53 protein-coding genes, 1 tRNA gene and 3 pseudogenes (2 of these 57 cut by a window edge) are annotated in these 56,615 nt (G+C 66.0%); 29 read left to right on the top strand and 28 right to left on the bottom strand.

The window, feature by feature from the left end; genetic code table 11:
• The 6 genes from gcvP to ACPXYO_RS13870 all read left to right on the top strand — a co-directional run.
• Positions 1-973, top strand: the final stretch of a protein-coding gene (gene gcvP, locus ACPXYO_RS13895) for an aminomethyl-transferring glycine dehydrogenase (RefSeq protein ID WP_423921592.1). Its footprint begins 1,937 nt before the window's first position; 973 of the gene's 2,910 nt are visible here — the last part of the coding sequence; its start codon lies off the left edge, out of view; its stop codon occupies positions 971-973.
• 9 nt (positions 974-982) lie between these two features.
• Positions 983-1,699 carry a hypothetical protein gene (locus tag ACPXYO_RS13890; RefSeq protein WP_423921590.1) on the top strand — a complete coding sequence of 239 codons (717 nt, stop codon included), beginning with the start codon at positions 983-985 and terminating at the stop codon, positions 1,697-1,699.
• 5 nt (positions 1,700-1,704) lie between these two features.
• Complete coding sequence (locus ACPXYO_RS13885; RefSeq protein ID WP_423921587.1) at positions 1,705-2,628, top strand: nucleoside hydrolase; 924 nt, start codon at positions 1,705-1,707, stop codon at positions 2,626-2,628.
• Positions 2,629-2,728: 100 nt separating this feature from the next.
• Positions 2,729-3,829, top strand: coding sequence for a selenide, water dikinase SelD (gene selD / locus ACPXYO_RS13880; RefSeq protein ID WP_423921585.1), 1,101 nt, complete (start codon positions 2,729-2,731; stop codon positions 3,827-3,829).
• Positions 3,830-3,838: 9 nt separating this feature from the next.
• On the top strand, positions 3,839-4,486 hold the full coding sequence (locus tag ACPXYO_RS13875) for a hypothetical protein (protein ID WP_423921582.1): 648 nt from the start codon (positions 3,839-3,841) through the stop codon (positions 4,484-4,486).
• A gap of 8 nt (positions 4,487-4,494) precedes the next feature.
• Complete coding sequence (locus tag ACPXYO_RS13870) at positions 4,495-5,472, top strand: isopenicillin N synthase family dioxygenase (RefSeq protein ID WP_423921579.1); 978 nt, start codon at positions 4,495-4,497, stop codon at positions 5,470-5,472.
• Between the two features lie 9 nt (positions 5,473-5,481).
• On the opposite strand, the pseudogene ACPXYO_RS13865 reads toward ACPXYO_RS13870, so the two are convergent.
• A pseudogene (locus tag ACPXYO_RS13865) lies at positions 5,482-6,896 on the bottom strand (mycothione reductase).
• On the bottom strand, positions 6,896-8,188 hold the full coding sequence (locus ACPXYO_RS13860; RefSeq protein ID WP_423921576.1) for a serine hydrolase domain-containing protein: 1,293 nt from the start codon (positions 8,186-8,188) through the stop codon (positions 6,896-6,898). The pseudogene ACPXYO_RS13865 and the gene ACPXYO_RS13860 overlap by 1 nt, the downstream one beginning before the upstream one ends.
• A gap of 295 nt (positions 8,189-8,483) precedes the next feature.
• On the opposite strand from ACPXYO_RS13860, the gene ACPXYO_RS13855 reads away from it, so the two are divergent.
• From ACPXYO_RS13855 to ACPXYO_RS13820, 8 genes are all read left to right on the top strand, one after another.
• Positions 8,484-8,870 carry a hypothetical protein gene (locus tag ACPXYO_RS13855; protein ID WP_423921573.1) on the top strand — a complete coding sequence of 129 codons (387 nt, stop codon included), beginning with the start codon at positions 8,484-8,486 and terminating at the stop codon, positions 8,868-8,870.
• 55 nt (positions 8,871-8,925) lie between these two features.
• Complete coding sequence (locus tag ACPXYO_RS13850) at positions 8,926-9,642, top strand: histidine phosphatase family protein (RefSeq protein ID WP_423923866.1); 717 nt, start codon at positions 8,926-8,928, stop codon at positions 9,640-9,642.
• Positions 9,643-9,720: 78 nt separating this feature from the next.
• Positions 9,721-10,767: a peptidase M29 gene (locus ACPXYO_RS13845; RefSeq protein WP_423921571.1), complete on the top strand. Its 1,047-nt coding sequence runs from the start codon at positions 9,721-9,723 to the stop codon at positions 10,765-10,767.
• A 46-nt stretch (positions 10,768-10,813) separates the two neighbouring features.
• Complete coding sequence (locus ACPXYO_RS13840) at positions 10,814-12,436, top strand: class I adenylate-forming enzyme family protein (RefSeq protein WP_423921569.1); 1,623 nt, start codon at positions 10,814-10,816, stop codon at positions 12,434-12,436.
• Positions 12,433-13,371: an NAD(P)-dependent oxidoreductase gene (locus ACPXYO_RS13835; protein WP_423921566.1), complete on the top strand. Its 939-nt coding sequence runs from the start codon at positions 12,433-12,435 to the stop codon at positions 13,369-13,371. The genes ACPXYO_RS13840 and ACPXYO_RS13835 overlap by 4 nt, the downstream gene beginning before the upstream one ends.
• A gap of 266 nt (positions 13,372-13,637) precedes the next feature.
• Positions 13,638-15,296 carry a cadherin domain-containing protein gene (locus ACPXYO_RS13830; protein WP_423921564.1) on the top strand — a complete coding sequence of 553 codons (1,659 nt, stop codon included), beginning with the start codon at positions 13,638-13,640 and terminating at the stop codon, positions 15,294-15,296.
• 185 nt (positions 15,297-15,481) lie between these two features.
• Entirely contained in the window at positions 15,482-17,659 is a 2,178-nt protein-coding gene (locus ACPXYO_RS13825) for a cell wall-binding repeat-containing protein (protein WP_423921561.1), read from the top strand.
• 62 nt (positions 17,660-17,721) lie between these two features.
• Entirely contained in the window at positions 17,722-18,804 is a 1,083-nt protein-coding gene (locus tag ACPXYO_RS13820; protein ID WP_420624174.1) for a pyridoxal-phosphate-dependent aminotransferase family protein, read from the top strand.
• A gap of 30 nt (positions 18,805-18,834) precedes the next feature.
• On the opposite strand, the gene ACPXYO_RS13815 is transcribed toward ACPXYO_RS13820, so the two are convergent.
• From ACPXYO_RS13815 to ACPXYO_RS13800, 4 genes and pseudogenes are all read right to left on the bottom strand, one after another.
• Positions 18,835-19,197 carry an SRPBCC family protein gene (locus ACPXYO_RS13815; RefSeq protein ID WP_423921557.1) on the bottom strand — a complete coding sequence of 121 codons (363 nt, stop codon included), beginning with the start codon at positions 19,195-19,197 and terminating at the stop codon, positions 18,835-18,837.
• Between the two features lie 121 nt (positions 19,198-19,318).
• Positions 19,319-19,636 (bottom strand): annotated as a pseudogene (locus ACPXYO_RS13810) (aromatic ring-hydroxylating oxygenase subunit alpha); the annotation flags it as partial.
• Between the two features lie 96 nt (positions 19,637-19,732).
• Positions 19,733-20,029 carry a DUF1330 domain-containing protein gene (locus ACPXYO_RS13805; protein ID WP_420624176.1) on the bottom strand — a complete coding sequence of 99 codons (297 nt, stop codon included), beginning with the start codon at positions 20,027-20,029 and terminating at the stop codon, positions 19,733-19,735.
• 89 nt (positions 20,030-20,118) lie between these two features.
• Positions 20,119-20,979 (bottom strand): enoyl-CoA hydratase/isomerase family protein, encoded by an 861-nt coding sequence (locus ACPXYO_RS13800; RefSeq protein WP_423921553.1) that lies wholly within the window; start codon positions 20,977-20,979, stop codon positions 20,119-20,121.
• Positions 20,980-21,055: 76 nt separating this feature from the next.
• On the opposite strand from ACPXYO_RS13800, the gene ACPXYO_RS13795 reads away from it, so the two are divergent.
• From ACPXYO_RS13795 to msrB, 6 genes are all read left to right on the top strand, one after another.
• Complete coding sequence (locus tag ACPXYO_RS13795) at positions 21,056-21,430, top strand: hypothetical protein (RefSeq protein WP_423921548.1); 375 nt, start codon at positions 21,056-21,058, stop codon at positions 21,428-21,430.
• A gap of 241 nt (positions 21,431-21,671) precedes the next feature.
• Positions 21,672-22,547: an HNH endonuclease signature motif containing protein gene (locus ACPXYO_RS13790; protein WP_423921545.1), complete on the top strand. Its 876-nt coding sequence runs from the start codon at positions 21,672-21,674 to the stop codon at positions 22,545-22,547.
• A gap of 125 nt (positions 22,548-22,672) precedes the next feature.
• Complete coding sequence (locus ACPXYO_RS13785; RefSeq protein ID WP_423921542.1) at positions 22,673-23,773, top strand: LLM class flavin-dependent oxidoreductase; 1,101 nt, start codon at positions 22,673-22,675, stop codon at positions 23,771-23,773.
• A 68-nt stretch (positions 23,774-23,841) separates the two neighbouring features.
• Entirely contained in the window at positions 23,842-24,090 is a 249-nt protein-coding gene (locus ACPXYO_RS13780; RefSeq protein WP_420624180.1) for an AbrB/MazE/SpoVT family DNA-binding domain-containing protein, read from the top strand.
• The gene (locus ACPXYO_RS13775) at positions 24,077-24,508 is read left to right on the top strand and encodes a type II toxin-antitoxin system VapC family toxin (protein ID WP_423921539.1); all 432 of its coding nucleotides are present in this window, start codon (positions 24,077-24,079) and stop codon (positions 24,506-24,508) included. Before ACPXYO_RS13780 ends, ACPXYO_RS13775 begins: the two co-directional genes overlap by 14 nt.
• A 48-nt stretch (positions 24,509-24,556) precedes the next feature.
• Entirely contained in the window at positions 24,557-24,967 is a 411-nt protein-coding gene (gene msrB / locus ACPXYO_RS13770) for a peptide-methionine (R)-S-oxide reductase MsrB (RefSeq protein ID WP_423921536.1), read from the top strand.
• Positions 24,968-25,008: 41 nt separating this feature from the next.
• Here the strand turns inward: msrB and ACPXYO_RS13765 are convergent, their stop codons facing one another.
• The 7 genes from ACPXYO_RS13765 to ACPXYO_RS13735 form a co-directional block, all read right to left on the bottom strand.
• The gene (locus ACPXYO_RS13765; protein ID WP_423921534.1) at positions 25,009-25,647 is read right to left on the bottom strand and encodes a MerR family transcriptional regulator; all 639 of its coding nucleotides are present in this window, start codon (positions 25,645-25,647) and stop codon (positions 25,009-25,011) included.
• A 96-nt stretch (positions 25,648-25,743) separates the two neighbouring features.
• Entirely contained in the window at positions 25,744-27,090 is a 1,347-nt protein-coding gene (locus ACPXYO_RS13760) for a CapA family protein (protein WP_423921531.1), read from the bottom strand.
• Between the two features lie 47 nt (positions 27,091-27,137).
• On the bottom strand, positions 27,138-27,662 hold the full coding sequence (locus tag ACPXYO_RS13755) for a bifunctional nuclease family protein (protein ID WP_420624185.1): 525 nt from the start codon (positions 27,660-27,662) through the stop codon (positions 27,138-27,140).
• Between the two features lie 42 nt (positions 27,663-27,704).
• Positions 27,705-28,640 carry a MerR family transcriptional regulator gene (locus tag ACPXYO_RS13750; RefSeq protein ID WP_423921528.1) on the bottom strand — a complete coding sequence of 312 codons (936 nt, stop codon included), beginning with the start codon at positions 28,638-28,640 and terminating at the stop codon, positions 27,705-27,707.
• Entirely contained in the window at positions 28,637-29,089 is a 453-nt protein-coding gene (locus tag ACPXYO_RS13745) for an FHA domain-containing protein (RefSeq protein WP_423921525.1), read from the bottom strand. Before ACPXYO_RS13745 ends, ACPXYO_RS13750 begins: the two co-directional genes overlap by 4 nt.
• A gap of 5 nt (positions 29,090-29,094) precedes the next feature.
• Positions 29,095-29,496: a glycine cleavage system protein GcvH gene (gene gcvH / locus ACPXYO_RS13740; RefSeq protein WP_420624188.1), complete on the bottom strand. Its 402-nt coding sequence runs from the start codon at positions 29,494-29,496 to the stop codon at positions 29,095-29,097.
• Between the two features lie 75 nt (positions 29,497-29,571).
• On the bottom strand, positions 29,572-30,186 hold the full coding sequence (locus tag ACPXYO_RS13735; RefSeq protein ID WP_423921521.1) for a CDP-alcohol phosphatidyltransferase family protein: 615 nt from the start codon (positions 30,184-30,186) through the stop codon (positions 29,572-29,574).
• A gap of 97 nt (positions 30,187-30,283) precedes the next feature.
• Between ACPXYO_RS13735 and ACPXYO_RS13730 the strand changes: the two genes are divergently transcribed.
• Positions 30,284-30,682 (top strand): HIT family protein, encoded by a 399-nt coding sequence (locus tag ACPXYO_RS13730; RefSeq protein WP_423921518.1) that lies wholly within the window; start codon positions 30,284-30,286, stop codon positions 30,680-30,682.
• Positions 30,683-30,728: 46 nt separating this feature from the next.
• Here ACPXYO_RS13730 and ACPXYO_RS13725 read toward each other — a convergent pair whose 3' ends face one another.
• The 5 genes from ACPXYO_RS13725 to leuS all read right to left on the bottom strand — a co-directional run bounded on the left by ACPXYO_RS13725 (position 30,729) and on the right by leuS (position 38,073).
• Positions 30,729-31,481 (bottom strand): SOS response-associated peptidase, encoded by a 753-nt coding sequence (locus tag ACPXYO_RS13725; RefSeq protein ID WP_423921515.1) that lies wholly within the window; start codon positions 31,479-31,481, stop codon positions 30,729-30,731.
• 100 nt (positions 31,482-31,581) lie between these two features.
• On the bottom strand, positions 31,582-32,856 hold the full coding sequence (locus ACPXYO_RS13720; protein WP_423921513.1) for a HipA domain-containing protein: 1,275 nt from the start codon (positions 32,854-32,856) through the stop codon (positions 31,582-31,584).
• Positions 32,853-33,344 (bottom strand): helix-turn-helix transcriptional regulator, encoded by a 492-nt coding sequence (locus ACPXYO_RS13715; RefSeq protein WP_423921510.1) that lies wholly within the window; start codon positions 33,342-33,344, stop codon positions 32,853-32,855. The genes ACPXYO_RS13720 and ACPXYO_RS13715 overlap by 4 nt, the downstream gene beginning before the upstream one ends.
• A 186-nt stretch (positions 33,345-33,530) precedes the next feature.
• Positions 33,531-35,213 carry a thiamine pyrophosphate-binding protein gene (locus tag ACPXYO_RS13710; protein ID WP_423921507.1) on the bottom strand — a complete coding sequence of 561 codons (1,683 nt, stop codon included), beginning with the start codon at positions 35,211-35,213 and terminating at the stop codon, positions 33,531-33,533.
• Positions 35,214-35,247: 34 nt separating this feature from the next.
• Complete coding sequence (gene leuS / locus ACPXYO_RS13705) at positions 35,248-38,073, bottom strand: leucine--tRNA ligase (RefSeq protein WP_423923864.1); 2,826 nt, start codon at positions 38,071-38,073, stop codon at positions 35,248-35,250.
• A 193-nt stretch (positions 38,074-38,266) separates the two neighbouring features.
• On the opposite strand from leuS, the gene ACPXYO_RS13700 reads away from it, so the two are divergent.
• Together ACPXYO_RS13700 and scpA are read left to right on the top strand one after the other, a co-directional pair.
• Positions 38,267-39,784, top strand: coding sequence for a methylmalonyl-CoA mutase family protein (locus ACPXYO_RS13700; protein ID WP_423921504.1), 1,518 nt, complete (start codon positions 38,267-38,269; stop codon positions 39,782-39,784).
• The gene (scpA, locus tag ACPXYO_RS13695) at positions 39,781-42,030 is read left to right on the top strand and encodes a methylmalonyl-CoA mutase (protein WP_423921501.1); all 2,250 of its coding nucleotides are present in this window, start codon (positions 39,781-39,783) and stop codon (positions 42,028-42,030) included. The genes ACPXYO_RS13700 and scpA overlap by 4 nt, the downstream gene beginning before the upstream one ends.
• Before the next feature lie 49 nt (positions 42,031-42,079).
• Here scpA and ACPXYO_RS13690 read toward each other — a convergent pair whose 3' ends face one another.
• Positions 42,080-42,634: a hypothetical protein gene (locus ACPXYO_RS13690; protein ID WP_423921499.1), complete on the bottom strand. Its 555-nt coding sequence runs from the start codon at positions 42,632-42,634 to the stop codon at positions 42,080-42,082.
• A 56-nt stretch (positions 42,635-42,690) separates the two neighbouring features.
• On the opposite strand from ACPXYO_RS13690, the gene meaB reads away from it, so the two are divergent.
• From meaB to ACPXYO_RS13665, 5 genes are all read left to right on the top strand, one after another.
• A complete protein-coding gene (gene meaB, locus ACPXYO_RS13685; protein ID WP_423921496.1) occupies positions 42,691-43,677 on the top strand; it encodes a methylmalonyl Co-A mutase-associated GTPase MeaB in 987 nt (328 codons plus the stop codon).
• Positions 43,678-44,294: 617 nt separating this feature from the next.
• A complete protein-coding gene (locus tag ACPXYO_RS13680; protein ID WP_423921494.1) occupies positions 44,295-45,359 on the top strand; it encodes a S1C family serine protease in 1,065 nt (354 codons plus the stop codon).
• Positions 45,360-45,586: 227 nt separating this feature from the next.
• Entirely contained in the window at positions 45,587-45,964 is a 378-nt protein-coding gene (locus ACPXYO_RS13675) for a hypothetical protein (protein WP_423921491.1), read from the top strand.
• Positions 45,965-46,023: 59 nt separating this feature from the next.
• Positions 46,024-46,263 carry a hypothetical protein gene (locus tag ACPXYO_RS13670; protein WP_423921488.1) on the top strand — a complete coding sequence of 80 codons (240 nt, stop codon included), beginning with the start codon at positions 46,024-46,026 and terminating at the stop codon, positions 46,261-46,263.
• Positions 46,250-46,567 carry a type II toxin-antitoxin system PemK/MazF family toxin gene (locus ACPXYO_RS13665; RefSeq protein ID WP_423921485.1) on the top strand — a complete coding sequence of 106 codons (318 nt, stop codon included), beginning with the start codon at positions 46,250-46,252 and terminating at the stop codon, positions 46,565-46,567. The genes ACPXYO_RS13670 and ACPXYO_RS13665 overlap by 14 nt, the downstream gene beginning before the upstream one ends.
• A gap of 18 nt (positions 46,568-46,585) precedes the next feature.
• On the opposite strand, the gene ACPXYO_RS13660 is transcribed toward ACPXYO_RS13665, so the two are convergent.
• Both ACPXYO_RS13660 and ACPXYO_RS13655 read right to left on the bottom strand, forming a co-directional pair.
• On the bottom strand, positions 46,586-47,683 hold the full coding sequence (locus ACPXYO_RS13660) for a ribonucleotide-diphosphate reductase subunit beta (protein WP_423921482.1): 1,098 nt from the start codon (positions 47,681-47,683) through the stop codon (positions 46,586-46,588).
• Between the two features lie 48 nt (positions 47,684-47,731).
• On the bottom strand, positions 47,732-50,140 hold the full coding sequence (locus ACPXYO_RS13655) for a ribonucleoside-diphosphate reductase subunit alpha (protein ID WP_423921480.1): 2,409 nt from the start codon (positions 50,138-50,140) through the stop codon (positions 47,732-47,734).
• A gap of 406 nt (positions 50,141-50,546) precedes the next feature.
• Between ACPXYO_RS13655 and ACPXYO_RS13650 the strand changes: the two genes are divergently transcribed.
• Positions 50,547-51,815: an NAD(P)/FAD-dependent oxidoreductase gene (locus tag ACPXYO_RS13650; RefSeq protein ID WP_423921477.1), complete on the top strand. Its 1,269-nt coding sequence runs from the start codon at positions 50,547-50,549 to the stop codon at positions 51,813-51,815.
• A 12-nt stretch (positions 51,816-51,827) separates the two neighbouring features.
• Here ACPXYO_RS13650 and ACPXYO_RS13645 read toward each other — a convergent pair.
• The 7 genes and pseudogenes from ACPXYO_RS13645 to ACPXYO_RS13615 all read right to left on the bottom strand — a co-directional run.
• A pseudogene (locus tag ACPXYO_RS13645) lies at positions 51,828-52,199 on the bottom strand (DUF427 domain-containing protein).
• 137 nt (positions 52,200-52,336) lie between these two features.
• Positions 52,337-52,912, bottom strand: coding sequence for a hypothetical protein (locus tag ACPXYO_RS13640; protein WP_423921474.1), 576 nt, complete (start codon positions 52,910-52,912; stop codon positions 52,337-52,339).
• Positions 52,913-52,974: 62 nt separating this feature from the next.
• Entirely contained in the window at positions 52,975-53,589 is a 615-nt protein-coding gene (locus tag ACPXYO_RS13635; protein ID WP_423921471.1) for a DUF6642 family protein, read from the bottom strand.
• Positions 53,590-53,613: 24 nt separating this feature from the next.
• Positions 53,614-53,691: transfer RNA gene (locus ACPXYO_RS13630), tRNA-Pro, on the bottom strand.
• 75 nt (positions 53,692-53,766) lie between these two features.
• Positions 53,767-54,000: a hypothetical protein gene (locus ACPXYO_RS13625; RefSeq protein WP_423921468.1), complete on the bottom strand. Its 234-nt coding sequence runs from the start codon at positions 53,998-54,000 to the stop codon at positions 53,767-53,769.
• The gene (gene der, locus ACPXYO_RS13620) at positions 53,997-55,433 is read right to left on the bottom strand and encodes a ribosome biogenesis GTPase Der (protein ID WP_423921466.1); all 1,437 of its coding nucleotides are present in this window, start codon (positions 55,431-55,433) and stop codon (positions 53,997-53,999) included. The genes ACPXYO_RS13625 and der overlap by 4 nt, the downstream gene beginning before the upstream one ends.
• Positions 55,430-56,615: the 3' portion of a DUF512 domain-containing protein gene (locus ACPXYO_RS13615; RefSeq protein ID WP_423921463.1), read on the bottom strand. Its footprint extends 413 nt past the window's final position; 1,186 of the gene's 1,599 nt are visible here — the last part of the coding sequence; its start codon lies beyond the right edge, outside the window; its stop codon occupies positions 55,430-55,432. Before ACPXYO_RS13615 ends, der begins: the two co-directional genes overlap by 4 nt.

Genomic DNA, 56,615 nt, shown 5'->3' with positions numbered 1-56,615 from the left:
GCACGGCGAGCAGTTGGCGGCTTTCATGGCCACCTACCCATCCACGCACGGCGTGTACGAGGACGGCATCCGGCAGGTTTGCCTCAAGGTGCACGAAGCGGGTGGGCAGGTGTATGTCGACGGTGCCAACCTCAACGCGCTCGTCGGCTTGGCGGCACCCGGCACGTTCGGTGCCGACGTCAGCCACCTCAACCTGCACAAGACGTTCTGCATTCCTCACGGCGGTGGGGGTCCAGGCATCGGTCCGGTCGCTGCGCGGCTGCACTTGGCGAAGTACCTGCCCAATCACCCGCTGGAGCCAGATGCCGGCCCCGATACCGGTCCTGGTGCGATCTCGTCTGCCCCGTGGGGATCGGCGGGCATCCTGCCGATCCCTTGGATGTACATCGCAATGATGGGAGCCGAGGGACTGACCCGAGCCACCCAGGCCGCGATCCTGTCTGCCAACTACTTGGCGTCCCGCCTTGGCGAGCACTTCCCGATCCTGTACCAAGGCCGGCACGACCTGGTCGCCCATGAGTGCATCGTGGACCTGCGGCCGTTCTCCGAGTGGGCGAGCGTCGATGACGTGGCCAAGCGGCTCATCGATTTCGGCTTCCACGCCCCGACCATGTCGTTCCCGGTCGCCGGGACGCTCATGATCGAGCCGACCGAGAGCGAGTCGCTGGCGGAGATCGACCGGTTCTGCGACGCCATGGCGACGATCCGAGCCGAGATTGACAAGATCGCCTCGGGCGAATGGCCAGCCGACGACAACCCGCTCGCGAATGCGCCGCACACAGCGATCGATGTGCTGGCCGACGAATGGGACCATCCGTACTCGCGTACAGAGGCTGTCTATCCGGCGGGCACCAACGTGGCGTCGCTGGTCGCGGACAAGTACTGGCCGCCGGTCAGCCGTGTCGACGGCGCCTACGGGGACCGCAACCTCATGTGCGCCTGTCCCGATCCACGCGCCTTCGAGACCGCCTAGCGTTCGCCTATGGCGCGAGTCGATCCTGCAGTGCTGGAGATGCCGGCCGATGCCGGCCTCGGCACGATGCCGTACTTCTCCCACATCGACACCTGGCTGCGAGCCGAGATCGACGGTCTCAGCGACGAACAGCTCGACTTCGACGACCAGTCTCCGGATCGGGAATGGATGTGGTGGTCGATCCGGCGCCAGATCTCGCACATCGCCTGGGTGTCGCTGATCTTCTCGAAACGCCGCTGCGGATCTCTGCTGTGGCCTCACGGCGACATCCCAGAACCCATCGTGTGGTCCGAGCATCACCAGGGACGTAACAACAAGCACGGTCTGCGCCTCGATCCTGCGCTGTTCTGGGATGTGCCCGACCTGGCAGACAAGCTGGACCTCGGCCTGAGCTGGATGCGCCATGTCGTCGCCTCCCATCCCGTCCAGACCTTCCGCGAGATGGTCGAATCACGTCACAGCACGCTCTTCTGGGACGACGCCATCACTGTGCTGCCGCGGGGCGCCTGGCACGACCCTGACGACGAGCGTCTCATCGTGAACACGCTCGAGTGCGCAATCTGGATGCTCTTCTACGAGATGGCTTCGCATATCCGCACCATCGGGCGCCTCAAGGAGATCCAGGGACTGCCGACTGCGATCGAGCTGACGCGCTTCGGCTATCTGCGCCTCCCCCACTATTGGGGTGAGACCGAAGCACCGGCCCCAAACATCACCAAGCTGTAGCCGCCATGGCGCCGAAGATCATTCTCGACTGCGACCCCGGTCATGACGACGCCGTCGCCATCCTGCTGGCGGCTCGCCACTGCGAACTGCTGGCCATCACGACCGTGTCGGGGAATGCGCCGCTGCACATGACCACGGCGAATGCACTGCTCATGTGCCAGCTCGCGGGCCTCGACGTACCGGTGCACTCCGGCGCGGACCGCCCCCTGCTGGTGCCGGCCGCCCATGCACCGCGCGCCCATGGACACACCGGATTGGACGGCCCGCCCCGGCCGGAGGTGCACCACACCGCAGCGGGCAACGATGCGGTGAGCTGCATCATCGAGACAGTCCGGGCTCACGACGACGTCTGGCTCGTCCCGGTCGGACCGCTGACCAACGTGGCGCTCGCCGTTCGGCAAGCTCCCGACATCGTCGAGCGTGTGGCAGGCATATCGCTCATGGGCGGTGCGGTGGGACCAGGCAATGTCACGCCGACAGCCGAGTTCAACATCTGGGCCGACCCCCACGCCGCGCAGATCGTGTTTGCCTGCGGCGCACCGCTCGTTCGCATGGCGGGGCTCAACCTCACCCACCAGCTGTGCGTGGGGCCCGATGTCATCGCTCAACTCCGCGACCACGGCAGCACGGCGGCGACGTTTGTGGCCGGACTGTTCGATTTCTACCTCGCTGGCTATCGCGAGCGGGCCGGCCTGGAAGCTGCGCCCCTGCATGATCCCTGCGCAGTCCTGGCGGTCACCCATCCCGATCTGTTCGAATTCGGCGCCCGTCGCGTCGGCGTGGAGACCGAGGGCGGGCTCACGCGCGGCGTGACGGTGGTCGACGAGCGACCAGGAACCGAGGCCACGCCCAACTGCGAGGTTGCCTACCGCATCGATGCCGAAGCAGCCCTCGGACTCATCGTCGACGCTGTGTGCAGCTACGACTGACGACCAGTCCAGCGCCGCCTCCCGCTCGGGCCGCATCTACCGCTCTTGTTCGCTTCGCTCACCGGCCGCTCGGGCCGGGGGCCTCGGTACCGTTGCCGCTGTGTCGGACAACAGCTCAGCATTCCGGCTGAGCCAGTACAGCCACGGTGCGGGCTGAGCATGCAAGCTCGGTCCCTCCGAGCTGGCGCAGGTGCTGCGCCATCTGACTCCCCCGACTCACCCCGACCTCGTGGTCGGCACCGAAACCAGCGACGACGCCGCCGTGTGGCGGCTCGCCGATGGCCAGCTGCTGGTGACCTCGGCGGACTTCTTCGCACCGATCATCGATGACGCCCGCACCTGGGGCCGCATCGCTGCAGCCAACGCCGCCAGCGACATCTACGCCATGGGCGCCAAGCCGTTGTTCGCGCTCAACCTGGCCGCTTGGCCCCGCGACGTACTGCCGCTGGATCTGCTCGGCGAGGTGCTAGCGGGCGGCGCCGACGCCGCATCCGACGGCGGCTGGGTCGTGGCCGGGGGCCACACCATCGACGGACCCGAACCGCTCTACGGCATGTCAGTGACCGGCGTCTGCACAGCGGGCGCTCACGGGGAAGGCCTGCTCACGAATGCCGGCGGGCAGCCCGGCCAAGCGCTGGTGCTCACCAAGCCGCTCGGCACCGGTCTGCTGGCGACCGCGCTCCAGCGCTCGGAACCAGAATCGGTCTCCCAAGGGGGCGAGCTGCACGCCGCCTACGAGGCCGGCATCGTCGAGATGGGCCGGCTCAATGCTGCAGCGACGGACATCGCACTGTCGGTGGGTGCGACGGCAGCAACCGATATCACCGGGTTCGGCTTGCTCGGCCATCTGGCGGAGCTGGCCATGGGCAGCGGCCTCAGTGCTGTGGTGGACGCGCCGGCAGTGCCACTGCTGCCTGATGTGCTTGGGCTCGCGAAGGGCGGCTTCGCGCCAGGTGGCACTCAGCGCAATCTCGATCATCTGGACGGCCGGCTTGACGGCGGCGACACGCTGTCCCGAACCGTGCTGGGCGATCCGCAGACCTCGGGCGGCCTGCTGTTCGGCTGCGAGCCGGGGCGAGCCGACATCGCCATGCGCCAGTTGCGCGACTGCGGGCATGGCGCAGCGGTGATCGGCGAACTCACTGAGGGAAACACCGGCACCATCACCATCACCGGCAATGTCGGCCCAGGCGCCGATTGAAGCTGACACATGGTCGCTTCACAGGAGCAGACCGGCGGCACCGCAGAGTCGTCGGGACCAGCCGCAGCACCGGCACGCGCCGCCGGCCGAACATTGCGCCGTGGTGTGTTTCCCGGCTCTTTCAACCCGCCGACGAACGCGCACCTCGCGATCAGCGAGGCGGTGCGCACCCAGCATGCTCTCGACGTGCTCGTGTGGTCGGTGAGCCGGGTAGCCCTTGCCAAGGAAGAGGTGTTGCGTCCCCGACTGGTTGATCGGGTGAGGGTGCTCACTTGGATTGCCGAACGGTTCGACTGGCTGGAAGTCAGCGTGACCGATGTGCAACTGCTGTCGGAAATCTCCGCCGGCTTCGACGTCATCGTGATGGGTGCCGACAAGTGGCACCAGATTCACGACTCGGTCTTCTACGGCAACGACTCCGCCCGCCGCGATGCATCGATCGCATCACTGCCATCGGTGGCGATCGCTGCTCGTCCGCCGCATGAGTGTCCTGCCCATCTGGTGCTCAACCTGCCGGACTGGGTGGGCGCAGTGTCGAGCACGCAGGCCCGCACCACCGATCCGGATCTGATGGTCCCCGAGGCGGCGCGCTTCGACGCCGAGACCGGCGCGTGGACCGATCCGGCGCGTTACGAAAAGTGGCTTGTGCGTCAATAAGGAGAGCAATGGACGAGATTCTCGATGTGGACTTGCTGGCATTCGAGCAGGGCTCGGCGACTCAGCGCCGAGCGGTCACCGACGGCGTCATGACCAGCCTGCGGACCGGCTTCGTCTACACAGCACACGACCTGTCGGGCGGCTTGCTCGACGACGCTTACGACGTGCTCAGCAGGTTCTTCGCGCTCGAGCCTGACGCCAAGGCGCGCTATGTCGATACTGAGTCGTTTGGTGCCCGCGGCTACACCGGACCGCTCACCGAGACTGCCGCCGTCTCCGATCTGCCCGACTGGAAGGAGATGTTCAACTGGAGCGACCTGCCGCCGGCCGGTCATCCGCTCACGGTCAAGTACGCGCGCTGGTACCGACCATCCGTCTTCCCGGACGTCGACATTGCCGGCGCAGGCGAGACCCTCACCGAGTTCCATCGCCGGCTCGTGGACCTGCAACGGCGATTCCTGCGGGTCATCGCCGAGGGGATCGGCGCCCACGAGACCTATTTCGACAACATGACCACCTACGGCACGCACCTCAGCCGAGCCATCCACTACCCGCCGATGTCGAGCGCCCCAGACGGCGGTGCTGAGAGTCACATCTGGGCCGACGAACACACCGACATCAACCTCATCACTGCACTGCCCCGTGCGAGCGACCGCGGCCTGCAGGTGCGCATCGACGGTGAGTGGGTGGACGCAGCTCCGCCTGCCGACCACGTGATCGTCAACTCGGGGATCATGCTGGAGCACGTCACGAACGGCCTGATCGGCGCCGGCTGGCACCGAGTGAAGGCCGACCCCGACCAGCGTGCCGACCGGCTTAGCGTGGTGCAGTTCTGCCACCCCCGGCCCTCCACAGTGCTCACACCAGCACCGTCAACGGTCACCGCCGAAAGGCCGTGCCGCTACGAGGCCGTCTCAGCCGAAGACCGGCTCGAAGAGGTGATCTGGGAGATCAACCTGATTCCCGACGCCCGCCGGGTTGAGTAACCCCGCTGGCTACAGCTCAAGCAACGCGTTCTCGATGACCTCGGTCAAGGCAGGGTGGATGTAGAACTGGTCGTGCGCCATCTGGTCGACGGTCTGGCCGAACGTCATGCCCGAGATGAGCTGCTGGATCAGCGTGGAGGCCTGCGGGCCGATGATGTGGGCACCGAGCAGCTCGCGGGTCTCGGCATGCGCTATCAGCTTGGCGAAGCTGGTGTGGTCTTCCATGGCCCAGCCGTAGGCCGTGTGGCCGAACGGCTTGATCGCTACTGAGATCGGCAGACCGGCCGCTCGGGCGTCCCGCTCGGTCAAGCCGACAGACGCGACCTGCGGGTGAGAGAACACGGCATGAGGAACCAGCCGTTCCGACACCGAGCGCATGGGGCCGTCTGCGACACCCTCGGCCACGAGCAGGTTGTGCCGGAGCGCGCGCACCTGGGCGTTGGCGAGATGCTTGAGCTGGATCTCGCTGGCAAGGTCGCCGAAGGACCACACCCCCGGCGCGCTCGCCCGGAAATGCTCGTCGACCAGCACGCGGCCGCCGTCGTGGGCCACCCCGGCCGCTTCAAGATTCAGCAGGTCGCCGTTGGGAACCCGTCCGGTGGCCACAAGCAGGACATCGGCACTCACCTGCTGGTGTTCCCCACCGATGCTCAGCTCCACCGAGACGCCGCTGCCCGGCTCAGGACTCACCTGGGTGATGGTCGCGCCGAGCCGCAGGTCGAAGTGTCGCTGCGCTGCGCTGGTGTATGCCTCGCGACACATCGTCAGTCCTCAGCCCGCAACAGCCGCTCGCTGCGGTTGATCATGGTCACTTCGGTGCCCAGCGCCGAGAACACGTAGCCCAGCTCGGCAGCGATGTAGCCCCCGCCCAGAACGATCATCCGTTGCGGCAGCTCGTCGAGCCGCATGACGGTGTCCGACGTGTGGTAGGGCGTGCGATCCAGGCCAGGGAACGGCGCTATGAACGGCCGTGCCCCCGAGCCCAGCACGACGTGGCGGCCGCGGATGCGCTCCGTGCCGCCGTCGTTCAGCTGGACCTCGAGCTTACGATCGCCCACGAAGTGCGCCTGGCCCAGAAAGACGTCGATGTTCGGGCAGACGGTCCCGCAGCGGAACACCTTGCCGCCCTCGGCGATCGGATCGATGCGCCCGAAGACTCGATCCCGGATGGCGGGCCAATCCGCGCCCTCGAAGGTGGCCGAGATGCCATAGGCAGCGGCGGTGTGGATGGTGTCGGCCACATCCGCCGCGTACACGAACATCTTCGACGGGATGCACCCCACGTTCAGGCAGGTGCCGCCGAACCTGCTGCGCTCGACGAGTGCGATCGACCAGTCGTCGAACTCGGGACCCGGGATCGAATTTGCCGAACCGCTGCCGACGATGACGAGATCGAAGCTGTTTGGATCGGACGCAGCCGGCATCACACGAGCGCCTGGTAGACGAGCGCCTTCAGCTCAGGCCGGATGGGATGAGTGCTCGAGGGCAGCAGCTGCGTCAGGAACACCACGGTGATGTCCTCGACCGGGTCCACCCAGAACGCCGTCGATGCGGCGCCTCCCCAAGCGAACTCACCCTTGCTGGACACGACCTTGGCCTTCGCAGGATCGAGCACGACCGAGAAGCCCAGCCCGAAACCCACGCCATCGAAAACCGCCTCGGAGAACAGCGCCCGGCCGCACTCGGTGAGGTCAGTGCCGCCAGGCAGATGATTGCTGGCCATGAAGTCGAGGGTGCGCCGACCGATGACGCGGGCCCCGTCCAGCTCGCCGCCGTTGCGAAGCATCAGGGTGAACCGGTGGTAGTCGCCCATTGTCGACACCAGGCCGCCGCCGCCGGACAGGATCTTGGGCGGCGCCAAGTAGGCAGACGTGCGCGGGTCGTCGATGAGGGAGCGTTGCAAGCTCGGATCGTCGGGGCGATAGGCCGGAATTGATGGCCCCGTGTTGCCCGCAAAGTTGCGCGCTGCCAGGACGGCTGTCGTGTAGCTGGCTGCGAAGCGCTCAGCGTCGGCGGAGGGCACTTCGAAGCCCGTGTCGGCCATGCCCAACGGTCCGGTCACATGCTCGACGAGGTAGTCATCGAGCGATTGGCCAGAGACGAGCTCGACGACACGGCCCAGCACGTCGGTGGAGTAGCTGTAGTTCCACTCGGTACCCGGATCGAACAGCAGCGGGAGCGATGCGAGGGCTTCGCAGGTTTCTTCGAGATTGCCGGGAGCCCCCCAGTTGAAGCCGTTCGCCCGGTAGAGCGCATCGACCTCGTTCGAGAAGTGAAAGTCGTACGTCAGGCCCGAGGTGTGGGTCAACAGGCTGTGGATCGTGACCTCGCTGGCCGGTTCGGTTGTCTGGTACTGCATCACGTTGCCGCCCGCGAATACGCGCGCATTCGCGAACGACGGAATCCACCGAGACACCGGGTCCTTGAGCTGAAAGAGGCCCTGTTCGTACAGCTGCATGGCTGCGATCGACACGATCGGCTTGGACATCGAGTAGATGCGATAGATCGTGTCGGACGTGACCGGCAGGGACCGCTCGCAATCCCGATCGCCGTAGCGGTGGGTGTACGCGATCTTGCCACCGCGCGTCACGAGTGCCGAGACGCCGGGCAGGCGGCCATCGTCGACGTAGCGATTCAGGTGCGTTGTGATGCGTCCCAGCCGGGCAGGGTCGAACCCCACCTCGGTCGGCTCGACTTCCGCCTCAATCGATCCCATCACTGCCTCCGACGGTTCTGCGCTGCGGTTTCGCAGGTTACGGCGCAGGTGCGCGCAGGGCGCGTCGCCAGGGGGTGAGCGAGCACTCGCTCCGTCGCACAGGTGATTCGAGCGTCGGGGTGAGCGCGTTATATCGACATTGATCGAGACAACACAGCCATCGAAGAAATAGATCGAGGATAATGCACTTGACAGCAACCGAGTCGGCACGGCTAAAGTGCGCACGCTTGCCGGGCACATTGCCATCCGGCCTGAGGTCCCGGCATCAATTGTGGGAACGGAAGGCGGAGTGGTTGTGACGAGAACCTATGAATTCAGTGTGTATGTGGAAGGTGCCGACCTCACCGTTGCTTCGACGGTCGAACAACTGGAACGAGCTGGCTATACCCATCCCGCAGCTGCGGCAAGCGTTGGCATTCAAGCGCTCGTGTTCTCCCGGCCCGCAGAACGCCTCGCCGATGCTGCCGAATCAGCAGCGGCGGAGGCAGAGTGCATCGCTGAAGTGTGGATTGCCCGCAACGTCCGAAGCGGTGCCGTGGCGGTGTTCGACCCCGTCACGATGGAACCCATGGACCTTGATGCCGATGCGACGCCGACCGATCCGACTGCTGCAATGCCAGCGCGGCCCCAGCGGAGAATCGGTCGCTCCCAGCACATCGGTTCGCCTCTCCCGTTGCGCTAGCCAGCGCCGGAGCGGACTGGTCTCGCGAGGCCGGACCTAGAGTTCTCCGGTGTGGATGTCGGCAGCAGGCGAAATGGCTGACGAGCAGTTGCTCTCGCGGCTGCTGATTGTGCGGCACGGTGAATCAGTGGCAATGGCTGAGGGAATCGTCGGCGGACCCAAGGGATGCCGCGGCCTCACCGACCGGGGTCATGCTCAGGCTGCAGCACTCCGTGACAGATTCGCGGCCGGGCGCGAACCTGTGGTGCACTTCGTGTACACGTCTCCATTGCCGCGAGCTCGTGAGACCACCGACATCGTGCTGCCGGCACTAGGCGGGGACGAGCGGGGCAACCTCGACGTTCGCATCCATGACGACCTCGAGGAAATACGTCTTGGTCCCATCGACGGCATGACGTGGGAGGCCGCACGTCAGCAATTCGCTTTCGTCCGCTCTGACGGGCAGCCCTACGCACCGGTTGTACCCGGTGGGGAGAGCCGAGCCGGGTTCCGTCACAGAGTTGCGCAAGTGCTGAATGACATTGCAGCATCGCATCCGGGCGCCACGGTATTCGTGGGGTGCCATGGCGGAATCGTGTCCGCAGCAATGGCGATGGCATTCGGCATCCCGCCCGCCCAACCGGGCGTCGGCGTAGTCACTGCGGTGACCTCGATCACCGAGCTCGAGCTGCTCGACGGCGACAACGGGCTGCTCGACGGCGACAAAGGGCGACGCTGGCAAGTGCGTCGCTTCAACGACGCTGCCCATCTCACCGCTGTCGAAGCGGCCTGAACCGATAGCTCCCGCTTCGCAGAACACACAGGCGCTGCGACCTTCTAGCTTGGCGTTGTCGGGAGACTGGAGGACCGGATGCTGGTCGAACGAATTGAAGCCAAGTGGATCGACGCCTTTGCGTCGGTCTTCGAGATGTGCGGCGTCGAGCCGCCCCAAACTGCCGCAATCCTGTCGGAGAGCCAGAGCAGGGCCGTCAACGTGAACCTCGCCGAACTGGCGCTGGATCGCCTCGGCGCACCGCCTATCCACGTCGTCGTACCCACGCCGCGCCAGTCGGCGCCGGTACCCGTGAGGTCAACGGGAGCGTCGGATGCGATCGCCGGCTCGACGGCGGTCCTTGCAGCCCTCGGCGCTGTGGACTTTGTCGTCGACTGCACGGTGGAGGGGCTGCTGCACGCACCGGAGCTCGGGAAGATCCTGGGCGAGGGCACCCGGATCCTGATGGTCTCCAACGAGCACCCAGAGGCCTTGGAGCGACTCCTGCCGGCGCCTGACCTCGAGCCGAAGGTGAAGGTCGGCATCAAGAAGCTCATCGGTGCTTGCGAGATGGCTGTGACCTCGGCCGCAGGCACCGACCTGGTCGTCGACGTGAGCGAGGCCCCGTGCGGGGGCGGCTGGGGGTACACCTCGCGGCCGGGAACGATCAGCCATTGGCCCGGCGGTCTGTGCCTCGCATTCCCCAAGGCCGGAACCGTGAACGGCACCATCGTGATGGACCGCGGCGACATGAACCTCACGTTCAAGCGCTATATCGAGTCACCGATCACGCTGCACATCAGCGACGACTACGTCGTCGAAGTGGAAGGCACCGGCACCGACGCTGCGCTGTTCCGCAGCTACACCGACGCCTGGGGCGACCGAGAGGCATACGCGACCAGCCACGTGGGATGGGGCATGAACCCGGGCGCGCGTTGGGACACCATGTCGATGTACGACCGAAGCCAGACCAACGGCACCGAACAACGGGCCTTCGCCGGCAACTTCCTGTACTCCACGGGGGCGAACGAGCACGCCGGTCGCCACACGCTCGGGCACTTCGACTTGCCGATGCGGAATCACAGCGTGCTGCTCGATGGCGAGGCGGTCGTGATCTCCGGTGTGCTGCAAGGCGATCTGGCCTGAGTACACGCGCCAGCGGCCTGCCGACCGGTCCCTACCAGCCAGCACTGTGAGCGACCCCCGCCCTCTGGCTACCGGAGCCGACCTTGCAGCTCGCGTCGAACGCTGGGCCGACCACTGCCCGGGCGCGACCGCTCTCGCATTCGAAGGGGTCGAGCACACCTATGGCTCCTTCGCCGACCAGATCGTCGCTACTGCGGGCTGGCTGGCGGCTGCGGGCATCGGCGAGGGCGACTGCGTGGCGTGGCTCGGTCCGAATCGGCCAGCCGCACTGAGGTTGATGCTCGGCTGTTCCTGGCTGGGCGCCATCTACCTCCCCCTGAACTCGCGCCTGGCACCGCCCGAGCACCGGTGGATCCTCGACCACGCCGGACCGAGCCTGCTGGCCGTCGACACTGAATTCGAAGAGCACGCAGCATTGATCGGCGCGCAGTGTGACACCCGCGTCGTGCCTGATGAGCCGCACGGCTTCAGCGCCACCGAAGGGGCACCTGCGCGCCGGGGCACGCCGGCACATCCAGTGCTGCTGGCATACACCTCGGGTACTACCGGACACCCCAAAGGCGCACTGCTGGACCAAGCGGCCATGGCTGCCAATGCCGTCAACTCAACGCACGCACACGACCTCACCAGCACTGATCGGGTGCTGACGGCCATTCCGTTGTTCCACGTCGGCGGGCTGAACATCCAGACGCTCCCGGCGGTGCTGGGCGGAGCGGCGGTGCTAATCCATCGCGCCTTCGATCCCGGGCTGTTTATCTCCGACGTTGAGCAGTGGCAGCCCACCTGGACGGTGCTGGTACCGGCAGCGCTCGCCGCCGTTGCCGCTCACCCGCGCTTCGCGAGTGCCGATCTCGGCTCGCTGCGCGGGATCATGACGGGATCGTCACCTGTTCCCAGTGCCGTCACCGGGCCGTACTTCGAGCGGGGCCTGCCGGTCGGGCAGATCTACGGTTCCACTGAAACGGCCCCGATCGCCGTACACCTGCGCTGCGACGAAGCGGCCGACCATCCGGGTTCTTGCGGCAAGCCGTCGACGATGTGCGAGGTGCGCATCGTCACCGACGCTGGCCCCGATGCGCTGCCTGGCGAGCATGGCGAGCTGTGGGTACGCGGCCAGAGCATTCTGCGGGAGTACTGGCGGGACCCGCTGGCAACCGCTGAGGCACTCACCGACGGCTGGTTCCGTACCGGCGACGTCGGTCACGCTGACGCCAGCGGTTGGATCTTCATCGATGACCGGCGCAAGGACATGATCATCTCCGGCGGCGAGAACATCTACCCAGCAGAACTCGAAGAGGTGCTCGCCCGGAGCGACCTCGTCGCGGAAACCACCGTCGTGGGAGTGCCCGATGAGCGTTGGGGCGAAGTTCCCGTGATCGTGGCGGTGCGTGCAGCACCGTCTGCAGACGCGCTCGGCCTCGAAGCCGGGTCCGACGATGCTGAGTCTGACGATGCTGAGTCTGACGATGCTGAGTCTGACGATGTCACGGCGGCAGCCCTGCTGCGCCTGTTCGACGGTCAGCTTGCGCGGTTCAAGCAGCCCAAGGCCGTCATCTGGCTCGACGAGCTGCCTCGCACCGCCTTGGGCAAAGTGCGCAAACACGAGGTGAAGGCGATGCTGGCGGAGCGCCGCACGGCAACACCCGACGACCGGAGGACCGCAAGATGAGCCAAGACTCCCCCGACCACGCCACGCAGTCCACGCCAGAGCCCACCGACGTCGCATTCATCGGGCTCGGCGTGATGGGCTACCCGATGGCCGGCCATCTCGCCGCGGCGGGCCACCGTGTCACCGTGTTCAATCGCACCACGAGCGTCGCGCAGCGGTGGTCCGACGAACACCCCGGAACAATCGCTACGACACCCTCGAACGCCGCCGACGAGGCGGAGATCGTGTTCATGTGCGTGGGCGCCGACAACGACGTGCGAGCCGTCGCCTACGGCGATGACGGGGCTTTGGCCGCCATGAGCGAGGGATCGATCCTCGTCGACCACACCACCGCCTCGGCCGACCTTGCACGAGAGCTGTCTGATGAGGGCGCTGCGCGTGGGGTGGGCTTTGTCGACGCACCGGTGTCGGGCGGCGAAGCGGGCGCGCGCAGCGGCGTCCTGACCGTCATGTGCGGCGGCGCCGCCGAGCACTTCGAACTGGCTCGCCCGGTCATCGACGCCTACGCCCGGGCTGTCACGCTCATCGGGCCCGCGGGCTCGGGGCAGCTCGCCAAGATGGTGAACCAGATCTGCATTGCCGGGCTGGTTCAAGCGCTGTCCGAAGGCCTTGAGTTCGGTCGCCGGGCAGGACTCGATCTCGACGCCGTACTGGACACGATTTCGCAGGGAGCCGCTGGGTCCTGGCAGATGTCCAACCGCGGCACGACGATGATGGCCGACGAGTTCGACTTCGGCTTCGCCGTCGACTGGATGCGCAAGGACCTCCGCATCGTGCTGTCCGAGGCACAGCGCAACGGCGCTCGGTTGCCGGTCACCGCGCTGGTTGACCAGTTCTACAGGCGCATCGGGGAACTTGGCGGCGGCCGCTGGGACACGTCCAGCCTCATTGCCCTGCTGCGCCCACCTGATCACCGGTCCTCAGCCGTCGTTTGAACTGATCCAGCTCGGTGCGCGCACACTGCGGACACCCCGTCCTCAACCGCTGATTGCCGCTGCATTTCATATCCGGCTCTCTACTCTGAGTCATCTCGGCTGCTGATCGCGCGGTCGGGCTCTTGACCACGCGACTGGTGGGACCCGCCATGCAGACTTCGGGCTCGCGCGGCGCGGCTTCAACGCGCCGTCAGCGCTCGAGACTGGCGTTCGCGGCGTTCGTGTTGGCATTTGCAGGAGTTGTAGCGCCGGTTCACGAGCCCTCCGTGTCGGCCCAGACCCTGACGTGCAACAGCGGCACCGCCGTGCCGAATCCCACTGGCAACTCCAGCCTCGTTGCAGACTGCGAAACACTGCTCGGCCTCAAGTCCACGCTGGCTGGATCGGGCCGGCTCAATTGGTCGGCGTCACGTGCGATGACGGGGTGGACGGGCATCACGATGTCGGGCGGTCACGTGACGGAACTCCGGCTGAGCAGCACCGGTTTGAGCGGCACGATCCCAACCGAACTGGGCAACTTGAGCGGCCTCACCACGATCTCCATGGCCTCGAACGACCTCAGCGGAAGCATCCCGGCATCGATCGGCACTCTCACCAATCTCCGCCATCTCAACCTCGCGCGCAACGAACTGCGAAAGCCGCTGCCGACGCAGCTGGGCAATCTCTCCAACCTCAAGGTGCTGTACCTCACGGGCGACATCCCCATCGAACTCGAGAAGCTGGTGAAGCTGGAAGAACTCAGACTCGCCGACAACAATTTGACTGGTTGCGTGCCCGGATCGTTGTCGTATGTCGCGAAACACGACATCGCCGAGCTCGGGCTCCCGTACTGCCGAGCCAAGCCAATCTTCCGGACCTCGGAATCCGGACTGCGCAACATCTCAGAGGGAGCGACCGTGGGAACCTCCGTGGGCAGGCCCGTGGCTGCGGTGGATCGCGACGGCGATCCGCTGACGTACTCGCTCGGGGGCACCGACGCTGGCAATTTCCAGATCGATGCATTGTCGGGACAGCTCCGAGTTGCGGCAGCCCTCGATCGGGAATCCCAGGAGACTCACTCCTTCACGGTCTCGGTGCACGACGGCACTGACCGCGACGGGGAACCGGTCACGTCGACCGACACGACGATCGACGTGACCGTCACGATCCTCGACGTGGACGAGGAGCCCACGGTGACCGGTCCGGCCACCGCAACAACAACCGAGAACGCCGACACCGTCCTGAACTACTACTCCGCCGTCGATCCTGAAGGCGTCGAGATCACCTGGTCGGTGGCAGGGGTCGACAGAGGGGCATTCGAAATCGACAGCCACGGCGCGCTGCGTTTCGCCGTTCCGCCTGACTTCGAGTCGCCGACAGACCGGGGCGGGGACAATAGCTACGACCTGCTGGTCCAGGCATCCGACGGATCAAACACAGTCTCGCTTGCGGTCGCGGTGTCCGTGACGGGCATCGACGAAGCACCGGTGCTGCTGGGCCCCCGTGCAGTCAGCCTGTCGGAGAACATCTCTGGCGAACTGGGCCGATACCGGGCGATCGATCCTGAAAATGCCACGGTGACCCTGACACTCGGCGGCGGCGACTCCGGATCGCTGAGCCTGGGTGACGACGGTGTGTTGAGCCTCGACAGCGCCCCGGACTTCGAACAGCCCGGCGACGTTGACCGCGACGGCGTGTACGAGGTCAGCATCGAGGCGTCCGATGGCGCGCTGACCACCTCGCGGGCGGTGCGCATCGGAGTGCGGGACGTGAACGAGGCACCCACCGTGAGCGGCGACACCTCGATCGAGCGAGATGAGCTGTACACCGATGAGACCTCGATCATCGGTCGGTACTCCGTCGACGATCCTGAGTCCGGGGATGTCGAGTGGAGTGTCGCGGGGAGCGACGGCGCTGATTTTGCGATCGACGCGTTCGGCAGCTGAAATTTGCCAAGACGCCGGATTTCGAGTCGGCCGCCGACGCGAATCGGGACAACGTCTTCGGGATCACCGTCGAAGCGTTCGACGGCGACCACACCGGTTCGCTCGCCGTAACCGTCAAGGTCTCGAATATCGACGAGAGTCCGGAACTGCGCCCCTTCGGGCTGTACCCGCAAGTAGGCAACTCGGTGCATCTGAGCCTCAGCGATCCCGACGGCAGCGTGACAGGCACGCAGTGGAGTTGGCAACGCTCGTCGAACCGTGTCAGCTGGTCGACGATCAGCGACGCCACGTCAAGTTCGTACTACCCGACATCGGGCGACCAGGGCCGATACCTACGCGTCAACGTCAGCTACAACGACGGTGAGGGCGACAACAAGACGGAGCGGTTCACATGGAACAGCGCGGTACGTGCGGAGCCCTCCAGCAACACGGCCCCCTACTTCGACTCGACTGCGGCAGCGCAACGATCGGTACCAGAGACCGATCCAGCCGGATATGCCGTCGGGCCCCCCGTCAGCGCCGATGACGACGATGACGATCCCCTCGTCTACTCCCTGAGCGGCGTGGGCAACGGCTCTTTCAGGATCGACGCGACAACAGGTCAGATCCGCACACATGCGCCGCTCGACGGATATCCGGGCCAAGCGTTTCATCTCACGGTCAACGCTGCGGACCCGTCGGGTGCGAGGGCTCAACGACCCGTCACCATCACTGTTCAAGACCAGCCGCAAGCACCCGTGCTGACCGGCCCCCGCGTCGTGCATATCGACGAACGCAACACAGAGGTCGCTTTGTTCGGCGCATACGATCCTGACCGCAGCGCGCTCAGCTGGAGCCTCGGCGGGCCCGACGAAGATGATCTTCAGATCAGCACGCGCCGCGAGCTGAGGTTCCAGCAGTTCCCGGACGCCAATGCGCCGGCCGATGCGAATCTCGATAACACCTATGAGGTCGACGTCCGCGTTTCCGATGGCAGCTTCACGGCCATGCAGCGTGTCCGGATCACTGTCGCTGACCTCGATGAATTCGGAAACGTGTCACTGTCGGAATCGCAACCGACGCCGGGAACTGCGGTGACAGCGACACTGAGCGACCCCGACGGCGACATCGCCAATCTGAGGTGGGAGTGGCAACGCAAGCGCTCCAGCGGGGAATGGACACCCATTCCCCGCTCCGCCTCGAACACCTACATCGTCACGAGGAGCGACTCTGGGTATTCCCTGCGCGCCGAAGCCGTCTATGACGACGACCATGGACCTGTCAAGTCGGCTTCCAGCTCCGGCGGTTCGTCAACGACGTCGACTACGTCGAACGACAACGGAAGCAACTCCCAAACAATCAGCAGCTCACGCTTGAACACCACCGGTGGCGGTGGTGGCGGCGGCGGCATCGACGGCGTGGAAGGGACGACGCTGTTTGTTGCCAATGGCTGGAGTCCAGCGGACGTCGGAGTTGCTGCGGCATTCGCAGCCCGCACAGCAGGCGCCGCGGTCATCTACACCGAAGGTGACCGCCTTCCGGCTGCAGTCCGGGCGCTCCTCGACGTCCGAACCGTTCACCTCATTCCGATCATCGGCGGTGAGACCGCCGTGTCCGAGGCAGTGCGCCAGTCGCTTGCCGCCTCCGAGCCGTTTGCGGACATCAAGCGCATCACGGGAGCGACGGGTGTCGAGACGTCAGTCCGAGCCGCCCGCTTGGCCCTCGACGGCACGCGTACGGGTGACGCAGTGCTGATCGTCGTCAATGGATGGAGCCCGCCCGATATCGGCATTGCCGCAACGTTGGCGGCGCGCCTGCCCTACTCGGCTGTCGTCTACACGGAGACCGCCGAGCTCGGAGCAGAGTTGCGTCAGCTCATCGCGGACACATCTCCCAACAGCATCCTCGTCGTCGGTGGCACGGCAGCGGTATCACAGACCGTCGAGGACCAGATCCGTGCAGCCGCTCCCGACACAGGCGTCGAGCGCATCAACGGCACCTCTCGGACCCACACCGCACAGCTCGCCGCGCAGTACCTCGAACAGCACTCCACGCCCCTTCCCGCCAACGAACGGGTCGTCATCGTGGCCAGCGGCCGGAGCCCGCCCGACATCGGCGTCGCAGCCGCGCTGTCGGCGCGCACGCCGGGCGCCCTCGTTGTCTACACGGCGCCCGGCATGCTGCCGGCCGAAACAGAAGAACTTCTCAGACTCGTCCAGCCGAGGTTGGTTCGCATCATTGGCGGGACCAACGCGATTCCCACCGCCGTTCAGAACGAGATCGCGGCTCTCTTGCCGTCGGGCGGCAGGACGCAACGCACCAGCGGCCAGACCCGGATTCACACATCCGTCAACGTTGCCCGCGGAATCCTGCCGAGGGACTAGGTGCCCGTAGTCCGCCCCGGTGTCGTCACGGCTCCCCCGCTCGAGCGGTACCGTGCGGGCCCGTGACGCACAGCGACCGCATCCTGATGGGACCGGGGCCGTCCAACCCCTATCCCGAAGTCATCGAGGCCTTCACCCGACCGGTGCTCGGCCACCTCGATCCCGAGTTCATTGCTCTGCTGGACGAGATCAACGCGCGCCTTCGAACCGTCTGGCAGACCCAGAACCTGCTGACGTTCCCCGTGAGCGCCACCGGTTCGGCAGGCATGGAGGCCGCCTTCTGCAACTTCGTGGAACCCGCCGACACCGTCGTCATCGGTGTCAACGGCGTCTTCGGCACCCGCATGTGTGACGTCGCTTCACGATGCGGTGCAAATGTTGTCGCCGTCGAGGAGCCGTGGGGCCGCGCTATCGACCCCCAGCGGCTCATCGACGCGCACCCCTCGCCCAAGATCATCGCGGTTGTGCATGCGGAGACCTCCACGGGTGTGCGCAACGACATCGCCCCGCTCGGTGAGGCCAAGGGTGATGCACTGTTGCTCGTCGACTGCGTCACGTCGTTGGGCGGGATCCCGGTCGACATCGACGGATGGGGCACCGACATCGCTTACAGCGGCACCCAGAAGTGTCTCGGGGTGCCACCGGGCCTTGCCCCCCTCACTGTCAGCGACCGCGCTCTCGAATCACTCGTGGCCAAGCCCCAGAGCTGGTACCTCGACCTCAACATGATCCGGGCCTATGTCGTCGGGGAGGGCGCTCGCGCCTACCACCACACGGCCCCGATCTCGATGCTCTACGCGCTGCACGCCGGCCTCGGAGCGGTGCTTGATGAAGGGCTCCACAACGCTTGGGCACGCCATCAGGCCTGCGGGGATGAGCTGCACGCCCGCCTGCCGGAACTGGGCTTCGAGCTGTGGGCCCAAGAGGGCCACCGGCTGCCCGAGCTGACCACCGTCACGCTGCCAGCAGGCTTTGACGACGTCGCCGGGCGGCGTACCCTGCTCGAGCGCTACGGCATCGAGGTGGGCGGCGGGCTGGGTCCCGTGGCAGGAAAGGTGTGGCGCATCGGCTGTATGGGCCACACAGCCCGGATGCGCAACGTCAGGATGCTGCTCGGCGCGCTCGAAGAGCTGGTGGCAGCCTGAGCTGCGGTCCGTGCCTCGTCTGAGGCCCGATCAGGGCGTCGGATGCAACGGCAGCAGTTCTTTGCCAAGCGCCGCTCGGTAGGTGTTGTGGAAGTGATGCAATGCTGCCGGCTCGTTGCGTCCGAACACGACGTGCTCGAGCGCCCCACTGCTGGCTGAGCGCTGCTGGCTGGCGCTCATCGCGTAGTCCTCATCGCGGATGATGTTCCCGAAACCACGATCGACCTCCTCGGCGAAGTGAGCGGCGTCGGAGTTGAGCGAAACATGAGGTCGCAAGTAGAACGAGATGCGGCTGATGTGCCGCCCCGGGTACCGGGCGTCGGGATAGGTACGGACCACGTACACAACACTGCCTGACGGGATGAACTGGACATTCGGGAACAGCCAGTACACGGGCAGTGTGGCGGTGCACAGATCCCAGTCGTCGCACCCACAGCAGGCCGTGCTTCTCGACCGCAGGCAACGGGACCAAGCCGAGCTCTGAGCGGTCCAGCTCCCCGAATTGGTCGGATTTCGGCAATCCCACCAATGTCCCGTCGCCGTCGTAGGTCCAGTTGTGGAACGGGCAGGTAAAACGCCGCTTGGTGCCGCGCTCTGCTGTTTCGACAACGACGCCACGGTGCCGGCAGACATTCACGAACGCCTTGAATTCCCCCGATGCTAAGCGCGTCAGCAGGATCGGCGTGCTCAGTTCGTCGAAGGTCATGAAAGAACCCGGTTCGGGGAGATCGCCCGACAGCCCGACGATCTGGGGGTATCGATCGAAGAACTCCCGCTGCTCGAGTGCTGCGAGTTCTGGATCGGCATACGCCGACGTGGGGTTGTAACGCACACCGCCGGCATCGACGTTGGTGCCAGAGTCGAGGCGCGCGAGCAGCGTCTTGATCTGATCGATTTGTTCGGCGCGCTTCACAGCCGGAATTCCGGCTCAGCCGGTGTTGAACGACTGTGCCAGGACGGAGAAACCCTCGGTGTTCTCAAGACGCATGCCGACGATTTCCTGGTACTCGGGCGAGTTGTACCAAGCCTTGGCGGCCTCGGTATCGGGGAACTCCAAGACAATGGTCTGGGGACCTGGCGGGGTGCCCTCCATCACCTCGGAGGCCGCGTCGAACGCAACCAGCTTGGCCCCTGCGGCTTGCACCGTGGGCGCTGCCGCCTTCTGGTACTGCCGATACGCATTGGCGTCCTTCACGACGTACTGAGCAATGAAATATGCAGCCATGCGCGGCAGTATGCCATCTGGCCGCGACTCTCAGCGAGTTGGGTGGGACCGGAGGTCCTCGCGGGAGACTCGTCGAGGCTCTTGGTGGCTCAGCGGAGCCAGTCGTTGAACTCGGGTTGCCGCTTGGCCAGGAATGCCGAGACGCCCTCTGCTGCATCGGGCAGGTGATCGGTGATTGCGGTCTTCGAAGCGATCTCGTCGAGAGATTGCTCCCACGTCATCTCCGCCGCCAGCAGGATCGACCGCTTGAGCATGCGCATCGCCACCTGGGGGCCCTCGGCCAGTTCGGCTGCGAGCTCGGCCGTGGCTGCGGGCAACTGGTCGTCGTCGACCACCTCATGGACCAGGCCCAGCTCATGCGCCACCGATGCATCGACGATCCGCTTGCGCATCATGAAGTCCGTCGCGCGGGCCACGCCGAGATGCTGTACCAGCAGCCACTGGCCGCCCTCGTCGGGCAGCAGGCCGAAGCGAAGCGTTGCAGAACCCATGCGAGCCGAGCGTGCCGCAATGCGGAAGTCGCAGGCCAAGGCGAAGCTGAAGCCGGTCTGGATGGCGAAGCCATTGATCGCGGCGACGGTCAGCTTGTCCAGATGGCGGACCGCTGTGTTGACGGCCTGCGAGATCGTCCGCAGTCCGTTGTAGGTGCCCGGCGCGTTGTGGTGGCCGCCGAAGATCGGCGCCGTGGAGCCCGGATGGGCTTCCTCGTAGCCGCGCAGGTCGTCGCCGGCCCAGAAGGCCCGACCCTGGCCGGTGAACACGAGCACGCGCACGTCGTCGTCCATCTGTGCCTGGGTCAGCAGTTCGACCAAGTCCCGCTTCATCGGCGCGTTCGAGGCGTTCATCGCCTCGGGTCGATTGAACGTGACGGTCAGGACACCGCTGTCCGCCAACGAGGTCTCAAATCCGAAGTACTCGGTGTCGCCTATTCCCGATTGACGCTGTGCCATTGCAACTCCCCGGTGGTCTCGCAGGTCGGTGGCCCCGAACCTAACGAATCTGCGGCGGCTGGATACGCTGCGCGCCGTGCCAGACCAGCCGCACGTCTCCCGAGCACCGTTCGCCCCCTTTGACGGTGTGCTCATGCTGCGGCTCGATACCGAGACGCCCGCTGGTGACCGGACGTACTACGTCACGCCCTTCGTGACAGATGGCGAGCGGATGTTTGTCTTCGACGAACCCGGCGATCGCAGTGATGCGCTCGAGGCACTGCTCATCGGCAACCGCACGGCTATCAGCTCTGCGACAACGGGTGGCCTGAGCATCGGCGCCATTGGGCGCAACCCGACTCCGGTCGAGGAAGCATGGGCGCGTGACGCTTGCTCGGCGCGCTTCTTCTACGACCAGGCCTTGCAAGACCTCGCCCAGCTCGGCGGCCTCGTGACCCTGCACCCCGTCTGAGCAGCCGTCTCTGCTGACTGCCGCTGTTCAGTCTCGGGCCGTCGACCGATGGAGACGGTCATGGGTGGGAGCTTCGATGCGGATGCGGCCGGGCGACCGGGCGTGTTTCCATTCGAGTCACCGGCCGATCTCGAGAGTTCGGGCGGGGTTGTTGGGCTGCGAGGCGGTGCTTTGGCGTTTTTCTGGCTGCTCTGGGGCGGCGGCGAAGCGTGCTGCTGGGCGCGCTTCCGCGCTGGCAGAAATGCCCAATGTCGCAGCCGCGCTGGGTGAGGGCCGCATCACCGCGGAGCACGCTGACGTCCTGGTTGGCGCGGCTGGATTCGCAGGTGGTGATGCCGTGGACGGGGCTTCGCGCCTGCTGGACACTGCGGCGTCGACGAATGTCGAGCGTACGCGTCGAGCCGCAAATGAGTGGATGCACGAACACCGCAAGGGTCTCACGCCCGCGGAGAAGTATCGCCGTCAGCGGGCACAGCGGCGGCTGAGCATCACCCAGACCTCGGAGGGCCTCACCAAGGCCACGACTCTCATGGATCCCGCCACCGGCGCAGCGTTCAAGGCGATCATCGACGGTATGGCTCAGCGGTTCGCCCAAGCCGAGCGGAACGACTGGACGCCGCCGGCGCCGCTGCCGCCCCTCGCGCCCGACCACCTCTCGGCACTGCCAGCCGGTGCCACGTTCTCCGTGGGGTCGCTGTCGACGCCTGCGACGTTCGATGGTGCAGCACTCGACACGTGTGATTCCCATGGCGCATCTTCGGCCTCGCGGCGGGGGTCGGCCTCGCCCGCAGACGTGACGTCCGGTTGCGCCTCGCACGCTCCGTCACCCACGGATGCTGTGCTGCGTCGCCGCAATCAGCTGCTGATCGTCGCCGACGCCCAATGGCGTGCCCTCGTTGCACGCGATCGAGGTTGCGTGATCTGTCAAGCGGCACCCAGTTGGTGTGAGGCCCATCACATCGTCCCGTGGAAGGCTCCCGCGAGGGGGCGGACCGACATCGACAATCTCGCACTGTTGTGTTTCCGCTATCACCACCAGCTCCACGACAGCCCTGGCTGTCTGCGGCGAACCTCGCCCACCAGCTTCGTCATCGACTACAACCGCCGACGCGAATAGGTCGCTCTCGCCGAGTTCCTCAGCGAGCGCCTGGCCTGGGAGCCGCGCAAATGCCTCGGCCACCAACACAGACAGCCCCCCTTGGTCGGACCTTATTGATCGAACAGCCCATCTAGGGTGCGCTGATGCGCACAGCCATTGGATTCGGGGGGCCGGCGTCGGGCAAGCGGCGTGATTGGGACGAACAGGTCGAGTTCCTGCGCGAGGCCGAGCGTCTTGGCGTGGACATCTTGTGGTCGGCCGAGGCGTGGGGCATGGACGGCGTCAGCACGCTGGCGTACCTCGCCGCAGTCACCGAACGGGTGAAGCTCGGCACCGGCATCCTGCAGATATCGGCCCGCGCCCCGGCGATGACCGCCATGACTGCGCTGTCAATGGCTGCGATGACGGGCGACCGCTTCATCTTGGGACTCGGCGTCAGTGGGCCTCAAGTCGTCGAGGGCCTCCACGGGGTGCCGTTCGCCGACCCGCTGGGGCGGCTGCGCGAGACCGTCGACATCTGCCGCCAGGCGTTCGCCGGCGAGCGGATCTCCCACGAAGGCCGCCACCATGTCCTCCCACTGCCGGGCGGTCAGGGCAAGTCTCTGCGTCTCTCCCAACCCGCCAATGACACCATCGAGATCTGGCTCGCGACCCTTGGGCCCAAGTCATTGCGCTACACCGGTGAGGCTGCCGACGGCTGGGTGGGTGTGTGCTTCGTGCCGAGCTGTCCCGAGGTCACCTGGGGTCAGGTGCTTGAGGGGGCCGCGGCGGCCGGGCGTGCGCCAGGTTCGGTGGCCTGCCAGGCCGGGGGCGCCGTCGAATTCGGTGACGATCTTGAAGCGCTGATCGAACCGCGGCGTCCCGGCGTCGCCTTCACGCTGGGCGCGATGGGATCGGCCACGGCCAACTTCTACAACGACGCCTACCGCCGGGCGGGCTTCGAGGAGGAGTGCCGTGAGGTGCAGCGCCTGTGGCTCGACGGCGATCGCGCCGCCGCCACTGCAGCGGTTCCGGATCGGCTGATCACCGAGACGAATTTCTTGGGGACCCACGAACAGGTCACCGATCAGGTGCGCGGGTATCGAGACGCCGGCGTGGACGTCTTGCGCCTGCAGCCCGAGGGACCCACTGCCATCGATCGCTTGGACACGCTCGCCCAGATGATCGACATCGTGCGAAACGTCAGTGCTGAACCCGCCAGCACAGGGCCCGTCGGCACTGGGCCCGCCAACACGTCGTCGTAGCTGTGCCCCCTGCACCGGAGCGTCGACGACTGCGCGAGGCCCACGGCTCGAGCGATATAGTCTTACTTATGACTAGAGAAGTAAGGAAACGTCCCCGGGGGCGCACGACGATTACGTCGAAGCATCAGGTCACGATCCCGGCTGAGGCGTTTGCCGCCGCGGGCCTGACCGCCGGCGACTCGTTGCAGGGCAGAGCGCTGGGCCCGGGACGTGTCCTGTTCGAGCGGGTCGGCGACCGGCTCGCCGAGACTGCCGGAATCTTCGACGGCATCTATCCAGAGAACGCTGTCGAGGTCCTGCGCGGTGAGTGGGAGTAGCGCGACTGGGCTGGTGGTCGTGGATGCCGGCGTGGTCATCGGTCACCTCGATCGGGCCAATCCGCACCACGACGCCTCCGCTCATGCGCTCGCGGCAGCAGCGTCGGTTGCCGAGCGCTTGATGCTGCCGGTCACGGCTTTCGCCGAATGCCTCGTCTACCCAGCACAGGCCGGTAGCAAGGCCACAGAACGATTCGAAGCAGCACTCGCAACGATCCCGATCGGCGTTCTTGACGCCAATGCCGATGTCGCCCGAACCGCCGCCGGCTTGCGGGCCGAACACCCATCGCTGAAGCTCCCCGATGCCTTCGTCATCGCAACCGCCATCGTCCACAAGGCCGATGCACTCTTGACCACCGACCGTCGATGGCCCGCCGCCCTGATCCGGTCGCTCACGCCCTCGTTAGACATCATCTGAACAGCGATCAGCACGAGAGCAGGCCGCGGCGTCACTACCGTGGTGTCCATGACCGAGGACCCTGTCACGTTCAGCGAATCCGAGCTGCGGGAGCGACTCACGCCGATGCAGTACCACGTCACCCAGGAGGCAGGCACCGAGCGGCCGTTCACGGGCGAGACGTGGGACAACCATGACGAAGGCGGGTACCGCTGCGTGGTGTGCGGCGCCGAGTTGTTCAGCTCAGAAACGAAGTTCGAGAGCGGTTCTGGTTGGCCGAGCTTTACCCAGCCCGTCTCGGGCGATGCGGTGGACACTGAGGCCGATCGCGCGTACGGCATGGTCCGTACCGAGGTGATGTGCAAGGCCTGCGGGGCTCATCTCGGTCACGTCTTTCCCGACGGACCGCGGCCGACGGGCGATCGCTTCTGCATGAATTCGGCGTCGTTGCAATTCGTGCCGACCGACGAGCCCGACTGAAGAGGGCCGACTGAGCACCGGCCCGGGACGTTTGCGGGGCGTCAGCTGGTGCTGTCAGTGTCGGATTCGTCTCCGATGTCGAAGCTGAGCTGCACGGCAATGGGCTCGTCGGGGAACAGCTTCACCACGTCCGCATCCAGCTCTCGGCGAACGCCTGCCACCGACAGCACATTGAGCATCGCCGCCTGACCCTGGCGCAGGAGGCTGAGCACCTGGTCGTCGTCGACCATCAGCACGTCGCTGCCGCTGATGACGATGGTCGCTGAGGCGACCTCACCCCCGAGCTGGTTGCGCAGGTAGTCGAACGCCCGGGCGATTGACTTCAGGTCGATGCCCTGATCGCGCATCTTCTTGGCGATCTTCAGTTCCACGAGGTCGTTGTAGGAATAGCGGCGGCGCGATCCGCTGCCTGCTGCCTCCGCGACCGACGGCCTTACCAGCCCCTTACGGGCCCAGTGGTCGAGCTGGCGGTAGCTGATCCCGACAAGTTCCGCAGTCTGCGGCCCAAAGAATCCCTCAGAGAATTCACCCGGTTCGTCAGCGACGGCTGTGCGAGGGCCGGCTGTCGGAGGCACGATCGCGCCTACTGATCCGGCGGAAGGCTCGGGCTGCGGCTTCGGTAGGTCATCGCTCTCGGAGGTATCGGGCTCGGGCAAGAAATCTCGCTGCTGGTTGGCCATCGGTGTCTCCTTCCCCGTCCAGATAGGGCTTTGCAAATCACACCCGGCGAACTACCGAGTTGTGATCTGTGCTCCAACAGAGCGTACGGGGGCGCGTCACCGCAGCGCAAGGGGCCACGCTGATGGAATGTCCGGCGCCCCCGAGATGGCCTGGGTGCCTGCGGGGTCGCCCTCGATCACGATGTCGACGCCCTCGGCACGCAGCACACCGGCGGTGCGCTGCCACGAGCGCTCCAGCACCCCGCGCCGGTTCGGTCCAATACCGCCCGCGAGTTCCCCGGCAATATCAACGACTGTGTAGTGCGGCCGATCCACCCACGTAGGAGTCGCGCCGAGTGCAGCTACCTCGATGCGACCCGCGGGCGTCTCGGCGAGCACCACCTCCACGAGGACACCGTCGACTGTAGCTGCCGGACACGATCTGCACGACAGCGGCGACTGGTTCGTGAGGAAATTGCCGAGCCCGAACATCACGAACTTGTCTCCCACTTTGCCGATGGGTTGGGGCACATGGGCGTGCGAACCAACGATGAGGTCGATATCGCTGTCTGCAAGCAGATTGTTGGCGAGTCTGCGTTGGCTGGCGTTGGGCACACTCGTGTATTCGGGGCCCCACTGGATGCTCAGGATGACGAATTCAGCTCCTGCAGCCACTGCAGCCTGAGCCTCGGCCTCGATGGCATCGGGATCAATGACGTCCACGGCCCAATCTCTGTCGGGCGGCAACGGAATGTCGTTGAGCCCATAGGTGTAGGACAGGTGGCCGATGACGATGCCGTTCACGACGTAGATCGAAGGCATCGCAGCCTCAGCAGGGGTTCGAGCCATGCCGGCATGGCCCAGCCCGTGACGCTCCAGCACCTCCAGCGTTGCTGTGATGCCGTCGATGCCTCGATCCAGAGAGTGATTCGAGGCCACCGAACACCCGTCGTATCCGGCATCGGAGAGCCCAACTGCGAGGTCGCCTGGTGCATTGAAGAGTGGGTAGCCGCTCAGGTCAGTGTTGTCGGCAGACAGCGGAGACTCGAGATGGCAGATCGCCAGGTCCGCGCTGGCAATGCTGTCGCGCACCTGGGCGAACATCGGTCGGTAGTCGTATCGAAGGTCACTCGAGCCGTTTGCGTGTGCTTGCCGGGTTACCGGTCCATGCGACAGAACATCACCGGTGAAAACCAACCGTGCTCGACGGGGGGCGGGGTGCGACGGCACCGAGACCTGCACCCGGGCGGCTGGCGGCACCGTTGGAGTCACCGCCGATAGAGGTTCCGTCGATGTGGCAGTCACATCGGTGCCTGCTGCATCGCTGTCGGCCAGAGACGCTGGAGGCGCACTGGAGGCCGACTCGCTCTGCGTCGGGACTCCGCTGGGAGCGCTGCAGGCCGCCAGTGAGGCAAACACCGCTGCGCTCAGCACCGCGAGAAGCCCAGCAACTCGCGGTTGCATGGGTCCAGTGGCTGATCGGACCTCGGCGACGGTCCGGTCACCGCGTCTCACTCTGGGTCGCTTGCCTCCGCCGCGGGCCCGAAGTCGTCGGGCTGCACATCATCAAGAAATTGCTTGAACTCGTCGAGAAGCTCATCGGGATCGACATCGGTGGGAGGATCAGGTGGCAGCTCAATGATCTGACCCGCCTCGTCGAGCACAGACTCGCTGGCGAATATAGGAGTATCGGCCCGCACTGCGAGCGCTACGGCGTCACTTGGCCGGGCGGAGATCGTATGGGTGGCCGAGCCGATGGTGACCTCCATCTCGGCAAAGAACGTGCGGTCGCGCAGGTCGGTGACAATGACCTTGACGAGGGTCGCTCCGAGAACGTCCAAGATGGCCGCCATCAGGTCGTGCGTGAGCGGCCTCGGCACGCGAATCTGCTCAATGCCGCGGTAGATCGCTTGGGCTTCAGGCGTGTCAATCACGACCGGCAGCACTCGCTGGGAGCCGCCGGTTTCACGCAGCAGCAGCAACGGGCTCTGCGAGGGCATCTCCACCTGCACGCCAAGAAGCTCCATCTCGACCATGCAACGAACACTACTTCGGCCCCTGTGAGCCATGAGCCCGGGTTATGGGCCCGGGTCGCGCCAGTAGCGGCGCAGCGCCTCCCCCATCACCTGGGATCGCAAGCGCTCGCACAGCGTCACCAGGCGCCCGAGGGAGCGTTGCGCGTCGAGGGCAGCAGATGTGCCGCCGGCATGGAGGACCGGCTGTATGCCCTGCTCGAACATGGCGGCATCGCGCGCCGCGGCATTTCGGATGACACGCAAGTGGCGGGCCTGCAGGCCGTACGTGGAGAACTCACGTGAGATGCGGGCGACGAGCAACGCGCCGCTGCCATAGCGGGGTTCGGGCGGTTCAAGCCCGAGGGATGCCTGCACAGCCGCTCCCCCAGGCGGCAGGGACCCCGCAGCATCGGCTTCGTCGAGGGGCACGAGCAGCCCGAATTCGGTCAGCTCGGCAACCTCGGCCAGAGTCAGCCCGCTCTCGGCGCTCAGCTCTGCCGCGTTGAACGTTCGCAAGTCGTCCGGAGCAGTCCACGGCGGCTGTGTTCGGTAGCCAGTCGCCTGTACCTCGGTCGGTCTGGAGCTCTCGGCTGCATCGCTGTCAGCTGGCGTCGCCGTTGCAGCCTCTTCCATTGGTTCGTGCGCCGCCGCTGGCTCGGATTCAGCAGCAGCAGTTGAGGTTGGCGATTCGCCGGCATCGTCGGCTCCGATGCCCCAGATGTCCACGAGGTGCTCGCCTCGATCGATGCGTTCCCCGATGATGCCCAGCGGCAGGTATTGGTCGCGCTGGCGAGCCAGGATCCAGCGCAGAACCTCGATGTCGTGGGGTCCGAAGCTGCGGTAACCCCCCGACGTGCGAGCCGGCGAGATGAGCTTGCGATCTTCGAGGAATCGGATCTTGGAATCGGTCAGATCGCCGAATTCGGGCCGCAGCAAGGACACGACCTCGCCGATCGACAGCCGCCCTCTCTTGGATTCAGGCTCGGACTGGGCGCTCACAGCCCGACCGAGGAAACCAGGTACAGCAGCTTGAACTTGCCGACCTGCAACTCGTCGCCGCCCCGCAGGGTCACTTCGCCGTCAGTGCGATTGCCGTTGACATACGTGCCGTTCAGCGAGCCCACGTCGCGCAGGATGTGACCGGCGGGCCCCAGTTCGAGAATCACGTGGCGCCGCGACACGGTGATGTCGTCGAGGAATACGTCGCTGTCGGGATGGCGCCCCACGGTGACCCGATCGCCAGCCAGTTCGAATCGTGTCCCCGACCGGTGCCCTGACGTGACCACGAGCTCCGCCGCGCCGCTGTAGGGCGGAATCTCGGTGGCACCGACCGGCGACAGCACCTCCGTGGGCGCATCGGCGGTTGGGTCCAAGCGCTTCCCGCAGCCGGAACAGAAGCGGGCATCGTCAGCGCTTGACTTGCCGCACGAACCGCAGGTGACAGCCATGACGATCAGACGTCCTCGGCGATCAACGCGGCATAGCCGTCGGCGTCAAGCAGCGCCTCCATCTCGGCAGGCGCCTGCGCAGCGTCATCAGACGGGGCGATCACACAGATCCACCCGTCGCCATAGGGGGACTCGTTGACCAGTTGCGGCTCGTCCTCGAGCGCCACGTTCACCTCGACAACCTCTCCCGATACCGGGGCGAAGAGGTCCGAGACGGACTTGGTCGACTCGATCTCGCACATTGCCTCGTCGGCGGTGACCACCGCGCCGATCTCTGGCAACTCCACATACACGACATCGCCGAGCGCGTCCTGTGCGAAATCGGTGATGCCCACCTGCAATCCCCCCTGTGTGGGGCGCACCCATTCGTGATCGCTCGAGTAGTGAAGCTCGGCGGGAATCTCCATGCTCGTGAACCTACCGGATCGCTGTCACACCAATAACTCGTGGCACCCAGCCCCTCATCAGCAATCTCACTGCGTTCAGGGGCTCAGCCGGGCGGCGCGTCCCTCCCGAACAGCGGTGATCGCCTGGGGCACATAGCCGAATGCAGACCAATAGTGAATGGGCAGTCCGACTGCCACAAACACCCAGGCCAGCACACGAAACACGTCCGCTGCGGCGATGTCGCTCAGACCTGCCAGGAAACACGGCACGGCGAACATCATCAGGAATGTCCCCGTCTTGCCCCACCAGGTCACGTCGATCTTGCGGGCGCCTGCCGCTGCCAACACCACTGCTGCCACGGCCACCCCGCCCTCTCGCACGAGAGCCAGCACCGCGATCCAGATCGGCAGCGAGCCGTCGACGATCATCGCCACGAGCGCCACCAGCAGCAGAAGTCGATCGGCCGTCGGATCGAGAATCTTGCCGAGTTCCGACACCTGGTCGAAGCGGCGCGCCACCCAGCCGTCGACCCAGTCGCTCGCGCCCAGCGCTCCCAGCAGCAGCGCGGCGGCCCAGCGGTCCCCCGCGCCGAACACGAGCCACACGAACCACGGCAGGCAGCACAGTCGAGCCAGGCTGATCAGGTTCGGCACTGTGAAGGGCCGCCACCCGGGACTCTCGGTCAACGACCCCTCCGCAGCCCCGCTCATCCGTCTCACAGTACCGACGCCACGCGGGGCGGAGCCGCAGTAACGCAGCGGCCGAGGTAGCGCGTGCTGAGCCCGGCGCGTCCTTAGGATGCGCGTGATGAGCTCAGTGTTCACGCGGATCATCGAAGGCGAGCTGCCCGGGACGTTTGTGTGGCGGGACGAACACTGCGTCGGATTCCTGTCCATCAACCCGCTGTCACCGGGCCACACGCTTGTGGCGCCGATCGCCGAGATCGACCACTGGCTGGACGTCCCGCTCGAATTGCAGGCACACCTGTTCGACGTCTCCCGCCGCATCGGCGAGGCGCAGATGCGGGCGTTTCGGCCCGAGCGGATCGGTCTCGTCATCGCCGGCTTCGAGGTGCCCCACTGTCACATTCACGTGTGCCCGGTGAACTCCATGGCCGACATGAACTTCGCCCGTGCCCTGCCGATGGCGGATCCCACCGATCTCGCCGGGCCGGCCGAGGCCATTCGAGCTGCGTTGGCCGACTGAGCGCATGCGTCGCTAGCGCTGCGGATCCGATGGCACTGAAGCGGCGCTAGAACAGCTGATCCGACTCGGTCGGCTCGATGAGGCTGGCGTCGCGATTGCGGACGTTGCCCACGGCGCGGCCGACCTGATGCGAGCGCAGGATCCCCTCAGCCGCGGGCACGAGCATGGCCGACAACTCGCCTACATCTTCGTTGGATGGGTCGAGCCAGGCATCCCACGCAGAACGCTCCAGCAGCACCGGCATGCGGTCATGAATCGGCGCCATGAAGCCGTTTGCTGCGGTGGTCAGCACCGTCGCCGAGTGCAGCGCTGATCGAGCCACCTCAGCTCCGTCGCCGCCAGAGTTGCCATCATCACCGGGAGCGCCATCGGGTGGCGACCATCGTTCCCACAGGCCAGCCATGGCGAGCATGCCGCCGTCGGCGCGGGTGATGTAGTGCGGCAGCGGGCGGTCGTCGCGGCTCGTGCGGGTCGGCGCCTTTGGCCACTCGTAGAAGCCGTCGGCGGGAATGATGCATCGGCGGCGCTTGAACGGGCCGCGGAAGGAGTTCTTCGTCGCCGCCGTTTCGGATCGCGCGTTGAACAGCGGCGGGCCCTTGCTGGGATCCTTGGACCACGGCGGCACGAGGCCCCACCGGAATGTCTCGAGCCGGCGGGAATCCTCCGCGCCCACAACTGCCACGATGTCGGTGGTCGGGCTCACGTTGTAGCTGCGAGGCGCATCGAAGCCAGGCAATGGGGTGTCGAAATACGCCGCCACCGCCTCCAGATCCGCCGCTGAGACGAAGCGCCCGCACATGTGCTGATCGTAGAGCCGCCGTGCGAATTCGGCCGTACGGGCCATCGGATGGGCCAAGACAGGATCGTGACCCGGGCACTTCGCTTGACACATCACCGTCTCAACACACGTGGGCGAGGCAGGCCTCTGTGCGGGCGCCGAGGCGATCAAGCAGCAAGGTGACGCGGGGGGAGGAGGCGAGGTCGCCCGGCAGCAGCGCTGCTTCAGCGGCGAAGGCGTCAAGCACAGCAGCGGCAATGTCGCAGATGCGGACGAGGAGCGGGTCGGCGGGCACGTCGACATCAGCGGCGAAGCGGGTCCAGCACGGCACCGCCTCGTCTGGAGCGACCGCGTGGCTGCCGCCGACGGCGAACGCATGCATGGGCGTCTCTTCGGGATCCAGGTAGGGCAGCACAGTGCACACGTCGTACATCGGCGCCAAGCGCACCTCAGCGCCATCCAGCAGAAGACTGAAGTTCTTGGCGTGGCCGTCGGGGGCACCGATGACCCAGTTGTAGACCAACGCATCAACCAGGTCGGCGATGTCGTCGGCAGGCAATGTGGAGTGCCTGCGCAGCAGTCGCACGATCCGGGCCTGCGACGGTCCGCCCTGCTGCTCATAGCGCAGCGTCGAGGCCAGGCCCAAGGCCTGGCACATGTCCTCTTGGTGCAGCCGCAGCACGTGGCCGCCGACGTGCCGACGGTCATAGCGCTCCACGATGACCGTGTCGCAGCCCTCGTAGACGGCCACCTCCGTACCCGCTGCGGGCAGCCCCAAGCGTCTCGCCGCGGCCATGCTCAGGTGCTCGATGACCGCTTGGTGCTGTGTCAGGAAAACAGCAGGCTTGAGAATGTGCGTGGTGGCGGCAGTGCCGTGCGGCTGATGCCACGCGCCCTGGTGACGATGGAGCGCGATCTTGGCCTGCGCTCCCGCGAGGCTGAAGTAGCCGGGCACAAAGACATCTCTCGCTAGGTGCGTTCGGTGCCGGATGGACGTCAGTCGCCGCGCCACCTCCGCCTCGCTCAGCGGCTCATAGCTCCCGCCGCGGGACAGTGCAGTGTCGGCTTCCGCAGCGGGGCAAACCTGCACGGCGCCGGCGCAGTCGAGGCCCATCGCGGTGGCGAGCAGATCGAATGGATCCACCGAGGCTGCACCGGTTCCCTGCTGCCAGTACCGGAGCAGTTCGGCGTTGTCGGGGAGCAGGCCCTGCAGCCATGTCTTGATCGCACCCCCGGGGTGCCGCCGTCGCGTCAGCGGCATGCTGAGCGACAGGGGGACAGAATCGGGGCCGCCGTCGAGGTAGTCGTCGTCGTAGACGAATGAGGCGCCATCGGCATCGTCGTGGACGGTGCCGGCCATCCTGCCGTTCAGCAGGATTGCGAGCTGCCTCGTCATCGTGACGAGTCGTACTCGTTGCCTGCAGCGACTCGGCAGGACTCCGGAGGGTGCTGCCCACTGCGGGTGGCGACGGCGGGCGAAGGTGAGTCCTCGTCGGCGCTCCCGATCGGGGCCACGCAGCCGGCAGGGCGGCGGGCGAGGGGGCCGCGGCGCATGCTGTTCTTCAGATCGTCGAGCACCGAGGGCTTGGTATCGATGTCTGCCAGCACGATGCGGTAGCCCAACGCATGGATGCACGCCAGTGCCGTATCGAGCTGTCCGCGGCGCAGGTTGCCACGCTCAAGATCGGATACCCACGGGCGCGATGCGCCGACCATCTCACCGAACTGGGTCTGCGTGAGCCCGGCCTCGCGACGCAGCCGGGCAAGCGCGGCACCCATGCCTTCCACCGTGTAGACGTCAATAGAGCGTCGATGCTTGGCGCCAGCAGGCCGGACCTGCGGCGGGCCTGTGCTCGTCGGACGTGTGTTCGCGTCATCGGTCATCGCTACGGGCCGTCCTGGAGAAGTGCTTGCATTGTATCCGATTCATTATACTGTGGATGCTTCGATGCAGCCTTTTAGATGCATAGGATCGCCCTGTGTGGAATGCATCGTATCGAATGCGCCCGCTGTCATCAGACGCTGTGCATTACTTCAAATGCGCGCAGTCAGTCCCGACCTTGTGCGTCGTTACACGTAAGTGGAGCCCTTCATGGCTCCGCGATCCTGGCGAATCTCGACGTTCACCAGTGCCGGGAGACCCGAGTCGAATGCACGGCGAAGTGCCGGTGCGATCTCGCCGGGCTCGATGACATGCTCACCGTGGCCGCCCATGGCCTCGACCACCTTGTCGTAGCGGGTGTAGTTCAGCTCGGTGGCGACGACCCGATCCTGGCCGTACAGGCTGGCCTGCGGCCGCAGCATCTGGCCCCACGCCGCGTCGTTGCCGACGACGCCCACAATGGGCAGGCCGAAGCGCACCGCAGTGTCGTACTCGAATCCGTTCAGGCCGAACGAACCGTCGCCGTACACGATCAGCACCCGCTTGTCAGGGTGAGCCTTCTGCGCAGCGAGAGCGAACGGCATCCCCACGCCAAGCGTCCCGAGCGGGCCGGGGTCCATCCAGGTGCCGCGGCGCGGCACGCGGATGACCTTGGACGCCTGGGCCACGATGTCACCCCCGTCGCCGATCACGATCATGTCATCGGTGACGGCATCGGCGATCTCGCGGCACAGCCGCAGCGGGTCGATCGGCACCTCGTCGCTGTTCAGCTCGGCGTTGCGTGCTTCGTCGAGCTCGGCCTCGCGCGCAGCGAGCGCAGCCAGGTGCGCCGAGGCGTCCACCGAGACGCCGCTCGACTTGAACAATTCCGAGAGCGCCTCGAAGTTGGCGCCCAGGTTGCCGACGAGTCCCACTTCGGCGGCACGGTTCTGCCCGATGAGCGTCTCGTCCAGGTCGAGCTGCACAATGCGGGCGCCGGCAGGAATGGCCCGGCCGAACTTCATGCGGAAATCGAGCGGCGTTCCGGCCAGGATCACCACGTCAGCCCCCGCAAGCGCCTGGGCCCGCGTCAGCGACAGGAACGATGGATGGTCCCAATTGACCTCGCCGCGGGCCATGCCGTTCACGTAGCACGGGATGGCCGTGGCATCCAGAAACGCAGCCAGCGCGGCACCGCCCTCGCTCCATTTCAGCGACGTGCCGGCCATCACGACGGGCGTTCGGGCGTCGGCGATGATCTCTGCTGCGGTAGCAAGCACATCGGGAGGTGCGGACGACGCGACTCGGTAGTCGCGAAACGGCGGTATGGCCACCGCGTCGAGATCCACCTTGCCGTGCAGCACATCCATGGGGATCTCCAAGAACGAAGGCCCGGGCACACCACTCAGCGCCGTGCGTACCGCCAGCTCGATGTACTCGGCGATACGGCGGGTCTCGAGACACGCGCCCGACCACTTCGACACGGGCCGCATGAGCGACACGTGGTCCATCTCCTGCAGCGAGCCCCGTCCGGCGTGACGAAACGGTCCCTGACCTCCGAAGACCAAGATCGGCGAGTTGGCACGCCAGGCGTTCGCGACGCCGGTCACGCCGTCAGTCACTCCCGGGCCTGCAGTGAGGATGGCAACGCCGACCTTGCCCGGGTGGAGACGCGCCCACGCATCGGCAGCGTGCACGGCCGCTTGTTCGTGGCGTACGTCCACGATGTCGATGCCCTCGTCGAGGCAGCCGTCGTAGATCCCCATGACGTGACCGCCGGACAGAGTGAAGACGCATTCCACGCCGGCTGCCTTCAGCGCCCGCGCTGCGAGCTTGCCGCCGTGAGTCTCGGTGGCCGTGACGCCCAGTGCGCGCTTTTCCTTGCCGCTCATGTTGATCCCCCAGCGGGTGTTCGATGCTGCTGGCTTACGCCAACACGATGTTCACCAGCTTGCCCGGTACGGTCACGACTCGCCGGATGTCGGTGTCGGCGGTGAGCTGTGAGATGCGTTCGTCGGCCAGCGCGGCGGCCTCCAGATCGGCGGTCGAGATGGCGGCGTCGACCGTGATGCGGCTGCGCAGTTTGCCATTTATCTGGACCGGCACCTCGATGACCTCGGCTGCCAGCAATGTCGGATCGGCCACCGGGAACGGGGCATAGACGATCGTGGTCGTATTGCCCAGCTTTGACCACAGTTCCTCTGCGAGGTGCGGCACCAGCGGCGCCAGCAGCCGCACCAGCACGTCCGCGACCGGCCGGGGAGTCGGGCCGCCACGGCGGGTCAGCTCGTTGTTCAGCTCGGTAATGCGTGCGATGGCCGAGTTGAAGCGCAGATCCGACATGGCATCGGTGACCGCAGTGATGGTGCGGTGCACCCAGCGCTCCAGATCCGCATCAGGCTCGACATCTGACACTGTCAGCGCGCCGGTCTCTTCGTCGACCAGGTTCCGCCACACACGCTGCAGCAATCGGTGCGAGCCGATCACCGAATGGGTCTCCCAGGGCCGACCTTGATCCAGCGGCCCCATGAACATCTCATAGGTCCGCAGCGTGTCTGCCCCGTACGCGCCGTAGATGTCGTCCGGCGTCACAGCGTTGCGCAGCGACTTGCCCATCTTTCCGAAGTGGCGCGTCACTTCGACATCACCGTGAAAGAACTTCCCGTCGCGCTCGTCCACTTCGGACGCTTCGATGTACACGCCACGCTGGTCCTGGTACGCGGCGGCCTGGATGTAGCCCTGGTTGTAGAGCCGACCGAACGGCTCCGGCCCGCCGACGTGTCCCAGGTCGTACAGCACCTTGTGCCAGAAGCGGGCATAGAGCAGGTGCAACACGGCGTGCTCCACGCCACCGACATACAGGTCGACGCCGCCGACGCCGCCGGCAGCATCGGTCATCCAGTACCGCTCCACGTCGGGATCCACAAGGACCTCGTCATTAGTCGGGTCGAGGTAGCGCAGGTAGTACCAGCACGACCCAGCCCACTGAGGCATCGTGCTGAGTTCGCGACGGTAAGTGCGCTCGCCGTCGCCGAGGTCGTAGGTGGCGGTCACCCACTCAGTGGACCGGCCCAAGGGCGGCTCGGGATCCGAGGACTCGTCAAGGGACCTCGGCGCCCAGTCGATGAGCTCTGGCAACACCACCGGAAGTTCGCTCTCGGGCACGGCCAGCGGCAGGCCCGTCTCGTCGAACACGATCGGGAAGGGCTCGCCCCAGTAGCGCTGCCGGCTGAAGAGCCAGTCCCGCAGCTTGTAGGTGACCGTGCGACTTCCGTGGCCGTTGGCCTCCAGCCAGTCGCAGATGGCGGCCTTCGCCTCGGCTGAGCCCATCCCGTTCAGGAAACTGCTGTTGATGGCCGGGCCCTCGCCGACGTAGGCCTTCGGTTCATAGTCAGGTGGCGGTTGGGTGGTGCGAACAATCGGCAGCCCGAACTGCTCGGAGAAGTCCCAGTCGCGCTGGTCCTCGCCGGGCACCGACATCACCGCCCCGGTGCCGTAATCGATGAGCACATAATCGGCCACGTACACCGGCGCGGGTTCACCGGTGGTGGGCACGATGCAGTTGACTCCCAGCCACACGCCTGTCTTGTCCCGGTTCTCTTGCCGCTGCAGGTCGCTCATCGCCGCGGCGTGGGCCCGGTACGCCTCCAGCGCCTCACGAGGCGTCGCGGCGCCGCCGGTCCAGCGGGGATCGGTGCCCGACGGCCACCGGTCGGCGACGAGCTTGTCGGCCAGTGGGTGCTCAGGCGCCAGCAGCATGGCCGTGGTGCCATAGATCGTGTCGGGGCGTGTGGTGAACACGTCAACGTCTGGGCCCGCGTCGGTGGCGAAGCTGATCAGCGCGCCCTCGCTGCGCCCGATCCAGTTGCGCTGCATGATCTTGACGCTTTCGGGCCAGTCCAGCCGGTCGAGATCAGCCAGCAGGCGGTCGGCGTAGGCCGTGATGCGCATCATCCACTGCTTCAACGGCCGGCGGAACACAGGGTGGTTGCCCCGCTCAGACCGACCGTCGGCGGTGACCTCTTCGTTCGCCAGTACCGTGCCCAGGGCTGGGCACCAGTTGACGGGCGCTTCTCCCAGGTATGCCAAGCGGTAGCGGTCCAACTCGAGCCGTCGCTCGGTCTCGCTCATGAGTGTCCACGCAGCGCCGTCGGCGGTGGCCCGCTGGCCGGATTCGAACAGCTCGATCAGCTCGGCGATCGGGCGGGCACAGTCCGTCTCGGTGTCGTACCAAGAATTGAAGATCTGCACGAAGATCCACTGCGTCCAGCGGTAGTACTCGACGTCGGTTGTGGCCAATGATCGCCGGTCGTCGTGACCGAGGCCCAGCCGGGAGAGCTGGCGCGACATCGTGGCGATGTTCTGCTCGGTATTGATGCGGGGATGCTCACCGGTCTGACGGGCGTGCTCCTCGGCGGGCAGGCCGAACGCGTCATAGCCCATCGGGTGCAGCACCACGTATCCGCTCATGCGCTTGAAGCGCGCATATACGTCGGTGCCGATGTATCCCAGCGGGTGCCCGACATGCAGTCCCGAACCCGACGGGTACGGAAACATGTCCATGATGAAGAGCTTCGGCCCTCGTGGGGCCGAAGCAGTCGAACTCAGCGGCCCTCGTGGGGCCGAAGCAGTCGAACTCAGGAGTACGGCAGGGTCTTGCGGGCCTGCGAGCGGGCCGCTGGGGTTCGGCGTGTGGTAGGTGCCGTCTGCGCGCCACTGCGCCTGCCAGCGCAGCTCGATCTCGTTCGCCATTTGGGCGTTGTAGCGATAGGGCGGCAGCTCGTCCGCACCGGACTCCGAGAACTCAGTTTCAGCGGCTGTTCCCGCGCCTGAGCTTGAGGCCGATGCGGGGGCATTCATGCGGGCAAGGATGCCACGGTTGCCCGCAAATCCCTTCTGCTACCAGCACATTCCTGCTCAAGGAGCGACCGCTACCCTGCGGACCGTGCCCGCTCCTGAGACTGTGCCTTCCCAGCCCGGCTCGCTGTTTGCAGACCCAGGTTTCGCTGACGTCACCGAAGTCGACTGGGAAGCCGCGGCGCAAGGGGCACTGCGCGGTCAGCCACTGTCATCGCTGCAGACAATGCTGATCGACGGCATCGAGACTGCGCCGCTGTATTCGCCCCACCGACATGGCACCGAAGGGAACCTCGCCGGAATTCCAGGCGACACGCCGTACGTTCGGGGCGCTACCGCAGCGAGCGGTGGACAGGGCTGGGAAGTCCGCCAGATCCACGACGTTCGCCGGCCTGGCACGCCCGACGCAGTCACCGTCGACACAACGTCGGGAGTGGATGCCGTCACAGTGGCCCGCGGCTGGAGCGCCGAAGACGACGCTGATGCGCTGGCGTCTTGCATCGGCGATGCTGCCGCTGCGGGTGTCACGATCCACCTGCAGGCCGGCACCTCGCCCGCGCACGCCGAGGCGCTGCTGGAGGTCTTGCGCCGTCAGCGCTGCGAACCCGGGCGCAATCGCTCGTGGCTGGGGGTGGATCCGATCGCAGCTGCAGCCTGCGGCTGGTCAGCGGACACCGACCCTGGCGACGCCAATGAGCTCGTGGCCGCTGTGGAGCGTGCCGCACTCAGCGCTACCGACCTCGCCGAGCGCTGGCCGCAAGGGGTGCCCTTGGAGGCCGACGGCTCGGTATTTGCCGATGCCGGGGCGGCTGACGCTTCGGAACTTGCAGCGACGCTGGCCACCGGCGTGGCCTGGCTGCGCGCGGCATGCGATGCCCCCGCAGGCCCCGGCCTTGATCCCGCAGCCGCTGCCCGACTGGTTGGCTTCACCATCTCAGCCGGACCCGATCCCTTCGTGGTGACAGCCAAGTGCCGGGCGCTGCGCATGTGCTGGGCCCGCGTTCTGAGCGCATGCGGCGTCGACATCGTCGGAGGTACAGGGCTGCCCCTGCGTCTGCACGCCGTGACCTCGACAGCGATGCTGAGCGAACTCGATCCATGGGTGAACATGCTGCGGGCCACAACGGCCACCTTCGGCGCTGCGAACGGGGGTGTCGACGCCATAACGGTCCGCCCGTTCGACACCGTCAGCGCCGCGGCAGCGCCTAGCGCCTTGGGGTGGCGGGTAGCGGCCAATACGCAGCTGATCCTGCGCCACGAGAGCCGCATCGGCTCGGTCATCGATCCCGCTGGGGGCAGCTGGTACGTCGAAGACCTCACCCGGTCCATGGCGAGCGCTTCCTGGGATCGTTTTCGCAACATCGAAGCCGCCGGGGGCATCTGTGCAGTCATGGCCAGCGGTGAGCTCGAAGCATCGCTGTCTGCCGAGCGGGAGCACCGCGATGAACGGATCGCAGCGGGCGAGCGAGTGCTCGTCGGAGTCACCGAGTTCGTCGACCCGACTGAGGTCGGCGCGACGTCTGAGTCCAACCGCAGCAAGCTCGGCGCAAGCCTGGGCGTGCATCGCTGGGCTGCTCCTTACGAGGCCGGAGCGTTGGAGTCATGAGCGCAGTCGGAGATTTCTCGCAGCTCGATCTCGTCGGCAGTGCCGGTGATGAGCCGGGATCGAACGGCGCGAGCCTCTCGGCATGGGAGGCACGGTTCGCGGAGGTGACCGGTCGCTCCCCCGCTGCAAGCGCCACGCCTGAGGGCATCGATGTGGCGCCGTTGTACGTCGCGGCGGACACCACCGGCCTCTACGCCGGCAGCGGAGACCCCGACCAGCGCACCTACCTCGACGGGTTCCCCGGCTTCGCCCCGTACCTACGCGGTCCGTACCCGACGATGTACACCAACCAGCCCTGGACGATCCGCCAGTACGCAGGATTCTCCACCGCCGAGGACTCCAACGCGTTCTACCGGCGGAACCTTGCGGCCGGCCAACGTGGCCTGTCGGTGGCATTCGACCTCGCAACCCATCGGGGGTACGACTCTGACCATCCCAGAGTGGCTTCAGACGTGGGCATGGCCGGTGTGGCCATCGACTCGATTCTCGACATGCGCACGCTGTTCGACGGCATCCCGCTTGACCGCATGAGCGTTTCGATGACGATGAACGGCGCTGTGCTGCCCATCCTGGCGCTGTACGTCGTGGCTGCAGAGGAGCAGGGAGTTGCCCCCGCGCAGCTCACCGGGACCATTCAGAACGACATTCTCAAGGAGTTCATGGTCCGCAACACGTACATCTACCCGCCCCAGCCATCCATGCGGATCATCAGCGACATCTTCGACTTCACGTCGGCCGAAATGCCGCGCTTCAACTCGATCTCGATCTCCGGCTACCACATGCAGGAAGCCGGGGCGACGGCCGATCTCGAGCTCGGCTACACGCTGGCGGACGGCCTCGAATACCTGCGGTGCGGCATCGGCGCCGGCATGGACATCGATGACTTCGCGCCACGCCTCAGCTTCTTCTGGGGCATCGGCATGGACTTCTTCATGGAAGTCGCCAAGCTGCGGGCCGCCCGGCTGCTGTGGGCCAAGCTGGTGTCTGCCTTTGAGCCGGAGAACCCGCGGTCGACCTCGCTGCGAACCCACTGCCAAACCTCGGGCTGGTCGCTCACGGCGCAGGATCCGTACAACAACGTCGTGAGGACGTGTATCGAGGCCATGGCCGCCGTCGACGGCCACACCCAGAGCCTGCACACGAATGCCTTCGACGAAGCCCTGGCGCTGCCGAGCGACTTCAGCGCCCGCATTGCCCGCAACACGCAGCTGTTCCTACAGCACGAGGCCGGCGCGACCCGGGTGATCGATCCTTGGGGCGGCAGCTACTACGTGGAGCGTCTCACCGCCGAGCTGGCGCGACGGGCGGCAACCCACATTGCCGAGGTGGAGCAGCTCGGCGGCATGGCCCGCGCAATCGAAGCCGGGATTCCCAAGATGCGCATTGAGGAGGCCGCCGCCCGGACGCAGGCACGCATCGAGGCGGGCCAGCGGACGATCGTGGGAGTGAACCGCTACCGGTCCGAGCTCGACGCCGAGGTCGACATCCTGCGAGTCGACAACGCGGAGGTGCGTGCCGCGCAGCTTGCAAAGCTGGACCGGCTGCGCGCGGAGCGTGATCGGGATGCGATAAAGGGCTCGCTGGATGCGCTGCGGGAGGTGGCGCGCACAGGAGAGGGAAATCTCCTGGCCGCATCCATCGACGCTGCGCGCTGCCATGCCACCGTGGGAGAGATCAGCGCGGCAATGGAAGACGCGTTCGGCAGGCACACTGCGCAAATCCGCACGATCAGCGGCGTGTACGGGAGCGAGATGGCTGGCAACGAATCTGGCCCCGACGGCACAAACCCGATGGCGGCCACGGTCAATGCAGTGCGCGCCCGGGTCGCCGCCTTCGGCGAGCGGACAGGGCGTCGGCCGCGCATCCTGATCGCCAAGATGGGCCAGGACGGTCACGATCGGGGGCAGAAGGTGGTGGCGACCGCGTACGCCGACCTCGGCTTCGACGTCGACATCGGCCCGCTGTTCAGCACACCCGCTGAGACAGCGCGCCAGGCCGTCGAAAACGATGTGCACATCGTGGGCGCCTCCTCGCTGGCGGCGGGACATCTCACTCTGGTCCCGGAACTCAGGGACGCTCTCGCCGAGCTGGGGCGACCCGACATCCTCGTCGTTGTCGGCGGTGTGATCCCGGCGCAGGACTTCGAAGCGCTGCGAGCTGCGGGTGCCGCAGCGATCTACCCGCCCGGCACGGTCATCGCCCACGCTGCGGCGGAGATGCTCGACCTGCTCGAGTCCGCCGACTAGCTGGTCCGGCCCCGCGCCGATTCATCGGCGCGAACTCACACGGCGCGGCTCAGCGGTGGCGGCCACCCACATTGCGGATCTTCTTCTTGGCCCGGGTACCGCGGTATGCCGTGCTGGACGCCGAGCGGAGGCGGCGCGGCGCAGCTGCGAGCCGCGTGTCGGCATCGTCAAGTTGGCCGTGGTAGCGGCGGTGTACCCACAGCTTTTCCGAGCCGACGACGATCTGACCCCACCCTGAGCCGCGGATGCCGAATGGCTCGATGCGTTCGATGCGTTCGAGCAGCTCCACGGGTTTGGCCGGGCGCAGGGCCCGGGTGCGCATGACCACTATGTCCGCATCGGTGAGGGCCAGTAGTCGGTAGCGCGACATGCTGAGCACCGCAACGGTGGCAAACACCGTTGTCGAGATCAGGCTGATCTGCACCCACGGCAAGTCAACCGTCAGCACGATGCCCGCCAGCGCCACCACACCGATCAGCAGCAGCGTGAACGGGTGCAGGCCGCCTTGTGCCGGCACGAGCGCGTGAACATGATCGCCCTGGTGCAGGAACTGATCCGCGGGATGGGATCGGTCTGCGGTGCGGATGCGCTTCAACATACCCACGGCGACATTCTGCCCGAATACCGAACGGACCCCTGCGCCCCGGTACCTTGCACACAGTGGCCGCCATCGCAGCTCTTGGGGAACTTGCTTCCGGAGTGCGCGCCTGCGACCGTGCCGCCATCGGCCGGGCCATCACGCTCGTCGAGTCCCAACGGCCCGCTGACGCTCAGCCGGCGCAGGACCTGCTCCATGAATTGCTGCCCTACAGCGGCGGTGCGCACCGCGTGGGCATCACCGGTGTGCCCGGAGTTGGCAAGAGCACGCTCATCGAGACGCTCGGCACGATGCTCACTGAGCGCGGGCACCGCGTGGCCGTCCTCGCCGTCGACCCGACCTCAGCGCTCCACGGCGGTTCCATCCTCGGTGACAAGACCCGAATGACTGCGCTTGCGAACGATCCTGCAGCCTTCGTTCGACCGTCGCCGACTGCGGGCCAACTGGGCGGCGTGACACGCGTCACCCGCGAGACCGTCGGTGTGCTCGAGGCGGCGGGATTCGACGTCGTGCTTGTCGAGACGGTGGGCGTCGGCCAATCAGAGACCGCCGTGGCCGACATGGTCGACTTCTTTGTCGTGCTCATGCTGGCGGGTGCCGGCGACGACCTGCAGGGGATCAAGAAGGGCATTCTCGAGATCGCCGATCTCATTGCGGTCAACAAGGCCGACGGGGACAACGTCGAGCGCGCCAGCGCGGCAGCGCGTGACTACGAGTTGGCGCTGCACATGACCCAGCCGGCCTCGCCCACATGGACTCCCCCAGTGATCACGTGCTCAGGATTGGCCGGCGACGGCCTGGACACCATGTGGGAACACGTGCTCGAACATCGCCGGCTGATGTCGGATTCCGGCGAGCTGGCAGCGCGCCGCGCCGACCAGCGAGTGCGCTGGATGCGGGCGATGCTGACCGAACGCATGCGCGCTCAGCTCGCAGCGAACGTGCACGACCTGCTTGCCGACCTCGAAGCACAGGTGCGGTCCGACCACCTGACGCCGGCTAACGCGGTCGACCAGCTGTTGGCGGCCTTCGACGCCTCCCGCTCGTGAGCTGCGCTGGCCGCATAGCCACGCATATTTGCCGGCAACTAGTGCATGGAACTCAGCTCAGTTGACAACCTGTTGAGCCAACGTTGGCTTGACTTTCCAATGGCTTGGCTCCGGAGAACGCGCAATGGCCAAGTACCCCGTCGAATCGCCTCCTGGGCACCAGCGCGGCTCTTCCGCTCGTCCTCGATACCGCCCACGCCGGCGTTGAGGCGTCGCACTCGCCTCGGTGACCGTCGTGGCGTCAGCGTTGCTCGGCAGCGCGCCGGCTGGTGCACACGAGCCGCCGCCCCTGACACCGCCACTGGCTCAGAACGGCAATTGCGTCGGCGCGTTGCCCATCGTCGTGGCGTCCGATGCCGGCGCTCAGTCCGACATGTATTCCGCAGTCACGCTCGCCGGTGCTGTCGGCACCGAGTGCATCATCCTCGCAGGAGCACGCAACGAGCCCTTCCCACCCAGTGAACTCGAATGCCTCGCCGTCGCAGCAGCCGGTGGCTACGTGGTGGGAGGCACTGGAGCGGTTCCGGACAGCAAGCTGTCAGGCCGGACGATGATCCGAATTTCTGGCGCAGATCGTTGGAGGACCGCTGAGTCCGTGTCGGGGCCGAGCAGTCGGCGTGGAGGTGCAACGACTGCTCGCGGCAACTGCAGGCGCCACCCCGAACAATGCAGGAAGCGGCACAGCCGGCAGTCGAGGCTGCGGTGGCTCTGCCACCTCTGGCTCGAGCGACAACGGTACCAGCGCGACGCTGTCCGCCGCCGAGACCTTCGCTCAAGTGTCACCTTCGATTCCCATTGTGCGCACCTGCGCAGGCCATGGCAGCGGCATCCTGATCGAAGGCGGCTACATCGTCACCAACGACCACGTCGTGTGGCTGTGCAGCGAGGCGACGGTGCTGTTCCCCGATGGCACGGAGTACACGAACGTCCCGGTGCTAGCGACGAATCCATGGGCCGACATCGCCGTGCTCGGCCCGATTCAAACCACCAAGAGGAAGCTCGCACTCGCCGATGGGGAGAACTTGCCGCCGGGCAGCGACCTCTACCTCATCGGGTACCCCGCCGAGTTCGAAGTAGCCCCCCAGCCTTCAATTACACGGGGCATCCTGTCTCGCATCCGCCAGTGGGCCAGCTACGACCTGACGCTGTTGCAAGCCGATGCCGCTATCACTGGCGGTCAGAGTGGCGGCGCATTGATCGACGGCCGCGGCCGGGTCGTGGGCGTCTCGACATGGAGTTGGACTCAAGCCAACTTCAGCATCGCCACTTCGGCGGCAGACCAAGCCGAGATCATCGAACTCATGCTCGACGAAGACGACGACTACGGGTACTCCGTCGACTGGGCGTCAAGATTCGGCGATACCGGCAGCACTCAACAACGATTCACGCTTCCCGCCGGACTCCACACTCAGAGCTTCTGGATCGACCATGACGGAGACGATGACGTCGATGTGCGATTGCATGGCTGCACCGACGCGTGGTTGTGGGTGACTGACTTGTTCGGGACGTACTCAGAGGTCGACGACGAGGGTGTTTTGCCCCAGAGCGTTCGTCTCTACGACGACGAGGGCCGCTTCGTAGCCGAAGACGACGACAGCGGCCCTCTGAACTTCCTGGGCGGCAGCCTCAATCCCGAGATCCGCTTCCGGTTCCCACCAGCGGCACCTGCTACATCAACGTGAGCTACTTCGACGAGACAAGCAGTTCGACCACAGGTTCCTATCTCCTGTTCGTCCAAGATATGAACTGATGCTTCGACAGGCGCTGCGGGGCCGCGCAGAGCGATTGGTCATGGCGGTGCTCCACATAACGATGCCGTACCTGCTTTGAGAGGAGGCCCTGACCCTCTATGAGCATGAGGTCCCGGCTCTGAACGCGAATGCGAGCTGTGACTCAAGGAAGCCAACCCATGAATGAACGCAAAACGCCACGTCCGGCGACACCGCCTGGGGCCAGCGCTGCGCCGAGTCGTCTCGAAGCAAAGCAGTGGGCCGACAACGTTGCCGTCTTCAGCTTTCTCGTGTTGTCGGCGAGCCTGCTGATCTCGATCGCATTCGCGGCCGCCATGCTCGCAGACAGCGATTCAGTCGATGCCTTTTATGTCGTCGTCTCCTTCAACGGTTCAGTCGGAATTGTGCTCGCCATCATCGCGGCCAGTTCGAGGCACAGGATGAGCGAGCCACGACGCCGACTTGCCACCGCCAGCATGGTGATGGCAGGTGCACAGATTGCAGCCGTGCCGATTCTCGTCATTCTGGGACTCGCGATGTTCTACGCGAATTTCTGATTTGTGGCCGGTGTCCAACCTGCCCGGGTGTGTATCACATTTCGCGATATGTTGTTGCCATGGCTCGGGCGATCTCTGTGCGACTCGATGAGGAGGCCCTCCGTGCACTGATCCAGCTTGAGGCTCAGGGGCTGACGCAATCGGAGGCCATCCGATCATCGCTGGTGCACGAAGCGGCGCGGCGACGCTCCCGCTCGGCACTGGCCGCTGAGGTTGCCGCCCTCGAGGCCGACGTCGCCGACCGCACCGAGATGACCGCTGTAGCGAGTCTGATGGAACATCTCCGTGCGCCGGGGTGACATCTACGAACTGCGTCTTCCCCGAGGCGTTGGCCACGAGCAACATGGGCGACGATTCGGAGTTGTCGTGCAGTCCGACGCGCTGCTGCCGCGCTCGGTCGTGCTAGTGGCGCCCACTTCGGCCAGCGCTCGGCCAGCCTCCTTCAGACCCATCATCGAACTCGACGGGCAGCGCACGGCCGTACTCGTCGAGCAGGTGGGCGCGGTCGACATGACTCGCCTGGGCGATTTCGTAGGCCATCTTCACCCCGAAGAGCAGTGGGGAATCGACTCTGCCCTCAGCACGGTCTTTGACCTCGGCTAAGAGACAGAGAACTCTAGATCAGAAGTCCTCGTCGAAGGCAACTTCGCCTTCGACGCCGATTTGGTAGCTGGCGACGGTGCGCTCGAAGAAGTTCGTGAGCTCCTGCACATCTTGCAGTTCCATGAACGAGAAGGGGTTCTTCGAGCCGTAGTGCTTGGCAAGGCCGAGCTGGGCCAAACGCTGGTCGGCGACGAATTCCAGATACGCCCGGGTGTCGGTCACCGACATGCCCGCCACGCCACCCGACAGCACGTCGTGTGCAAACTTCGTCTCGACGTCGACCGCCTCGGTGACCATCTGGCGGATCCGTTCAGCCAGATCCACGTCGAACAATTCGGGTTCTTCGGCCCGGATCGTGCGCACGACCTCGAAAGCGAAGTTCATGTGCGCCGACTCGTCCCGGAACACCCAGTTCGTGCCGGCCGCCAAGCCGTTCAGCAGCCCCTTCGATCGCAGGAAATAGACGTAAGCAAAGGCAGCGAAGAAGAACAGCCCTTCGATGCAGGCTGCGAAGCAGATGAGGTTGAGCACGAACGCCTTGCGGTGCTCGACCGTCGTGAGTCGATCGACCGACCAGACGCTGTGCATCCAGCGAAAGCAGAACTCGGCCTTCGCGGCGATCGAGGGAATGTTCTCAATGGCCGCAAATGCCGCCGCCCGCTCGGAGATGTCAGGGATGTAGTGGTCCAGCAGCGTCAGGTAGAACTGCACGTGCAGCGCTTCCTCGTACAGCTGCCGGCTCAGGTACATCCGAGCCTCAGGGCTGTTGATGTGCTGGTACAGGTTCAGCACCAGATTGTTCGCAACAATCGAGTCGCCGGTTGCGAAGAACGCCACGAGCCGGTTGATGAGATGCCGCTCGGCCGGAGCCAGCTTGCGGTTGAGATCGACGATGTCGTCGGAGAAGTCGATCTCCTCAACTGTCCAGGTGTTGCGGATGGCATCGCGGTACATGTCGAAGAATTGCGGGTACCGCATCGGACGCAGCGTCAACTCGAAACCGGGGTCCAAGATGTTGCCCTGCCGTACTGCAGGTTCGGCGGCCGGGACGGGTTGGGGTACGGCTTGTGGACTCGGCTCGGGCCCCAATTCGGGCTCTGGCTGGACGAGTGCCATGAGGATCCTCTGCTCTCCCTAGTGGGCCTCTTGTCGATCAGGGACTGCTCAGTCGCAGGCTTCGCATGTCTCGGGGTTCTCCAGGGAGCACGCGACTGCCTCGGCGGCAACTGCAGCTTCGGGCATGGCAGCGATTGTCGCGTCAGGCTGCGACGCGGTGTCGGTAGTGGTCTGATTGATGCGGGTGGCAGGCCGCGAGCGCAGGTAGTAGGTGGTCTTGAGGCCCGACTTCCACGCATGCATGTACATCGAGGAGAGCTTTCCGATATTCGGGCTCTCCATGAACAGGTTCAACGACTGGCTCTGGTCGACGAAAGCGCCGCGTACTGCAGCCATGTCGATGAGCGACCGCTGGGGCAGCTCCCATGCGGTCCGGTACACCGAACGCACTTCGGCGGGGATCTCCGCGATGTCGGCCACCGAGCCCTCGGCCATCTTGACCCGGTTCGCCATGGCCTCGTTCCACTGGCTGCGCGCCTGCAGTTCGCGCACGAGGTAGCGGTTGATCTGCATGAACTCGCCCGAGAGCGTCTCGCGCTTGAACAGGTTCGACACCTGCGGTTCGATGCACTCGTAACAGCCGGAGATGGCGGCGATGGTGGCCGTCGGTGCAATGGCCATGAGCAGCGAGTTGCGCAGGCCGTGCTGGCCGATGCGCTCGCGCATCTCGGCCCAGCGCGCCGGGTCTGCTGGTTCGACGCCCCACAGGTCGAACTGCAGCTCTCCTGCAGCGGCCCGGGTCTCGCTGAAGGCCGCATGCGGACCGTGCTGGCGGGCCAGCTCGCAACTTGACCAGACCGCCCAGTAGTAGATCTCCTCGGCAATACGGGCCGACACTTCTGAGGCCTCCGGCGAGTCGAAGGCGAGGTTGAGCTGGAAGAACACATCCTGGAGGCCCATGACGCCGAGCCCGACCGGGCGCCAACGCTCGTTGGAACGGGCTGCTTCGGGCGTCGGGTAGTAGTTGATGTCGATGACACGGTCCAGGAACGGCACCGCAGTGCGCACGACCTCGCCCAACGCCTCGTAGTCGACGGCTCCGTCGCGTACGAACTTGGCGAGGTTGACCGAGCCCAGGTTGCAGACTGCCGTCTCGGCGCTGCTGGTGACCTCGAGGATCTCTGTGCACAGATTCGACAGGTGGATGACGTTGCCCGGCTGTCCGGTCTGGTTGGACTTGGCGTTCGAGGCGTCCTTGAAGGTCATCCATCCATTGCCGGTCTGCGCCAACGTGCGCATCATGCGGCTGTAGAGCTGCCGGGCAGACACCTGCTCCTCGTAGAGACCCTCGGCTTCGGCTTCCCGGTACGCCTCGGTGAAGTCGTCGCCGTAGAGGTCGGTGAGGTGCGGCACGCGCTTGGGGTCGAACAGCGACCACTGCCAGTCGTTCTCGACCCGGCGCATGAACTCGTCAGGGACCCAATTCGCGAGGTTGAGGTTGTGGGCGCGCCGGGCATGGTCACCGGTGGAGTCCTTCAGCTCCAGGAACTCCTCGATGTCGGCATGCCACGACTCCAGATAGACGCATGCGGCGCCCTTGCGCCGGCCGCCCTGATTCACCGCCGCCACTGACGAATCGAGCGTCTTGAGCCACGGCACGATGCCGTTGGACAGGCCATTGGTCCCGCTGATCAGCGAGCCGCGCGAACGCACGCGGTGCCAGCCCACCCCGATCCCGCCAGCGAACTTGGACAGCTTGGCGATGTCGGTGTAGCGACTGTAGATGCCCTCGAGGGAGTCCTCGGGGCTGTCGAGCAGGTAGCACGACGACATCTGCGGGTGGGCAGTACCGGAGTTGAACAGCGTGGGCGAGGACGGCAGGTAACGCAGGCTGGAGATCAGCTCGTAGAACGAGATGGCCTCCTCCGCGGTGCGGGACAGGCCGCAGGCGACCCGCAGCAGGAAGTACTGCGGCGTCTCGATGACGGACCGCCGCTGCGGATGGCGGAGCAGGTAGCGGTCATAGACGGTGCGCAAGCCGAAGAATTCGAAGCCGTTGCTGCGCTCGGCCAGGATGGCGTCGTTGAGCTTGCGAGCGTTCGTGCCCACGAACGCCACGACGTCGGGGTGTATGAGCCCGCACTCGCCGCCGAGATCGATCGACTGGCTGAACGAGTAGATGTTCTGGTTCTGGACTTCCTTGTCGATGAAGGTCGCCAGCAGTCGGGCTGCGAGCTTCGAGTAGTTCGGCTCCTCGGAGATCAGCGCCGAAGCAGTCCGAATCGACAGCTCGTCTAGCTCGGTCGTGGTAGCACCGTCATGGAGACCCGAGATCGTCCGGGTGGCGACGCGCATCGGATCGACACCGGGCAGTTCGGTGGCGCACCGTTGTACCGCGCGGACGATCTTGTTGACGTCGACGGCTTGCATCGAGCCGTCACGCTTCTGCACGCGCATTCCGGGCGAATCTGCGGCCTGCTGCTGTGTCTCAGTCGCTGGCGCTTCGGTGACGCTCATGCCGGCCGGCCCTGGAGCAGGCAGACGCCGAGGTGCGCCGTGCGACGTGTGGTGGTCATGTCGTTCTCGTCCCTCTCATGCCTCTGCATGGCAGCGACGCCGTGGCGTGATGCCGACCCGCAGCACACTGCCCGAATGACACTGCTGTAATTACAGAGATGTGAGGAACATTATTAGCGCGCCGAGACGGCTGTGGCGAGCTTCAGCCGGATCCAGCGGGAATTGGCCGGATTCGGCGCTGTCGGCTCGCGGCGACGCGCGCTGCGCATCGCGAGATGAGCGCCGAGTGAACACAGAGCGCCGAGTGAACACAGAGGCTGCCGGCCCCAGCCCGGTCGCTTCCGCACAGCCGACGCTCCGGGCTACTGAGCGCCCTCGGCGCGTCCGCGGCTGCAACACTGCTCGTGTGTCACCTGATGAGAACCGGCCCAAGCGCATCGTGGTCGTGGGAGCGTCCCTCGCGGGCGCGCGCGCTGCGCACAGCATTCGGGCTGCCGGACATGACGGTGCGCTGACGCTCATCGGCGCCGAATCGCATCTGCCCTACGACCGGCCTCCCCTGTCGAAGGAGTTCCTGACCGGCGAGCGGGAGGCTCCCCAGCTCATGCTGGACGCCGACGGTGCCTACGACGAACTCGGCGTGGATGTGATGGTTGGAACCGCGGCAGTGGGGCTCGACCTGGAGAACCGGACCGTTGCGATCGAGCCGGCTGCCAACGGATCGGCGGGCGGCGACAGCCGCGACACGGTGCCGTTCGATGCACTCGTGATCGCCACAGGCGCAGCAGCCCGTCCGTTGCCCGGAACCGAGGGCATCGAAGGCGTTCACACGCTGCGCACTCTCGACGACTCGACAGCTATCCGGGAGGGTCTCGTCGCCGGCGCACGCGTCGCCGTGGTGGGAGGCGGCTTCATCGGATCGGAGGTTGCCGCTTCGGCGAAGGCTCGCGGATGCGAGGTGACGGTCATCGAAGCAGCCTCGGCGCCGCTTGTGCGGGGGCTGGGTGCCGAGATGGGCACGCGGGTGGGTGCGCTGCACGACCAGAACGGTGTGGAACTCCGACTCGGCGTCGGTGTCTCGGGCGTGCTGGGCACCGATCGGGTCGAGGCGGTCGCCATGGCCGACGGCAGCCGGGTCGACGCCGATCTCGTGGTCGTGGGCATCGGGGTCGTCCCGAACACGGGATGGCTCGAGGGCTCAGGACTGCGGATCGACAACGGAGTGGTCTGCGACGCCACGCTGTGCTGCGGCCCCCCGGGTGTCTACGCCGTGGGTGACGTGGCGCGGGCTCCCAATCGATGGCTCAGCCCGTGGCATGGCGCGGGACCCATCCGGGTCGAGCACTGGACAGCGGCGGTCGAGCACGGCATGGCAGTCGGGCGCAACCTGATGGCACCCGATGAGGCACAGCCCTACGACTCGGTGCCCTTCGTGTGGTCCGACCAATACGACGCCCGTATCCAGGTCGCAGGACATCCCGACGCCGACGATGACGTCGAGGTGCTGGTCGGGTCAGCGTCGGACCGCTCGTTCCTGGCCGGTTACCGGCGCGACGGGCGTTTGAGCGCCGTGATGGCGCTCGACTCAATCAGGCCGTTCGTGCGATTCCGCCGCCTGCTCGCCGGCCACCCCACGTGGGACGAAGCGCTCGAACTGGCCACCACGCTGAGCTGAGGGGGCCGGGGCTCAGGAAATGACCTGGGACACCTCGTCGCGCTCGGCGTAGAAGCTCATCAACCCGGCGATCTCGGCCATCTCGGGGATCGGATCGGGATACGACCACACGACATCGTCAAAGCTGCGACCGTTGACTGCTACTGACCAGTAGCTGGCGTCGCCCTTCCACGGTCAATGAGTCGATGTGACGGTCGAGCGGAACAGGTCCATCCGCACGTCCGAAGCAGGCAGGTAGTGGCGCGGCGGCAACCGCCCCTCCGTGAGCACCACAGCCGAGGTCGACTCCGCCACCACCACGCCATCCACCCGAACGGTGACCCGGCCCGGCTCGGGCTCGACTGCAATCTCGGGCTTCCGATGCTCGATCGTTGCCTCGCTCATCTGCGTTCCTCCTTGAGCTTTCCTGTCGCTCATCATTGCACCGCCCCGGCCACGCATCCACTCGACGGACCCGATTGCTCCGTCGGCGTCGGTGCACCGACAAGGTGTCCCGCTACGACCAAGGCTCTTTGGAACGATCATGACTTCGCAGCTGTCCCATCGCAGGAAGCACCGACCGCTAGCCACACTGGGATCTCCTCGTCATCGGAGGAGGCGATCACCTCGACGCAGCCGGGTTCGTTCACCCAGATTCCACCCGCCCATACGACCCATTCACCGCGATCGGAGCCACAAGGCCCAACACTCAGGTGCTCGGTGGGCTCGATCACACATTCAGGACCATCGGTGTCACATGGACCAACCATCAGAGCACCTCCGGACACGAATGCGCTCCCCCCGTAGTCAAAGAACGCGCCCTCGGGGGCACTCACGATCTCCAGCGATACTTGCCGGAAGCGGCGCACGAGCAGCCCGAACTTTGAGAACCGATAGTCCTCAAAGCCCGAGCCTTCCGGCGCCCATCGCCCGAGTTGCATCACCGACGCGGGCAGCGCAATGAACCCGCCGTCAGAGCCGTGTGCCGTGTAGCCGGCTCCAGGCTCTTCGAGCACGTCGATGGCTTCTCGGCATTCGACATCGCGGTGCGAGAGCTGATCTTCGATCTCCTCATCGTTGACTGCGTTTTCGCTGCAGCTCAGGACGAGCCCAACCATCAATGCAGCAATGACAACCCGCCCCCAGAGCGCAAGCTGCGCGTCCCAGCCGGGGCGAACGGTCAGCTGATGATCTTGAGGCCGAGCAGGTCGCACAGGTAGGGATGCTGACGACGCAGACGGTCCTCGACGGCACCGATCTTCACGTCGTCGTTGAGCGCCTGCAGCAGCAGGAGCTCGAACGCCGGAAGCTCCAGACTGCCTCCGACCCGCTTGAGAAACCCGATTACTGCGCTCGCACCAGTGCGTTCACGGAAGTGTCGCAATGCCGCGTCGTCGGTACCCATGATCTCGCACGAGCTGAAGTAGATGATCCGGCCGCCGGCCCGACCGTCAATGACCTCGGCCAGTTCGTCCAGGGTCACCTTGGTCGAACCGCTCAGCCACAGCTCGCCGGGCCTGCCGTGGAACCCGAAATGGCCCACCTGATAGTCCCGGTAGCGCTGCTGGGTCCACTTGCGCACGTAGTAATAGAGCTCGCCTGCTGTTCCGATGTCCCGGCGGATGAACTTCAGCCCGCTGAGCTCGCGGACCGTATACAGCAGCGACGCCACGCCGAACTGCTGACGGAGATCGGCGTCGGAGTCGTCGCCCTCGAATGCGAACACGCCGGTGGCCAATCGCCGCGTCGCCCCCGCAGTGGGAGTGACCGCCGTTGCTGCAGCATCCTTCGCCATGAACGACCCAGGTCAGTCTCAGTGTGGTCGGGCTGAGAGGATTTGAACCTCCGACCCCTGGTCCCCCAGACCAGTGCGCTAACCAGACTGCGCCACAGCCCGTGTAGGCGAGCACGATACCGCCTCATTCGCGCTGCGAGCCGCTGACGGATTCTCCGATTCGACGGGCCCGAACGCTCAGCCGATCGCGCCACCGATCCACTGGATGAGCCACACGATGCCCTCGATGGCCCGCCAGCCCAGATACACCGTTGCCATGACGACGACGAGCCAGAAATGCCACGGAGCGCCGCTGCGCCTTTGCACTCGACGGTCGTCGCGGCCGTGAGGCCGTCGCTCCGGGTGGGCCACATCGGCCGCCTGCGGGCGACGGTTCAGCCGTGGCGCGCTGGGTGGCGCACGGCGCTTCATCGTCGTCGCACCCGCAGCCGCAGAGGAGTCTTGGCCAGGCCCAGCGCCTCCCTCAAGCGACGTTCGAGATAGCGCAGGTAGGTCGCCGGCAGTTCCCGGTTGGCGAAGAGTGTGAACGTCGGTGGCTGGGTGGCGACCTGTGTGGCATACAGCACCCGTGCCCCGCCGGGGGCTGGCTGGGCGGATTGCGCCAGCTGGATGATCTCGTTCACCTTTGCCGTCGGCGCTCTCGATTCATACGCCTCCATTGCAGCCTCTATCGCGGGCACCAACCGGTGCACACCCCGGCCCGACAGCGCGCTGATGCGCAGCACTGGCGCTTCGCCCACGAAGTGCAGGCGACGCGCCAATTCCCCCAGCACACCTTCACGGTGCTCGGCGTCCAGCGTCTCCCACTTGTTGAGCAGCACAACGATCGGGCAACCGGCGCCGTCGATGCGCTCAGCAAGCCGCTGGTCCTGCGCCGTCACGCCTTCAGTGGCATCAATGACCAGCAATGTCACGTCGCAGGCATCGATGGCCCGCAGCGCCCGCAGGTTGGCGTAGTACTCGGTGTCCGCGTCGACCCGGGCCTTGCGCCGCATGCCCGCTGTGTCCACGAACCGCACGGGCCCTGCCTCGGTTTCCACGAGAGTGTCGATGGTGTCGCGGGTCGTGCCGGGCCGGTCGTGCACCACAGACCGTTCGTCGCCGATGAGCCGGTTGAACAAGGTCGACTTGCCCACATTGGGGCGGCCCACGATCGCCACCGCCGGCACCTTGTCTTGGGCGTCTTGGTCATCTTGGGCGGACTCATCTTGGGCGGACTCATCTTGGGCGGACTCATCTTGGGCGGACTCATCTTGGGCGGACGGGTCTTCGTCATGCGATGCCTCATTGCTGCGGTTGAGCAACTGGCCGTCGTCGTGGTCGAGGCTTGCATCGGCTTCATCCACGTCGAGCAGTTCCAGCAGCCGATCGAGCAGGTCGCCGACGTTGCGGCCGTGCAACGCGGACGTCGCCCACGCCTCGCCGAGACCCAGGCGGTTGAACTCCCATCGCCCGTCGTCACGGGTGCCGCTGTCGGCCTTGTTGGCAACGACCAGGGTCGGCCGGCCGCTGCGGCGCAGCATGGATGCGATGCGGGCATCGGGCTCGGTGATGCCGACGGTCACGTCGACCAACAGCAGGAGCACGTCGGCGTCGGCCATCGCTCGCTCGCTCTGGGCCGACACCTTGTCGTCGAGTGTGTTGCCGGCAGCGGACCAACCACCGGTGTCCACCACCAGGAACTTGTGCCCGCGCCAGGCGGCGGGGGCCATCTTGCGATCGCGGGTCACACCCGGCTCGGGCGCCACCACGGCCTCGCGTCGCCCGACTAGCCGGTTGAACAGGGTGGACTTGCCCACGTTGGGTCGCCCCACGATCCCCACCACGGGCAGGCCCGCGTTCATCGGGCAGCTCCCGCTGGGTGAGGCGCAGCCTCGTTGCCCGACGCCCGGGCAGACTCGGACCGCACCGCAGCATCGAGCAGCTGCCGCAGGGCGGTGCCGCTCGTCGGGACGATCTCGACCGGCTGGGGCAGCTCTGCGGGCGTCTTGCCATCGAGGAATCTGCCGCCCGACAAGCATACGTCTGCCAAGACATAACGATGCCCCTGCGGTTCGCCGGCCAGCGTGGTCGCGATGTCGGCACCAGCGAGCAGGCCTGTCACGCCGATGTTTCCGCCGAAGAACCGGTTGGAGACTTCGATGACGCGCACGTCAGGCACGCCGGACCCTTCGCTAGCAGCCGCACCGGTGCGCCACGCCGTTACCAGCGGTTCGAGTACAGCAGCACCGTAGGTGCCGGTCAGGACGCCGATCGGCCGGTCGACGTCGGGCCGGACTCGCCGCGGCCGCCGTGACACAATCACATTCACCGGCACATTCACCGGCACATTCACCGGCAACGAGCCGAGGCTGAGCGGCAAACCTTCGGCGTCCACCTCGCCGCTGCGGTTGGCGCCGTGCCCCGGCACCCGGACCGCCCGGTAGCCCTCCGCCGGCGCTCCGTCGACCCATGAGAAGAAGCCAGCAGCTGGCGCTCGGGCCTGGGGCGCCCCGTTGCCGTCGTCGGGTGCATCCGGTGCTGCGGCCCAGAACTCCTGCTCGAAGGCTCGCGCCATGCCGATGCCGTCCTCGTGCATCGGGAATTCGCCATAGGTCGACGCGTCCGGGAAGGGCCGCTCGGCGAGCAGGTAGTACTCATCGGCGGCGAACACCAAACGCCGCCCCAGCACGTCGAGGAATCGCCGCTGCCACCCTTCGCACAGATCGATCACTGCCGCGGCCTCGGCAGCCGTGTGCGGCCGCATCGCTGACTCCCGCTGGTGGGAGCTCACACCCAGCGGAACCACCGCCAGTGTTGCGAGCGACCCGAATCGGTCCAGTACGCCCAGCAGCGTGTCCGCCAGCACTGCCCCGTCGTTCACACCCGGGCACACCACCACCTGGCCGTGCACTTCGATGCAGCCATCCAGCAAGGCGCCTAGCCATCGCAGGCTCGTCGCTCCGCGCGGGTTTCGCAGCATCCGAGACCGCACATCGGGGTCGGTGGCGTGGATGGACACGTACAGCGGCGACAGGCGCTCATCA

Origin of the sequence: Candidatus Poriferisodalis sp., assembly GCF_965237655.1 — a bacterium.
In the GTDB taxonomy this organism is placed as follows: Bacteria; Actinomycetota; Acidimicrobiia; order Acidimicrobiales; family Poriferisodalaceae; genus Poriferisodalis.
The sequence above is the reverse complement of the archived record's forward strand: the minus strand, read 5'-3'. Positions and strand labels throughout refer to the sequence as shown.

What these genes read in the sequence shown, in the direction of transcription:
- ACPXYO_RS13760 (WP_423921531.1), bottom strand. Translation starts at nt 27,090, where the DNA reads ATGCAACCGCGAGTTGCTGGGCTTCTCGCGGTGCTGAGCGCAGCGGTG.
- ACPXYO_RS13890 (WP_423921590.1), top strand. Translation starts at nt 983, where the DNA reads ATGGCGCGAGTCGATCCTGCAGTGCTGGAGATGCCGGCCGATGCCGGC.
- der (WP_423921466.1), bottom strand. Translation starts at nt 55,433, where the DNA reads ATGAACGCGGGCCTGCCCGTGGTGGGGATCGTGGGGCGACCCAACGTG.
- gcvH (WP_420624188.1), bottom strand. Translation starts at nt 29,496, where the DNA reads ATGGAGATTCCCGCCGAGCTTCACTACTCGAGCGATCACGAATGGGTG.
- ACPXYO_RS13730 (WP_423921518.1), top strand. Translation starts at nt 30,284, where the DNA reads ATGAGCTCAGTGTTCACGCGGATCATCGAAGGCGAGCTGCCCGGGACG.
- ACPXYO_RS13790 (WP_423921545.1), top strand. Translation starts at nt 21,672, where the DNA reads ATGCCCAATGTCGCAGCCGCGCTGGGTGAGGGCCGCATCACCGCGGAG.
- ACPXYO_RS13670 (WP_423921488.1), top strand. Translation starts at nt 46,024, where the DNA reads ATGGCTCGGGCGATCTCTGTGCGACTCGATGAGGAGGCCCTCCGTGCA.
- ACPXYO_RS13870 (WP_423921579.1), top strand. Translation starts at nt 4,495, where the DNA reads ATGGACGAGATTCTCGATGTGGACTTGCTGGCATTCGAGCAGGGCTCG.
- ACPXYO_RS13635 (WP_423921471.1), bottom strand. Translation starts at nt 53,589, where the DNA reads ATGGCGAAGGATGCTGCAGCAACGGCGGTCACTCCCACTGCGGGGGCG.
- ACPXYO_RS13725 (WP_423921515.1), bottom strand. Translation starts at nt 31,481, where the DNA reads ATGTGCGGGCGCTTCGTCTCAGCGGCGGATCTGGAGGCGGTGGCGGCG.
- ACPXYO_RS13640 (WP_423921474.1), bottom strand. Translation starts at nt 52,912, where the DNA reads ATGGTTGGGCTCGTCCTGAGCTGCAGCGAAAACGCAGTCAACGATGAG.
- ACPXYO_RS13660 (WP_423921482.1), bottom strand. Translation starts at nt 47,683, where the DNA reads ATGGCACTCGTCCAGCCAGAGCCCGAATTGGGGCCCGAGCCGAGTCCA.
- ACPXYO_RS13875 (WP_423921582.1), top strand. Translation starts at nt 3,839, where the DNA reads ATGGTCGCTTCACAGGAGCAGACCGGCGGCACCGCAGAGTCGTCGGGA.
- ACPXYO_RS13885 (WP_423921587.1), top strand. Translation starts at nt 1,705, where the DNA reads ATGGCGCCGAAGATCATTCTCGACTGCGACCCCGGTCATGACGACGCC.
- ACPXYO_RS13715 (WP_423921510.1), bottom strand. Translation starts at nt 33,344, where the DNA reads ATGACCGATGACGCGAACACACGTCCGACGAGCACAGGCCCGCCGCAG.
- ACPXYO_RS13655 (WP_423921480.1), bottom strand. Translation starts at nt 50,140, where the DNA reads ATGAGCGTCACCGAAGCGCCAGCGACTGAGACACAGCAGCAGGCCGCA.
- ACPXYO_RS13765 (WP_423921534.1), bottom strand. Translation starts at nt 25,647, where the DNA reads ATGGCCAACCAGCAGCGAGATTTCTTGCCCGAGCCCGATACCTCCGAG.
- ACPXYO_RS13780 (WP_420624180.1), top strand. Translation starts at nt 23,842, where the DNA reads ATGACTAGAGAAGTAAGGAAACGTCCCCGGGGGCGCACGACGATTACG.
- ACPXYO_RS13845 (WP_423921571.1), top strand. Translation starts at nt 9,721, where the DNA reads ATGCTGGTCGAACGAATTGAAGCCAAGTGGATCGACGCCTTTGCGTCG.
- ACPXYO_RS13735 (WP_423921521.1), bottom strand. Translation starts at nt 30,186, where the DNA reads ATGAGCGGGGCTGCGGAGGGGTCGTTGACCGAGAGTCCCGGGTGGCGG.
- ACPXYO_RS13755 (WP_420624185.1), bottom strand. Translation starts at nt 27,662, where the DNA reads ATGGTCGAGATGGAGCTTCTTGGCGTGCAGGTGGAGATGCCCTCGCAG.
- ACPXYO_RS13785 (WP_423921542.1), top strand. Translation starts at nt 22,673, where the DNA reads ATGCGCACAGCCATTGGATTCGGGGGGCCGGCGTCGGGCAAGCGGCGT.
- leuS (WP_423923864.1), bottom strand. Translation starts at nt 38,073, where the DNA reads ATGGCGAACGAGATCGAGCTGCGCTGGCAGGCGCAGTGGCGCGCAGAC.
- ACPXYO_RS13800 (WP_423921553.1), bottom strand. Translation starts at nt 20,979, where the DNA reads ATGGCACAGCGTCAATCGGGAATAGGCGACACCGAGTACTTCGGATTT.
- ACPXYO_RS13835 (WP_423921566.1), top strand. Translation starts at nt 12,433, where the DNA reads ATGAGCCAAGACTCCCCCGACCACGCCACGCAGTCCACGCCAGAGCCC.
- ACPXYO_RS13720 (WP_423921513.1), bottom strand. Translation starts at nt 32,856, where the DNA reads ATGACGAGGCAGCTCGCAATCCTGCTGAACGGCAGGATGGCCGGCACC.
- ACPXYO_RS13850 (WP_423923866.1), top strand. Translation starts at nt 8,926, where the DNA reads ATGTCGGCAGCAGGCGAAATGGCTGACGAGCAGTTGCTCTCGCGGCTG.
- ACPXYO_RS13625 (WP_423921468.1), bottom strand. Translation starts at nt 54,000, where the DNA reads ATGAAGCGCCGTGCGCCACCCAGCGCGCCACGGCTGAACCGTCGCCCG.
- msrB (WP_423921536.1), top strand. Translation starts at nt 24,557, where the DNA reads ATGACCGAGGACCCTGTCACGTTCAGCGAATCCGAGCTGCGGGAGCGA.
- ACPXYO_RS13710 (WP_423921507.1), bottom strand. Translation starts at nt 35,213, where the DNA reads ATGAGCGGCAAGGAAAAGCGCGCACTGGGCGTCACGGCCACCGAGACT.
- ACPXYO_RS13745 (WP_423921525.1), bottom strand. Translation starts at nt 29,089, where the DNA reads ATGGCTGTCACCTGCGGTTCGTGCGGCAAGTCAAGCGCTGACGATGCC.
- scpA (WP_423921501.1), top strand. Translation starts at nt 39,781, where the DNA reads ATGAGCGCAGTCGGAGATTTCTCGCAGCTCGATCTCGTCGGCAGTGCC.
- ACPXYO_RS13860 (WP_423921576.1), bottom strand. Translation starts at nt 8,188, where the DNA reads ATGGGATCGATTGAGGCGGAAGTCGAGCCGACCGAGGTGGGGTTCGAC.
- ACPXYO_RS13675 (WP_423921491.1), top strand. Translation starts at nt 45,587, where the DNA reads ATGAATGAACGCAAAACGCCACGTCCGGCGACACCGCCTGGGGCCAGC.
- ACPXYO_RS13805 (WP_420624176.1), bottom strand. Translation starts at nt 20,029, where the DNA reads ATGGCTGCATATTTCATTGCTCAGTACGTCGTGAAGGACGCCAATGCG.